The 55871-nt window shown below is 61.3% G+C and carries 57 protein-coding genes (2 of these 57 running past the window's edge); 6 read left to right on the plus strand and 51 right to left on the minus strand.

Features of this window, described 5'->3' with window-relative positions:
* The 4 genes from ACZZ0Q_RS15110 to tpx form a co-directional block, all read right to left on the minus strand.
* On the minus strand, nt 1–1582 hold the 5' portion of the coding sequence (locus ACZZ0Q_RS15110) for a multidrug efflux RND transporter permease subunit (RefSeq protein ID WP_463560720.1). It extends 1529 nt beyond the left edge of the window; the window shows 1582 of its 3111 coding nt (coding positions 1–1582); its start codon is at nt 1580–1582; the stop codon falls past the left edge of the window.
* A gap of 139 nt (nt 1583–1721) precedes the next feature.
* The gene (locus ACZZ0Q_RS15115; RefSeq protein WP_463541736.1) at nt 1722–4829 is read right to left on the minus strand and encodes an MdtB/MuxB family multidrug efflux RND transporter permease subunit; all 3108 of its coding nucleotides are present in this window, start codon (nt 4827–4829) and stop codon (nt 1722–1724) included.
* Nucleotides 4826–6103 carry an MdtA/MuxA family multidrug efflux RND transporter periplasmic adaptor subunit gene (locus tag ACZZ0Q_RS15120; RefSeq protein WP_463541735.1) on the minus strand — a complete coding sequence of 426 codons (1278 nt, stop codon included), beginning with the start codon at nt 6101–6103 and terminating at the stop codon, nt 4826–4828. Before ACZZ0Q_RS15120 ends, ACZZ0Q_RS15115 begins: the two co-directional genes overlap by 4 nt.
* Before the next feature lie 154 nt (nt 6104–6257).
* Nucleotides 6258–6758, minus strand: a complete 501-nt coding sequence (gene tpx / locus ACZZ0Q_RS15125; protein WP_122497025.1) for a thiol peroxidase — start codon at nt 6756–6758, stop codon at nt 6258–6260.
* Nucleotides 6759–7336: 578 nt separating this feature from the next.
* Between tpx and ACZZ0Q_RS15130 the strand changes: the two genes are divergently transcribed.
* Nucleotides 7337–7720: a DUF4124 domain-containing protein gene (locus ACZZ0Q_RS15130; protein WP_463541734.1), complete on the plus strand. Its 384-nt coding sequence runs from the start codon at nt 7337–7339 to the stop codon at nt 7718–7720.
* A 99-nt stretch (nt 7721–7819) separates the two neighbouring features.
* Nucleotides 7820–9436, plus strand: coding sequence for an NAD(P)/FAD-dependent oxidoreductase (locus tag ACZZ0Q_RS15135; RefSeq protein WP_463541733.1), 1617 nt, complete (start codon nt 7820–7822; stop codon nt 9434–9436).
* Nucleotides 9437–9851: 415 nt separating this feature from the next.
* Here the strand turns inward: ACZZ0Q_RS15135 and ACZZ0Q_RS15140 are convergent, their stop codons facing one another.
* Complete coding sequence (locus ACZZ0Q_RS15140; protein WP_463541732.1) at nt 9852–10793, minus strand: LysR family transcriptional regulator; 942 nt, start codon at nt 10791–10793, stop codon at nt 9852–9854.
* A gap of 124 nt (nt 10794–10917) precedes the next feature.
* Between ACZZ0Q_RS15140 and ACZZ0Q_RS15145 the strand changes: the two genes are divergently transcribed.
* Nucleotides 10918–11667 (plus strand): 3-oxoacyl-ACP reductase family protein, encoded by a 750-nt coding sequence (locus tag ACZZ0Q_RS15145; protein ID WP_463541731.1) that lies wholly within the window; start codon nt 10918–10920, stop codon nt 11665–11667.
* A gap of 91 nt (nt 11668–11758) precedes the next feature.
* Here ACZZ0Q_RS15145 and ACZZ0Q_RS15150 read toward each other — a convergent pair whose 3' ends face one another.
* From ACZZ0Q_RS15150 to ACZZ0Q_RS15160, 3 genes are read right to left on the minus strand one after another with little or no spacing between them, the layout of a single operon-like run.
* Complete coding sequence (locus ACZZ0Q_RS15150; RefSeq protein WP_122497016.1) at nt 11759–12277, minus strand: GNAT family N-acetyltransferase; 519 nt, start codon at nt 12275–12277, stop codon at nt 11759–11761.
* Nucleotides 12278–12280: 3 nt separating this feature from the next.
* Entirely contained in the window at nt 12281–13405 is a 1125-nt protein-coding gene (locus ACZZ0Q_RS15155; RefSeq protein WP_463382293.1) for a PLP-dependent cysteine synthase family protein, read from the minus strand.
* 9 nt (nt 13406–13414) lie between these two features.
* A complete protein-coding gene (locus ACZZ0Q_RS15160) occupies nt 13415–14278 on the minus strand; it encodes a DMT family transporter (protein ID WP_463542318.1) in 864 nt (287 codons plus the stop codon).
* A 176-nt stretch (nt 14279–14454) separates the two neighbouring features.
* Here ACZZ0Q_RS15160 and nhaA point away from each other — a divergent pair, with 176 nt between their 5' ends.
* Entirely contained in the window at nt 14455–15624 is a 1170-nt protein-coding gene (gene nhaA, locus ACZZ0Q_RS15165; protein WP_463560723.1) for a Na+/H+ antiporter NhaA, read from the plus strand.
* 143 nt (nt 15625–15767) lie between these two features.
* On the opposite strand, the gene ACZZ0Q_RS15170 is transcribed toward nhaA, so the two are convergent.
* Genes ACZZ0Q_RS15170 through ccmA form a run of 10 tightly spaced genes read right to left on the minus strand, consistent with a single transcriptional unit; the run spans nt 15768 to nt 23089 of the window.
* Nucleotides 15768–16184, minus strand: a complete 417-nt coding sequence (locus ACZZ0Q_RS15170; RefSeq protein ID WP_463541730.1) for a hypothetical protein — start codon at nt 16182–16184, stop codon at nt 15768–15770.
* Nucleotides 16181–17395 carry a c-type cytochrome biogenesis protein CcmI gene (gene ccmI, locus ACZZ0Q_RS15175; RefSeq protein WP_463541729.1) on the minus strand — a complete coding sequence of 405 codons (1215 nt, stop codon included), beginning with the start codon at nt 17393–17395 and terminating at the stop codon, nt 16181–16183. The genes ACZZ0Q_RS15170 and ccmI overlap by 4 nt, the downstream gene beginning before the upstream one ends.
* On the minus strand, nt 17392–17892 hold the full coding sequence (locus tag ACZZ0Q_RS15180) for a cytochrome c-type biogenesis protein (RefSeq protein WP_463541728.1): 501 nt from the start codon (nt 17890–17892) through the stop codon (nt 17392–17394). The genes ccmI and ACZZ0Q_RS15180 overlap by 4 nt, the downstream gene beginning before the upstream one ends.
* Nucleotides 17889–18425, minus strand: a complete 537-nt coding sequence (locus ACZZ0Q_RS15185) for a DsbE family thiol:disulfide interchange protein (RefSeq protein WP_463541727.1) — start codon at nt 18423–18425, stop codon at nt 17889–17891. The genes ACZZ0Q_RS15180 and ACZZ0Q_RS15185 overlap by 4 nt, the downstream gene beginning before the upstream one ends.
* Entirely contained in the window at nt 18422–20395 is a 1974-nt protein-coding gene (locus ACZZ0Q_RS15190; protein WP_463542316.1) for a heme lyase CcmF/NrfE family subunit, read from the minus strand. Before ACZZ0Q_RS15190 ends, ACZZ0Q_RS15185 begins: the two co-directional genes overlap by 4 nt.
* Nucleotides 20396–20406: 11 nt before the next feature.
* Nucleotides 20407–20889, minus strand: coding sequence for a cytochrome c maturation protein CcmE (ccmE, locus tag ACZZ0Q_RS15195; protein ID WP_122497000.1), 483 nt, complete (start codon nt 20887–20889; stop codon nt 20407–20409).
* Entirely contained in the window at nt 20886–21062 is a 177-nt protein-coding gene (gene ccmD, locus ACZZ0Q_RS15200; RefSeq protein WP_122451116.1) for a heme exporter protein CcmD, read from the minus strand. The genes ccmE and ccmD overlap by 4 nt, the downstream gene beginning before the upstream one ends.
* Nucleotides 21059–21823, minus strand: a complete 765-nt coding sequence (locus ACZZ0Q_RS15205; protein ID WP_162998634.1) for a heme ABC transporter permease — start codon at nt 21821–21823, stop codon at nt 21059–21061. The genes ccmD and ACZZ0Q_RS15205 overlap by 4 nt, the downstream gene beginning before the upstream one ends.
* 16 nt (nt 21824–21839) lie before the next feature.
* The gene (ccmB, locus tag ACZZ0Q_RS15210) at nt 21840–22511 is read right to left on the minus strand and encodes a heme exporter protein CcmB (protein ID WP_122496998.1); all 672 of its coding nucleotides are present in this window, start codon (nt 22509–22511) and stop codon (nt 21840–21842) included.
* On the minus strand, nt 22508–23089 hold the full coding sequence (gene ccmA / locus ACZZ0Q_RS15215) for a cytochrome c biogenesis heme-transporting ATPase CcmA (protein WP_463541726.1): 582 nt from the start codon (nt 23087–23089) through the stop codon (nt 22508–22510). Before ccmA ends, ccmB begins: the two co-directional genes overlap by 4 nt.
* Before the next feature lie 255 nt (nt 23090–23344).
* Between ccmA and fliK the strand changes: the two genes are divergently transcribed.
* Both fliK and ACZZ0Q_RS15225 read left to right on the plus strand, forming a co-directional pair.
* Entirely contained in the window at nt 23345–24916 is a 1572-nt protein-coding gene (gene fliK, locus ACZZ0Q_RS15220) for a flagellar hook-length control protein FliK (RefSeq protein ID WP_463541725.1), read from the plus strand.
* Complete coding sequence (locus tag ACZZ0Q_RS15225; RefSeq protein WP_463541724.1) at nt 24913–25245, plus strand: EscU/YscU/HrcU family type III secretion system export apparatus switch protein; 333 nt, start codon at nt 24913–24915, stop codon at nt 25243–25245. The genes fliK and ACZZ0Q_RS15225 overlap by 4 nt, the downstream gene beginning before the upstream one ends.
* A gap of 100 nt (nt 25246–25345) precedes the next feature.
* Here the strand turns inward: ACZZ0Q_RS15225 and ACZZ0Q_RS15230 are convergent, their stop codons facing one another.
* The 33 genes from ACZZ0Q_RS15230 to fliF all read right to left on the minus strand — a co-directional run.
* Nucleotides 25346–25750: a DUF2802 domain-containing protein gene (locus ACZZ0Q_RS15230; RefSeq protein WP_122451110.1), complete on the minus strand. Its 405-nt coding sequence runs from the start codon at nt 25748–25750 to the stop codon at nt 25346–25348.
* 3 nt (nt 25751–25753) lie between these two features.
* A complete protein-coding gene (locus ACZZ0Q_RS15235) occupies nt 25754–26233 on the minus strand; it encodes a chemotaxis protein CheW (protein WP_122451109.1) in 480 nt (159 codons plus the stop codon).
* Between the two features lie 90 nt (nt 26234–26323).
* Nucleotides 26324–27358 carry a CheW domain-containing protein gene (locus ACZZ0Q_RS15240; RefSeq protein WP_463541723.1) on the minus strand — a complete coding sequence of 345 codons (1035 nt, stop codon included), beginning with the start codon at nt 27356–27358 and terminating at the stop codon, nt 26324–26326.
* A gap of 87 nt (nt 27359–27445) precedes the next feature.
* The gene (locus ACZZ0Q_RS15245; protein ID WP_122496990.1) at nt 27446–28234 is read right to left on the minus strand and encodes a ParA family protein; all 789 of its coding nucleotides are present in this window, start codon (nt 28232–28234) and stop codon (nt 27446–27448) included.
* Between the two features lie 50 nt (nt 28235–28284).
* Nucleotides 28285–29157, minus strand: coding sequence for a flagellar motor protein MotD (gene motD, locus ACZZ0Q_RS15250; protein WP_463541722.1), 873 nt, complete (start codon nt 29155–29157; stop codon nt 28285–28287).
* Nucleotides 29158–29171: 14 nt separating this feature from the next.
* Nucleotides 29172–29912 carry a flagellar motor protein gene (locus tag ACZZ0Q_RS15255; RefSeq protein WP_463536409.1) on the minus strand — a complete coding sequence of 247 codons (741 nt, stop codon included), beginning with the start codon at nt 29910–29912 and terminating at the stop codon, nt 29172–29174.
* Nucleotides 29912–31045, minus strand: a complete 1134-nt coding sequence (locus tag ACZZ0Q_RS15260; RefSeq protein ID WP_463541721.1) for a protein-glutamate methylesterase/protein-glutamine glutaminase — start codon at nt 31043–31045, stop codon at nt 29912–29914. The genes ACZZ0Q_RS15255 and ACZZ0Q_RS15260 overlap by 1 nt, the downstream gene beginning before the upstream one ends.
* 132 nt (nt 31046–31177) lie before the next feature.
* Entirely contained in the window at nt 31178–33433 is a 2256-nt protein-coding gene (locus tag ACZZ0Q_RS15265; protein ID WP_463541720.1) for a chemotaxis protein CheA, read from the minus strand.
* Nucleotides 33434–33444: 11 nt separating this feature from the next.
* Complete coding sequence (locus tag ACZZ0Q_RS15270; protein ID WP_122496980.1) at nt 33445–34233, minus strand: protein phosphatase CheZ; 789 nt, start codon at nt 34231–34233, stop codon at nt 33445–33447.
* A gap of 19 nt (nt 34234–34252) precedes the next feature.
* Nucleotides 34253–34627 (minus strand): chemotaxis response regulator CheY, encoded by a 375-nt coding sequence (locus tag ACZZ0Q_RS15275; RefSeq protein ID WP_176947307.1) that lies wholly within the window; start codon nt 34625–34627, stop codon nt 34253–34255.
* Nucleotides 34628–34711: 84 nt separating this feature from the next.
* Nucleotides 34712–35458 (minus strand): RNA polymerase sigma factor FliA, encoded by a 747-nt coding sequence (gene fliA, locus ACZZ0Q_RS15280; RefSeq protein WP_162998629.1) that lies wholly within the window; start codon nt 35456–35458, stop codon nt 34712–34714.
* Complete coding sequence (gene fleN, locus ACZZ0Q_RS15285) at nt 35455–36285, minus strand: flagellar synthesis regulator FleN (protein WP_108097029.1); 831 nt, start codon at nt 36283–36285, stop codon at nt 35455–35457. The genes fliA and fleN overlap by 4 nt, the downstream gene beginning before the upstream one ends.
* Nucleotides 36286–36399: 114 nt before the next feature.
* Nucleotides 36400–37731 (minus strand): flagellar biosynthesis protein FlhF, encoded by a 1332-nt coding sequence (flhF, locus tag ACZZ0Q_RS15290; RefSeq protein WP_463541719.1) that lies wholly within the window; start codon nt 37729–37731, stop codon nt 36400–36402.
* Between the two features lie 15 nt (nt 37732–37746).
* A complete protein-coding gene (gene flhA / locus ACZZ0Q_RS15295; RefSeq protein WP_463542315.1) occupies nt 37747–39864 on the minus strand; it encodes a flagellar biosynthesis protein FlhA in 2118 nt (705 codons plus the stop codon).
* A 179-nt stretch (nt 39865–40043) separates the two neighbouring features.
* Entirely contained in the window at nt 40044–41180 is a 1137-nt protein-coding gene (flhB, locus tag ACZZ0Q_RS15300) for a flagellar biosynthesis protein FlhB (protein ID WP_463382282.1), read from the minus strand.
* A 3-nt stretch (nt 41181–41183) separates the two neighbouring features.
* Nucleotides 41184–41960, minus strand: coding sequence for a flagellar biosynthetic protein FliR (gene fliR / locus ACZZ0Q_RS15305; protein WP_463541718.1), 777 nt, complete (start codon nt 41958–41960; stop codon nt 41184–41186).
* A 3-nt stretch (nt 41961–41963) separates the two neighbouring features.
* The gene (fliQ, locus tag ACZZ0Q_RS15310; RefSeq protein ID WP_110618444.1) at nt 41964–42233 is read right to left on the minus strand and encodes a flagellar biosynthesis protein FliQ; all 270 of its coding nucleotides are present in this window, start codon (nt 42231–42233) and stop codon (nt 41964–41966) included.
* A 24-nt stretch (nt 42234–42257) separates the two neighbouring features.
* Nucleotides 42258–43010, minus strand: a complete 753-nt coding sequence (gene fliP, locus ACZZ0Q_RS15315; protein WP_122496971.1) for a flagellar type III secretion system pore protein FliP — start codon at nt 43008–43010, stop codon at nt 42258–42260.
* Nucleotides 43010–43459: a flagellar biosynthetic protein FliO gene (gene fliO, locus ACZZ0Q_RS15320; RefSeq protein WP_463541717.1), complete on the minus strand. Its 450-nt coding sequence runs from the start codon at nt 43457–43459 to the stop codon at nt 43010–43012. Before fliO ends, fliP begins: the two co-directional genes overlap by 1 nt.
* 3 nt (nt 43460–43462) lie before the next feature.
* Nucleotides 43463–43924, minus strand: a complete 462-nt coding sequence (fliN, locus tag ACZZ0Q_RS15325; protein ID WP_122496968.1) for a flagellar motor switch protein FliN — start codon at nt 43922–43924, stop codon at nt 43463–43465.
* Between the two features lie 58 nt (nt 43925–43982).
* A complete protein-coding gene (gene fliM, locus ACZZ0Q_RS15330) occupies nt 43983–44948 on the minus strand; it encodes a flagellar motor switch protein FliM (RefSeq protein ID WP_463541716.1) in 966 nt (321 codons plus the stop codon).
* A gap of 39 nt (nt 44949–44987) precedes the next feature.
* Nucleotides 44988–45545, minus strand: coding sequence for a flagellar basal body-associated protein FliL (gene fliL / locus ACZZ0Q_RS15335; protein ID WP_122496964.1), 558 nt, complete (start codon nt 45543–45545; stop codon nt 44988–44990).
* Between the two features lie 379 nt (nt 45546–45924).
* Nucleotides 45925–47226 (minus strand): flagellar hook-length control protein FliK, encoded by a 1302-nt coding sequence (locus ACZZ0Q_RS15340; protein ID WP_463541715.1) that lies wholly within the window; start codon nt 47224–47226, stop codon nt 45925–45927.
* Between the two features lie 112 nt (nt 47227–47338).
* Nucleotides 47339–47683 (minus strand): type II toxin-antitoxin system RelE/ParE family toxin, encoded by a 345-nt coding sequence (locus ACZZ0Q_RS15345; protein ID WP_463541714.1) that lies wholly within the window; start codon nt 47681–47683, stop codon nt 47339–47341.
* A 12-nt stretch (nt 47684–47695) separates the two neighbouring features.
* A complete protein-coding gene (locus tag ACZZ0Q_RS15350; protein ID WP_463541713.1) occupies nt 47696–47944 on the minus strand; it encodes a type II toxin-antitoxin system Phd/YefM family antitoxin in 249 nt (82 codons plus the stop codon).
* Nucleotides 47945–48087: 143 nt separating this feature from the next.
* Nucleotides 48088–48447, minus strand: coding sequence for an Hpt domain-containing protein (locus tag ACZZ0Q_RS15355; protein ID WP_463541712.1), 360 nt, complete (start codon nt 48445–48447; stop codon nt 48088–48090).
* 30 nt (nt 48448–48477) lie between these two features.
* The gene (locus ACZZ0Q_RS15360; RefSeq protein ID WP_463541711.1) at nt 48478–50181 is read right to left on the minus strand and encodes an ATP-binding SpoIIE family protein phosphatase; all 1704 of its coding nucleotides are present in this window, start codon (nt 50179–50181) and stop codon (nt 48478–48480) included.
* Between the two features lie 4 nt (nt 50182–50185).
* Nucleotides 50186–50491: an STAS domain-containing protein gene (locus ACZZ0Q_RS15365; RefSeq protein ID WP_463541710.1), complete on the minus strand. Its 306-nt coding sequence runs from the start codon at nt 50489–50491 to the stop codon at nt 50186–50188.
* A 100-nt stretch (nt 50492–50591) separates the two neighbouring features.
* A complete protein-coding gene (gene fliJ, locus ACZZ0Q_RS15370; RefSeq protein ID WP_463382277.1) occupies nt 50592–51044 on the minus strand; it encodes a flagellar export protein FliJ in 453 nt (150 codons plus the stop codon).
* A 25-nt stretch (nt 51045–51069) separates the two neighbouring features.
* On the minus strand, nt 51070–52428 hold the full coding sequence (gene fliI, locus ACZZ0Q_RS15375) for a flagellar protein export ATPase FliI (RefSeq protein ID WP_122496954.1): 1359 nt from the start codon (nt 52426–52428) through the stop codon (nt 51070–51072).
* Nucleotides 52418–53236 (minus strand): flagellar assembly protein FliH, encoded by an 819-nt coding sequence (gene fliH, locus ACZZ0Q_RS15380; RefSeq protein WP_463541709.1) that lies wholly within the window; start codon nt 53234–53236, stop codon nt 52418–52420. Before fliH ends, fliI begins: the two co-directional genes overlap by 11 nt.
* An 8-nt stretch (nt 53237–53244) precedes the next feature.
* Nucleotides 53245–54261 (minus strand): flagellar motor switch protein FliG, encoded by a 1017-nt coding sequence (gene fliG, locus ACZZ0Q_RS15385; RefSeq protein WP_122496950.1) that lies wholly within the window; start codon nt 54259–54261, stop codon nt 53245–53247.
* Nucleotides 54254–55871: the 3' portion of a flagellar basal-body MS-ring/collar protein FliF gene (fliF, locus tag ACZZ0Q_RS15390; protein WP_463382275.1), read on the minus strand. It continues 179 nt past the right edge of the window; 1618 of the gene's 1797 nt are visible here — the last part of the coding sequence; the start codon falls outside the window, past its right edge — the gene reads right to left on this strand; its stop codon occupies nt 54254–54256. Before fliF ends, fliG begins: the two co-directional genes overlap by 8 nt.

Here is a 55871-nt window from a genome sequence, read left to right on the forward strand (position 1 = left end):
GCGCCAGCGCCCATTCAAGGCTCGCTTTGTAGCGCGCCATCAGGTTCTGGAAGCGCTGGCTCTCGGGCTTTGGCTCGACTGCGGGCGCATTCTTGTCGCGGGGTTTAAGCAGGCGCGCGCAGAGCATCGGTGTAAGCGTCAGCGACACCAGCAACGACACCAGAATCGCCGCCGACAAGGTCACGGAAAATTCGCGGAACAGCCGACCAATAATCCCGCCCATCAGCAGAATGGGGATAAACACCGCCACCAGCGACAAGGTCATCGACAGCACGGTAAAGCCCACTTCGCGGGCGCCGTGAATGGACGCCTCCAGCGGCGACTCACCCTCTTCGATGCGCCGGGCAATGTTCTCGACCACCACAATGGCGTCGTCCACCACAAAGCCCGTGGCGACAATCAGCGCCATCAGCGACAGGTTATTCAGTGAGAAGCCGCACAGGTACATCACCGCAAAGGTGCCCACCAGCGACACCGGCACCGCCAAGGCGGGAATCAGCGTCGCGCGCGGGCTGCGCAGGAACATATAGACGACCAGGATCACCAGCAGCACCGAGATGATCAGGGTGATTTCCGCTTCATCCAGCGAGGCGCGAATACTCGGGCTGCGGTCGTCCATTACTGACAACTGCACCTTGGGGCCGATCAATTCCTGCAGCTCGGGCAGCAACGCGTGAATGGCGTCGGTGGCTTCGATAATGTTGGCGCCCGGCTGGCGGGTGACGATCAGCAGCACCGCCGGATTGGGCCCGGAAAAGCCAGCGTTGCGCACGTCTTCCACGGCATTGCTGACGTCGGCGATATCGCCCAGGCGCACCGCCGCGCCGGTTTCGGCGTTGTAGTGAACGATAACGGGCAAGTATTCGCTGGCCTTGCGCAGTTGGTCATTGGCGTCCACTTGCCATTGCTTGGTGGCGCCGTCGATGGAGCCTTTCGGGCCGTTGGAATTGGTGTTGGCAATGGCCGTGCGCACGCTGTCCAGAGAGATGCCGTATTTGTTCAGCGCATCCGGATTGACGTCGACCCGCACCGCGGGCAACGAGCTACCGCCGATGCTGACCTGGCCAATGCCCTTGACCTGCGCCAGGCGCGGCGACACCAGGGTTGAGGCCATGTCATACATTTCGCCACGGGTATAGCTCTCGGACGTGAGCGTGAGCACCATCACCGGCATGTCGGACGGGTTGGCCTTGCGGTACGACGGCAAGCTCGGCATGCCGCTGGGCAGCAGGCTGCTGGCCGCGTTGATAGCGGCCTGCACTTCTCGGGCGGCACCGTCGATGTCTTTCTCCAGGGAAAACTGCACGATCACCGTGGTCGAGCCCAGCGAGCTGCTGGAGGTCATTTCGGTAATGCCGGCAATGCGCCCGAGCGCCCGTTCCAGCGGCGTGGCGACCGAGGTGGCCATGGTTTCCGGACTGGCGCCAGGCAACGAGGCGCTGATCATGATGGTCGGGAAATCCACCGACGGCAGCGGCGCCACCGGCAGCAGATTGAACGACAACCAGCCGGCCAACAGCAGCGCCAGGGTGAGCAGCGTGGTGGCGACGGGGCGGCGGATGAAGGGGGTGGAGATGCTCATTGGGGGAGCACCGTTTGCCTTGCCCTCTCCCCAACCCTCTCCCGCGCGCGGGAGAGGGAGCAGACCGCATCGCGCTTGTCTCCCCTCGCCCGCTTGCGGGAGAGGGGCCGGGGGAGAGGGCCAGCCATCACACAATCGCTCATGACTGCACCGACATATCCAACCCACGCTTCTTGCGCCAGCCATTCCAGCGCGTCGCCAGGCGGTCGAAGGCGAGGTAAATCACGGGCGTGGTGAACAGTGTCAGCACCTGGCTCAGCAGCAAGCCGCCGACCATGGCGATACCCAGCGGCCGGCGCAGTTCTGCACCCGCACCAGCGGCAAGCATCAGCGGCAAGGCGCCGAGCAGCGCGGCCAGGGTGGTCATCAGAATCGGCCGGAAACGCAGCAGGCACGCTTGGTAAATGGCGTCCGGCGCGCTCATGCCCTGGTTGCGTTCAGCGTCCAGGGCGAAGTCGATCATCATGATCGCGTTCTTCTTGACGATGCCGATCAGCAGGATGATGCCGATGATCGCCACGATGCCAATCTCCTCCCCCGCCACCATCAAGGCCAGCAAGGCGCCGACGCCCGCCGAGGGCAGCGTGGACAGAATGGTCACCGGGTGAATAAAGCTTTCGTAGAGAATGCCCAGCACGATGTACATGGTCACCACCGCCGCCAGGATCAGCAGCAAGGTGCTCGACAGCGAGCTTTCAAACGCCAGCGCAGCACCGCGGAAACTGGTTTGCACGCCGACCGGCAATTGCATGTCTTGCTCAACCTGGCGAATCGACTCCACCGCCTCGCTCAACGACACGCCGGGCGCCAGGTTGAACGACAGCGTGGCCGCCGGAAATTGCGAGATGTGGTTGATGGCCAGCAAGGTGTTGCGCTCTTCAATCGTGGCCAACGACGACAACCGCACCTGCGTGCCATCGCTGCTGCTGACGTAGAGGTTCTCTAGCGACTGCGGGCCCAGCTGGAATTGCGGCGCCACTTCCAGCACCACGCGGTACTGCGTGGCCTGGGTGAAAATGGTGGAAATCAGGCGCTGGCCGAAGGCGTTGTACAACGCGCTATCGACGTCAGACAACGACACGCCCAACCGCGAGGCGGCGTCGCGGTCGATGTTAACGAAGGCTTGCAGGCCTTTGTCTTGCCAGTCGCTGGCCACGTCCGCCAGTTGCGGCAGTTGTTGCAGGCGCTCCACCAACAGCGGCACCCATTTGGCCAGCACGTCGGGGTCGGAGTCTTGCAGGGTGAATTGGTATTGCGTGCGCGCCACGCGGTCTTCGATGGTCAGGTCTTGCACCGGTTGCAGGTACAGCCGCACGCCGGGAATCTGGTCCAGCGTTGGCTGCAAACGGCGGATCACTTCGGTGGCGCTGGCGTCGCGTTCACCGTGGGGTTTGAGGTTGATCAACATGCGCCCGGTGTTAAGCGTGGCATTGCTGCCATCCACGCCGATAAACGCCGTCAGGCTTTCTACCGCCGGATCGCTAAGCAGCGCTTTGGCCAACGCCTGTTGGCGCTCGGCCATGGACTGAAACGAGATGGACTGCGGCGCTTCGGCGATCGCCTGAATCACGCCGGTGTCCTGCACCGGGAAGAAGCCTTTGGGCATAAAGGTGTAGAGCACCGCCGTTAGCGCCAGCGTGGCCAGCGCCACCAGCAAGGTCAGCGGCTGATGACGCAGCACCACGCGCAGGGCACGGCCGTAGGCGGCAATCATGCGGTCGATGACGTTACCGGCAGCGCGGGCGAAGCGGCCCTGTTTTTCCTCCGGCGTGTGCTTGAGCAATTTGGCGCAGAGCATCGGTGTGAGGGTCAGCGACACCACGCCGGAAATCAGAATGGCCACCGCCAGGGTGATGGCGAATTCGCGGAACAACCGCCCCGCTACGTCGCCCATAAACAGCAACGGAATCAGCACGGCGATCAGCGAGAACGTCAGGGAAATAATGGTGAAGCCGATTTGCTTCGAACCCTTGAGCGCGGCCTCCAGCGGCGTGTCGCCTTTCTCCAGGTAGCGGCTGATGTTTTCCACCATGACGATGGCATCGTCCACCACGAAGCCGGTGGCGATGGTCAGGGCCATCAAGCTCAGGTTGTTAACGGAAAACCCCGCCAGGTACATCACGCCAAAGGTGCCCACCAACGACAGCGGCACGGCCAGACTCGGAATGAGCGTGGCGGAAAAACTGCGCAGAAACAGGAACGTGACCATCACCACCAAGGCAATGGCGAGCACCAATTCGAACTGCACATCGGCCACCGAGGCGCGGATGGTGGTGGTGCGGTCGGTGAGCACTTTTACGTCGAGGCTGCCGGGCAAGCTGGCTTGCAGTTGCGGCAACATGGCTTTGATGCTGTCGACCACCTTGATTACGTTGGCGCCAGGCTGGCGCTGAATGTTCAGCACCACGGCGGGGGTTTCGTTGGCCCAGGCGGCCAGGCGCGTGTTCTCGGCGGCGTCTTCCACCGTGGCGACATCTTTCAGCCGTAGCGGCGCGCCGTTGGCGTAGGCCACCACCAACTCACGGTAGGCGGAGGCCGATTTCAGCTGGTCATTGGCATCCAGCGTCGAGGCGCGGGTCGGGCCGTCGAAGCTGCCTTTGGGGCCATTGAGGTTGTTGTTGGCAACGGTGGTGCGCAGGTTTTCCAGGTTCAGACCCGCCGCCGCCAGCGCTGAAGGGTTGGCACGAATGCGCACGGCCGGGCGTTGGCCACCGCTGATGCTGACCAGGCCGACGCCGGAAATCTGCGAAATTTTCTGCGCCAGGCGCGTGTCGACCAAATCCTGCACCTGCGGCAGCGGCAGGTTGCTGGAGGTGATGGCCAGGGTCAGGATCGGCGCGTCGGCCGGGTTTACTTTGCTGTACGAAGGCTGGTACGGCAGGTCGTTGGGCAACAGGCTGCTGGCGGTGTTGATCGCCGCCTGCACTTCCTGCTCGACCACATCGAGGTTGCTGTCGAGGGTGAATTGCAGGGTGATGACCGAGGCGCCGCCCGAGCTGCTGGACGACATTTCATTCAGGCCGGCGATCTGCCCGAGCTGGTTTTCCAGCGGCGCGGTCACCGACGAGGTCATGATTTCCGGACTGGCGCCGGGGTACGAAGTCACCACCTGAATGGTCGGATAATCCACTTCCGGCAGCGCCGAAATCGGCAGGAAGCGGTAGGCAATAATCCCCGAGAGCAAAATGGCGATCATCAACAGCGTGGTCGCCACCGGCCGCAGAATAAACGGGCGCGACGGGTTCATTGCGCGGCTCCGTCCTTGCCTTGCGGCGCGGCGTCACCTTGGCCAAAGGGCTTCTGCCCAGTTTCTTCGCTGACGTCTTTTTTCACCTGTTCCGGCGCAGCAATGCGCACGGCCATGCCGTCACGCAGGCGGTCGGTCCCCTCCACCACCACTTGCTCATCCACATTCAGGCCCTTCTCCACCACCACCTGTTCGGCTTCGCTGGTGCCGAGGATGACCGGGCGCTGAACCACTTTGTCACCCTCGCCCAACACGTACACATACGTGCCTTCGTTGCCGCGCTGTACAGCGTTGGCCGGAATCAACAGCACATCGTGCAGGGTTTCGGCGAGCAGGCGCACGTTGACGAACTGATTGGGAAACAGCGACCGGTCGGCGTTCTCGAACTTGGCCTTGAGCTTGACGGTGCCGGTGGTGGTGTCGATCTGGTTATCCAGCGTTACCAGCTCGCCGGAAGCCAGGGTCACGTCCTTATTGCGGTCCAGCGCCTCGACCGGCAGCGGCTTGGTCGTCGCGCTGGCGCCGTTGAGCTGGGCGGCCACGGTGCCAAGTTGCTGTTGCGGCAGGCTGAACACCACGGCAATCGGTTTGACCTGAGTAATAACCACCAACGGCGTGGTGTCGCTGGACGTCACCAGGTTGCCAACGTCCACCTGACGCAAGCCCAGACGACCGCTGATAGGCGCGCGCACTTCGGTGAACGCCAGGTTGAGCTTGGCGTCGTCCACTTGTCCCTGATTGGTTTTCAGCGTGCCTTGGTACTGATTAAGCAGCGCGGCCTGGGTGTCGAGGGTTTGCTTGGCAATGGAGTCTTCGGCGTACAGGCCCTTATAACGATCCAGATCGATCTGGGCATTTTTGAGCTGCGCTTGGTTTTGCTGCAGCGTGCCTTCGGCCTGAGCCAAGGCAGCTTTGTAAGGACGGGGATCGACCACGGCGAGCAGATCGCCAGCCTTCACTTCCTGACCTTCGGTGAACAACACCTTGACCAGCTCGCCATTGACGCGCGGTTTCACATTCACCGTGCTGAATGCCGTGACGGTGCCCAGGGCGTGGAAATGCACATCGAGGTTGGCGCGCTTGACCTTCGCCACGCTGACCGTCATGCCAGCTGCGGCGCCGGGCGGCCCCATACCGGGACGCCCGCGCACTTTGCCATCGGGGGCGCCAGTGCTTTTCGCGGCGGACAGCCACATAACCAACAACACCACGCCAGCGAAGGCAGCGGCAGTGATCAACCAGGGGCGAAGGGTACGCAGAGTCATGGGCATCATCGATAACGAAATTCGAGCCCGCACGATAAGCACTGCAACCGCTGACGGAAAGCCTCTTTACCGGCTTTTTACCTAAGACTGACCTTTACTAAGCGCTTGAGCCACCAACGAAAACGGCCCGCGAGGCGGGCCGTTCATGTGTTGCAGCGTATGTTTATTTCAACACAGCAACTGCTGCTTCGTAATTCGGCTCGCTGCCGATTTCCGACACCAGCTCGCTGTGCAGGACTTTGTCGTTTTCATCCAGCACCACAACAGCACGGGCAGCCACGCCGGCGAGTGGGCCGTTGGCGATGGCGACGCCGTAGTCAGCGAGGAAATCAGCGCCGCGCATGGTCGACAGGTTCACCACGTTTTGCAGGCCTTCGGCGCCGCAGAAACGCGCTTGGGCGAAGGGCAGGTCGGCGGAAATGCACAGCACCACGGTGTTGGCCAGTTTGCTGGTTTCGGCGTTGAACTTGCGAACCGAGGTGGCGCAGGTGGGGGTGTCGACGCTTGGGAAAATGTTCAGCACTTTGCGTTTGCCGGCCAGGCTGGCCAGGGTCACGTCGCTGAGGTCAGCGCCCACCAGGCTGAACGCCGGGGCTTGCTGGCCAACGTGCGGGAGCTCGCCGGTGACTTGAACAGGGTTGCCGCGCAAGGTTACTTGGGCCATGAACGTGTTCCTTTTTTATGGTGAGTGTTTTGGGTTGCTAAGGGGGGCTGAGTTAAGCATGAAAGGGATTACGCGACTATGACTCAGCGGTCAAAAAATTTGGGGCGCAGGCCCAAAAGCCCGCGGCGCAGTTGAACGATTGTCTACAGCCTGTGAAGACGCTGATGCGCCGATTTTGGTCGGGGTTTGATCTGGCTTGTGATCTACCGCTTGTGATCTGGCTTGTGATCCACCCCGCACCGTTCATCGCAGGCCGAGTGGAGTCGACGTGGAGGGGGTTGAGCGGCCGGGAGCCGCTCAACCCCCTACGCAACGACTCCACTCGGCCTGCGATAAACCTCGCGAGGGAGATCAAAAGCGGAAGATCACAAGCGGTAGCTCTCGAGCCGTATATCTCGGCTAGATCAAACCTTTGCTGCCAACAAAAAGATCTCGCGGCTAAAGCCGCTCCCACAGAGAAATTCCACCCTGTAGGAGAGGCTTCAGCCTCGATTCCTGCAAACCTCGACCGGCGCATTTTCCGCGCCGTCGTCTCCTGCTAGCCTTGCGCTTACCGCCCACAAAGTGAGGGAAGCACTTTGAAACTCGCTGCAATCGCGCTGATAGTTCTGCCAACCCTGGCCCACGCGCAAGTCTATAAATGCGTGGCCGCCGACGGCAGCACCACCTACGCCACCGTGCCCTGCCCCGAAGGCGCCGGGCAAACCACGCGCATTATCGAACCCGTACCGCCCAGTGGCGTGTTGAATGTGCCGGCGGTGGAATTGCCGGTCGAGCAACAACCCGCCGACCCCGCCAACAAAAGCGCCTCGCCCGTCAGCGGCCTGACTGTTATTCCCGACAGCGAAGACCCACGCCGCGAGGCCAAGCGCATCGAAATGCGCGAGGAAGCCGAACAGCACAAGCGCGACCTTTATGAAAACTTCGAGCGCCAGCAAAACGAAAAGCCGGTTCGCCCTTAGATTGGCCGACGCAGTGGCGCTCATGTAGGGGCTTTCGCGGCTATAATCCGCGCCTCTCCAAGCTGCCGGGTTACCTCCGGCCCTGATACGGACCGCCCCATGTTACGAATCACCGAATTCAAGCTGCCTATCGACCACGCCGATGAGGCCCTGCGCCCTGCCCTGGTCGCGCGCCTGGGTATTGCCGATAACGAGCTGCTGGATTTCACCCTGTTCAAACGCAGCTACGACGCGCGGAAAAAATCCGCCGAGCTGTGTTTTATCTACACCATCGATTTTTCCGTGAGCGACGAAGCGGCTTTGCTGAAGCGCTTCAGCGATGACCGCCACATCACGGTCGCCCCAGACACTTCGTACAAATTCGTCGGCCACGCGCCTGAGCAGTTGGGCGAGCGTCCATTGGTGGTCGGCTTTGGGCCGTGCGGTATTTTCGCGGCCTTGTTGCTGGCGCAGATGGGTTTCAAACCCATCGTGCTGGAGCGCGGTAAGGAGGTGCGTCAGCGCACCAAAGACACCTGGGGCCTGTGGCGCAAGAGCGTGCTCAACCCCGAGTCCAACGTGCAGTTTGGTGAAGGCGGCGCAGGCACGTTCTCGGACGGCAAGCTGTACAGCCAGATCAAAGACCCGAAGTTTATCGGCCGCAAAGTGCTGCATGAGTTCGTCAAGGCCGGCGCGCCGGAGGAGATTCTCTACGTTGCCAAACCGCACATCGGCACCTTCCGCCTCACGGGCGTGGTGGCGAATATGCGCGAGCAGATCATCGCGCTGGGCGGTGAGGTGCGTTTCGAGCAGCGCGTGACTGACGTGCAAATCGATAACGGCCAACTGACGGGCGTGACTCTCGCCAGCGGTGAGCAGATCAATAGCCGCCACGTGATTCTGGCGCTCGGCCACAGCGCCCGTGACACCTTCCGCATGTTGCATAGCCGCGACGTGTTTATGGAGGCCAAGCCGTTTTCGGTGGGCTTCCGTATCGAGCATCCGCAATCGCTCATTGACCAGGCGCGCCTGGGCCGTTTTGCGGGTCATCCGAAAATCGGCGCGGCGGATTACAAGTTGGTGCATCACGCCTCCAACGGCCGTTCGGTGTACAGCTTCTGCATGTGCCCGGGCGGTACGGTGGTGGCGGCCACGTCCGAGGCGGAGCGCGTGGTGACCAATGGCATGAGCCAATACTCGCGTAACGAGCGCAACGCCAACTCGGGCATCGTGGTCGGCATCACGCCGGAAGTGGATTACCCCGGCGGCCCGCTGGCGGGTGTGGAGTTGCAGGAGCGCTTGGAGTCGCACGCCTATGTAATGGGCGGGCGCAATTACAACGCGCCGGGGCAATTGGTCGGTGACTTTATTGCGGGCAAGGCAACGTCGGCGCTGGGCAGTGTCGAGCCGTCGTACAAACCGGGCGTGAACTTGATGGACCTGGCCGACGCCCTGCCCGCCTTTGCCATCGAGGCCATTCGCGAGGCGCTGCCGGCGTTCGACAAGCAGATCAAAGGTTTCGCCATGCACGACGCCGTGCTGACCGGCATCGAAACCCGTACCTCGTCGCCCCTGCGCATTACCCGTGGCGATGATTTGCAGAGCCTGAACGTGCGCGGGTTGTTTCCGGCCGGTGAAGGCGCTGGGTACGCTGGGGGCATTTTGTCGGCTGGGGTGGATGGCATTCGCATCGCGGAGGCGGTGGCGCGGGATCTGTTGGGGATTCGCGAGGGTTGAAAAGACATCGCGGCTGAACGGGAATGCCGCCCAGTCGCTCTTTCAGGTGGCGTGTTAGCTCCGAGCTTGGCGTTCCCATTCACGACTCTGGATCCCCGCCTGCGCGGGGATGACGGAGGTGAATTGGAGGATTCACGTCATTCCCGCGAAGGCGGCGGTCCGACGACTCGGAATCCACAATGGCAAACCCGGCGCGCCTCTACTGGCCCCACGTCGTTTTGTAGGAGCGGCTGGGCGGCATTCCGATTAGCCGCGATGCTTTTTTGGCTGAGGCTGAAGATATCGATTTCAGAACAGGCCAAATCGCGGCTAAAGCCGCTCCTACATTGTTGTATAAGCGCCGTACTTGGCGTTCCCTTTCGCGATTCTGGATCCCCGCCTGCACGGGGATGACGGAGGTGGGTTGGAGGTTTCACTACCCTGCCGCCGGCCCTTCCAGCGCCGACAGTCGCTTCTCCAGCCCCAGCGCTTTAAAGCGCTCCACGACAAAATCCACAAACACCCGCGTCTTCTGTGGCAATAACTTCTGCCCGGCGAAGTACAACGTGGTGCCGCCGGTATCCACATACCAATCGGGCAACACCCGCTGCACGCTTCCGCGTTCCAGATAGGGCAGCGCATGGGCAACGCTCACCAACGCCAGGCCCAATCCGATCTGGGCGGCGGCACAGGCGGCTTCGGGATCGCTCAGAGTCATGCGCGGGGGAATGTCGATGGGTGCCAACGCGCCTTGGCGGTTGCGCAAGGTCCAGGAGCGGATGCGGCCGGTTTGCGGTGAGCGAATGAAAATACCGGCGTGCGCGGGCAGATCGCTGGGGGTGCGCAGCGGCGGCGCATTTTCCAGGTAGCTCGGCGAAGCCAGCAAGATGCGGTGCGCCGGCGCCAGCTCACGAGCGACGACGCCCTGGGGCAGATCGAAACCGCCACCGATGGCCGCATCGAAACCCTCGGCTATGAGGTCGACGGCGCGGTTGTCGAAGTGCCAGTCCGGCACCACGCGTGGGTAACGCAGAAGGAATTCCCCCAGCAGCGGCACCATGTATTCGCGCCCGAACGACAAGCCCATGCTCACTTTCAAGGTGCCCGCCGGCTGGCTTTTCAAGGTGGTGAGGTTGCCCATTGCCAGTTGCAGCGTGGTCAGGCCGCCCGCCGCCTCGGCGAGAAAATACTCGCCCGCTTCGGTCAGGCTCAGTTTGCGCGTACTACGCTGGAACAGCCGCACATCCAGGGTCTGTTCCAGGCGGGCGACATTCTTGCCCACCGCCGCAGGCGTCAAGCCCAGGCGCCGCGCGGCCTGGGCGAAACTTCCGGCTTCGGCGCTGCGCACAAAACATTCAATGCAGTTGAGGGTGTCCATGGCCTATTCCATACCGTTTGTATCGAAAGCATATCCGTATTACCGACTATTCGCCGACTAATCCGCCGCTGATACTGGCGCCACACCAAACGACACACCCTTTACTAACTTTCGGAGAATCACCATGACGACTCAAACAGCACTCACCGGCAAAGTGGCATTTGTACAAGGCGGCTCGCGCGGCATCGGCGCAGCCATCGTTAAACGCTTGGCCCGCGAAGGCGCCGCCGTTGCCTTCACCTACAGCCAAAGCGCGCAGCAGTCGGACGCCTTGGTGGCAGACATTGTCGCGGCCGGCGGCAAGGCGTTGGCCATTAAGGCCGACAGCGCCAGCGAGCAAGCCATTCGCGGCGCCATCAGCCAAACCGTGGAAGCCTTCGGCGGCCTCGACATTCTGGTGAACAACGCCGGCGTGTTGGCCGTGGCGCCCATTGAGCAACTGAGCATGGAAGACATCGACCGCACGCTGTCGATCAACGTGCGCAGCGTGGTCATCGCCAGTCAGGAAGCCGCCCGCCACCTGCGCGACAACGGCCGCATCATCACCATCGGCAGCACCAACGCCGAGCGCATTCCGTTTGCTGGCGGTTCGATTTACGCCATGAGCAAGTCGGCTATCGTCGGCTTCACCAAAGGCCTGGCCCGCGACCTGGGCGGCCGTGGCATCACCGTCAACAACGTGCAGCCCGGCCCAGTCGACACAGACATGAACCCGGACAGCGGTGACTTCGCCGACACCCTGAAACAAGGCATGGCGCTGGCCCGTTACGGCAAGGTGGAAGAAATCGCCAGCTTCGTCAGCTACCTGGCAGGCCCGGAAGCCGGCTATATCACCGGGGCCAACCTGACGATCGATGGTGGGTTTGCGGCGTAAGCGAAAACGCGGCCCCCCTTAAAAAGCTCGAGGCTAAAGCCTCTCCTGCAGGAATTCGTTTCTGTAGGAGAGGCTTTAGCCTCGATTGCTATTAGGCACTGAACCGCTGGTAGCACACCGTCGTTCGCCGCGAGCCGTTGGGCCGGCGTTCGGGATCCGAATAGGTGTGCAGTTCGCTAAATCCGGCTTTGCGCATCATGCCGGCCGAGGCGACGTTTTCTTCGTGGCGGTCGATGTAGATGTCGACCAAGCCCTTCTCGCCCAACCGGGCCACTGCTTTTTCCAGCAGCACCGAACCCAGGCCCTGCCCCGCCAAGTCTTTGTGCACCACCGCTTCGCAGATATAACCCTGCGCTTCGTCGCGCCGCGCGGCGGGTTGTTGGTCGGCGAATTGGTAGGTTTGGATAAAGCTGACAAAGCCGACGATGCGCCCGCCCTGCTCGGCCACCACTGCTTCAACCGAACCGTGGGCGATGCCTTGCAAGTGCTCGCGCACGCCGTCTTCGGGCAAGTAATTCCAGGGGTTGGGGCCGTGTTCGAGGAGCAGTTCGGTCAGCGCCGGTACATCGTCAGGTTCTGCGAATCGAATAGTCGGTGCAGCGTCGCTCATGGCTCAGATTCCTGCGGTGGGCAGATCGGGCAACGCTTCGCCCCGTTCGGCGCAAGCGGCGATCTGGTCGATCAAGGGTTGTAAGTGGTAGCCCTGAGCGGCGAGCCAGTCAGGGTTGTAATAAGAGGTGGCGTAGCGTTCGCCGCCGTCGCAGAGCACCGCCACAATCGAGCCCTGCTCGCCGGCCGCGACCATGCGCTGGCCGACCAGCAACGCGCCGACAAGGTTGGTGCCGCTGGAGCCTCCCACGTGACGGTCCAGGCGCTGCGCCAGGTAGTGCATGGCGGCGAGCGACAGGGCGTCGGGCACTTTGCACATGGCGTCGATTACGGCAGGCACGAACGAGGCTTCCACGCGCGGCCGGCCGATGCCTTCAATGCCCGAGCCGTGGTCCAGGCGCAAGCTGGCGTCGCCGGTGCGGTAGTAGTCGAAAAACACCGAGCGCTCGGCATCGGCGCACAGCACGCGGGTGGCGTGACGACGGTAGCGCACGTAGCGGCCGAGGGTGGCGAGTGTGCCGCCGGTGCCGGGGCTGGAGACCAGCCAGCTGGGTTCGGGGCAATGTTCAAAGCGCATCTGCTGAAAAATCGATTCAGCGATGTTGTTGTTCGCGCGCCAGTCGGTGGCGCGTTCGGCGTAGGTGAATTGGTCCATAAAATGGCCGCCGCTTTCCTGCGCCAGGCGTTCGGATTCGGCGTAGATCTGCGTCGGGTCTTTAACCAGATGACTCTGGCCGCCGTAAAAGGCGATTTGCGCGATCTTCTCTTTCGAGGTGGTGGCCGGCATCACGGCAATAAACGGCAAGCCCAGCAGCCGAGCGAAATAGGCTTCGGAAATTGCCGTGGAACCGCTGGAGGCTTCAATCACCGGCGCCCCGGGTTTCAGCCAGCCGTTGCACAGCGCGTACAAAAACAGCGAGCGCGCCAGGCGGTGTTTGAGGCTGCCGGTGGGATGGCTGGATTCGTCTTTGAAATACAGCTCGATGCCCGGCAGGCCCGGCACCGTCAGAGGAATAAGGTGGGTGTCGGCGCTGCGCTGGAAGTCGGCCTCGATGATGCGAATGGCTTCTCGCGCCCAGGCGCGGGCGGCGATTTGTTTGTTGTGGTCGTCGTTACGTGAACCGCTCATGGCTTACCTTCAGTCGAGAATTCCAGCAGGGGCCGGCACCTTGGGGTCACGCCGCCATTGGCTGAGTGCTACGCCAATAAAGACCAGCCCGACCGCTAACAGTTGCCATGCATTCAAGCGCTCGCCCAGAAACAGCGCGGCCATCAGCAAGGTGAACACCGGTATCAAATTGGTGAAGCCAGAGGCCTGACTGGCAGGCAGGCGGCCGACGCCAAAGTTGTAGAGCCCGTACGCGCCAACCGTGACGACAATGCCCAGGTACACCACCGCGCCCCAGCCTTTGACCGTGACGTCGGCCGGCACGTCGGCGCCGAACAACGCCAAGGGCAGAAAAAATACCGAGCCGACAAACGCCTGCAGCGCGGTCAGCGCAAACGCCGAGTAGCGGCTGGATAAATGCTTGAGCAGCAAGGTGTAGCCGGTGGCGCAGAGCATGGCCACGAATTCGAAGAAGTTACCCAGCAGCGGCGCCGGCGCATGGGCGTCGGCCTCGCCCGCCAGGCTGAGCCAGGTGGCGCCGACGACCGCGAGTAGAAACCCGGCGAGCGTGGTGCGGCTGATGCGTTCGCGCAGTGTCAGGTACGCGCCGACCGCCACCAGCAGCGGCAACAGCGCGGTAATCATGCCGGCCTGTGAGGCGCTGGTACGTTGCAGCGCCAGGGCTTCGAAGATGAAGTACAGGCAGGGTTCGCAGGCGGCCAGACCGAGCAGGTATTTCCAGTCGCCGGCGCGGTATTCGATGCGGCCACGCCAGCGCCAGGCCAGCAGAAACACCACGCTGCCCAAGGCCATCCGGCCGAAGATCACCCACATCGGTGGCATTTCGCTGAACGCGAACTTCAAGGCAATAAACGAACTGCCCCACAAGGCCATGGCGACTACTAGACAACCCCAGGCAAGCGCCTGGCCTTCACGCTGTTGCACACACACCTCCGCATTTTCTGACGGCCAGTATAGGAACCGTGCACCCGCCCGCCCAGCTACAGTGGAGCAGCTATCCTCAGCGCAACTGTTTTACCGGTTGCAACCGCCTTATCAGGAGCACGCCATTGTCTGTTCGCCACGCACTGACCCGTTTTTTTCGCTTGGAAGCGGCCAGCGGCCTGCTGTTGATAGCCGCTGCGGTGTTGGCGCTGATCATCAACAATTCGCCGCTGGATTTTCTCTATAACGGCTTGCTGGAAACGCCGGTGGTGGTGCAAGTCGGCGCGCTGAAAATCGCCAAGCCGTTGCTGCTGTGGATTAACGATGGGCTGATGGCGCTGTTCTTCCTGACCATTGGCTTGGAGGTAAAACGCGAGGTGTTGGAGGGGCACCTGTCCCATCCCTCGCAGATCGTGCTGCCGGGCATGGCGGCGATTGGCGGCATGGTGGTGCCGGCCTTGGTCTATTGGGCCATCAACCGTCAGCACCCCGAGGCCATGGACGGCTGGGCGATTCCCATGGCGACCGACATTGCCTTCGCCCTGGGCGTGCTCGCCCTGCTGGGAAAGCGCGTGCCGCTGACGCTCAAGTTGTTTTTGATGACGCTGGCGATCATCGATGACCTCGGCGCGATCATCGTCATTGCGCTGTTCTATTCCGGCGAGCTGTCGACCCTTTCGCTGCTGCTGGCGGGCGCGTGCCTCGCGGTGCTGATCGGCATGAACCGCGCGGGCGTGCAAACCCTGAGTCCGTATGTGCTGGTGGGCCTGATTTTGTGGGTGTGCGTGCTCAAGAGCGGCGTGCATGCGACGTTGGCCGGTGTGGCGCTGGCCTTCACCATTCCCCTGCGCACCCGCGATGGCGTGCCCTCCCCAGCTCGGGCGCTGGAGCACGGGTTGCATCCGTGGGTGGTGTTTGGCGTGTTGCCGCTGTTTGCCTTCGCCAATGCCGGCGTGCCGCTGGCGGGTGTGGGGCTTGATAGTTTTCTGCACTCGGTGCCGTTGGGCATTGCCAGCGGCTTGTTGCTAGGCAAAACCGTGGGCGTATTTGGCATGGCCTGGCTGGCGATTGCCGTGGGCATCGCCAAGCTGCCCGAGGGCGCGAATTGGGGTCAGGTGCTGGGCGTGGCGGTGCTGTGCGGCATCGGTTTCACCATGAGCCTGTTTGTCGGCTCGTTGGCGTTCGAGCCGGGGGAAAGTGCGCTGGCGGGGATGGACCGTATCGGCATTTTGACCGGGTCGTTTTTTGCGGCGGTGATTGGCTATGGGGTGATGGTGAAGGCGAGTAAGCGCTGAAATGGCGTCGCGGCTATCGAGGCTAAAGCCTCTCCCACAACAGCATCTGACCTCTGTAGGAGCGGCTTCAACCGCGAGCTTTTGCCTCTCCTATAACAGCACCTGACCTCTGTAGGAGCGGCTTCAGCCGCGAGCTTTTGCCCTTACGGATGCAGCCGATTCAAGCCCGGCGGCAGGCCGGTGGCGTCGACCGGCGACCACGGGCCGTTGGCGTAGGTGGCCCAGGTCCAGCCGCTGTTCCAGCGGTAGTAGGTGCGCTCGCGGTAGTAAAGGCCCGGCACTTTATCCAGCACGTAGACGCCCAGTTGCGTATCCCAGTAGCTGCTCACGCCGGGTGGCGGGGCGAAGTGCGGATGGGCTTTAAGGCGGGTGCTGGTCGGTGCCTGGGTCGGCAACGGTGCGCTTTTGGGTTGCTGCGTGGTTTTGCCCGGCGGGGTTTGCGGCAAGTTACCGGGCGGCACGGGAATCGGTTCGCTGCTGGGTTGTTGCATGGCCGGCGTGGTGCAACCGGCCAAAGCCAAAATCATCAGCGCTGCTGCGCCCCGTGCCCATGTGCTCATTGTGCTTGTCCGTCCGCGGAGTCGATGGTCAGCTGCTGCTGATCCTTGCTGCTACTGGCCAAGGGCTGGCTGCGGCCGATCCACTCGCCTGCCTTGGCATTGCCTGCCCGCGAAATGCGAGCTTGCAGTATGACCTGAGGGAAGTTGGAGAGTTTCAGTTGCGGCATCATCGCGTCGCTGTCGGCCAGGCTGACCTCGGCAGGCAGGTCGGCCACCGTTAGGCGTTTGACCGCCAACGGCATCGGCGGGCCCGAGGCGGCGCGGGCAAACACGAACACGCTGTCGCCCGGCTGCACCTTATCTTTGAGTGCTGGGGCCAGTTCAACCCGCACCTTCAACACCGTGCCACTTTCGGTGGCGGCTGGCGGCTGTTGCGCTTGCTGCTGGTCGGCGGGCAATTGTTCGCGGGCGCGGGTGATGCCGCCTTCGATGGCGGCGCGCGACGGGTCTTCGGGCGGGAGCAAGGCGACCAGCCGGCCCCAGAAGGTGACGGCGTCCTGGAAGCGTTTGTCTTCGAACGCGGCAATGCCCAACAAGCCAAGGCTGGTGACTTCCTGCGGATTGGTTTTCAACGCTTCGTCGGTCAGGCCTTGCAACTCGGGAGACCATCGCTTGTTGTTGGCGAAGTACTTCGCTTGGGCCAATTGCCCGAGCAACTCAGGCTGGCGACCGGCCAGGCTGATGGCCTTCTCGAACGCGCCCACGGCATCACCCGGACGCTCCTGGCTCATGTAGGCACGGCCGAGGTAGTACCAGGCTTCGGCAGAGTCAGGCTGCACTTTCACCGCTTGTTCAAGGCGCGCCGTCATCTCTTCGATGGTGCGTGGCGCCTGGGTGGCGTCTTGTGCGAGCTGCACTTTGTCCAGCGAACCCCAATGCCAATACATGCCCACTGCCAATACCGGCACCAGCACGGCGGCCAGCAACGGCACCCATTTGCCGAGCTTCGAGGCCCGCGCCTGATCGGCGCCTTCGGTGTCGGCCAGTAGTTCGCGCGCGGCCTCGGCTTTGGCGGCTTGTAGTTGCTCGTCGCCGAGCGTGCCCGCTTGTTGCTGGGCTTGCAGTTCAGCGACGCGTTCCTGATACAGCGCCACGTTAAGGGCGGTGCGGTCTTCTTCGCGCTGGGCGCGGCGACCACGCAAAACGGGGATTAACAAAAACGCCAAGGCCACCAGCAACAGCAGGCCGGCAGAGAGCCAGAATTCAATCATTGGGAAGTTTTGTCCGCAGCCACAGAAGAAGAGTTGTCGGCTTTGAGCAGCGCATCAAGGCGTGCTTGTTCATCGCCCGACAGGGTCACATCGCTCGCCGCGACCGGCTTGCGACGGCGCACGCCCATCACCACCATCACCAGCAAACCACTGCCCAACAGGGCTGCCGGGCCGAACCACAGCAGCCAGGTGCGCGCAGTGACGGCCGGCTTGTAGCGCACGAATTCGCCGTAGCGATCAACCATAAAATCGACGATTTGCTCGTTGCTTTTGCCCTCGCCGAGCATGCGGAAAATCTCTTTGCGCAGGTCGGCGGCAATCGGTGCGTTGGAGTCGGCGATGTCCTGGTTTTGGCACTTGGGGCAGCGCAGTTCCAGGGTCAGTTCGCGAAAGCGCTCGCGCTCGGCCTCGTTGGCGAATTCGTAGGTGTCGATGGCGGCCTGGGCTACGCCGACCAGACAAAAGCCCAACGCCAAGGCAGCAAGCCAACGCTTCATTGCGCGGCCTCGTCGACCAGTTCCTGGTATTTGCTGGCGAGTTGTTCACGCCAGACCACGTCATCGATCACGCCGACAAACTTGTGGCGGATGATGCCTTTGCTGTCGATCAGAAAGGTTTCCGGCGCGCCGTACACGCCCAGGTTCAGGCCCAGGCTGCCTTCGGCGTCGTTGATGTTGAGTTGGTACGGGTTGTGGAATTCCTTGAGCCATTTCAGCGCGGCGGCGTTTTCGTCTTTGTAGTTGACGCCATACACACGCACGCCCTGCTGGGCCAGTTTGTTCAGCACCGGGTGTTCCACGCGGCAGGAAATGCACCACGTTGCCCACACGTTCAGCAGCGCGGGTTTGCCCAGCAGGTCGGCGCGGGTCAGGGTTTTCTGCCCGTCCACGGCCGGCAGGGAAAACTCCGGCACCGGCTTGCCGATCAGGGCCGACGGCAGTTCCGATGGATCGAGAAACAGGCCGCGGTACAGAAACACCGCGCCCACCAGGAACACCGCCAAGGGCAGCAGCAACAATGCGCGCTTCATGCCTGCGCTCCTTCCAGGCCCAAGGCTTCACGCACTCGGGTTTTGACTTTGACGCGGTAGCGCCGGTCCATCGCCGCCAGCAGGCCACCGAAGCCGGTGAGCAAGCCGCCGAACCAGATCCAGCGCACAAAGGGTTTGACGTGAATGCGCACGGCCCAGGCGCCGTTGTCCAACGGCTCGCCGAGGGCGATATAGATGTCGCGGGTAAAGCCGGCGTCGATGCCGGCTTCGGTCATCACCGATTGCTGCACGGTGTATAGGCGTTTCTCCGGGTGCAGCACGGCCACTTCCTTGCCGTCTTCGATAACGCGCACGGTGCCACGGTCGGAGGTGAAGTTGGGGCCCTCGAAGTGCTCCGCGCCGTCGAACACGAAGTGGTAGCCGCCCAAGTCGGTGGACTCGCCGCGCTCCATGCGCATGTCGCGCTGCGCGCTGTTCTGGCTCGACAGCACAACACCAAGCGCGCACACGGCGATGCCCAAGTGAGCGAGCTGCATGCCCCAGTAGCTGCGGGTCATTTTGCCCAGGCCTTTGAGCAGGCCGGTGTGGCGGGTTTTATCCAGCAAGTCGCGCGCGCCGGCCAGCAGCACCCAGGCGGCCAGCAGGCACACGGCGAGTACCGCCCAGTTGAAGTCGCCGAGCACCATGGAGGCCACGCCGCCAAGCACAACGCTAACGATCAGCACCGGACTGAGCATGCCGAGCAACCATTTCACCGGGGTGTCTTTCCAGCGCACGATCACGCCCACGGCCATCACGATCATCAGCAGGCTCATCAACGGCACGAACAGCGCGTTGAAGTACGGCGGGCCGACAGACAGCTTGGCGCCAGTCAGCGCGTCGAGCACCAGCGGGTACAAGGTGCCGAGCAGAATCATCGAGGCGGCCACCACCAGCACCAGGTTATTGCCGAGCAGCAACATTTCCCGCGACCACGGCGCAAAGCCGACCTGGCTTTTCACCACCGGAGCGCGCAGGGCAAACAGGGTGAGCGAGCCGCCGACCACGACCAACAAGAACGCCAGGATAAACACGCCGCGCTCGGGGTCCGAGGCGAAGGCGTGAACCGAGGTCAACACGCCGGAACGAACCAGGAACGTGCCAAGCAAGCTAAGGGAAAACGCGGCAATGGCCAGCAGCACGGTCCAGCTTTTGAATACGCCGCGTTTTTCCGTGACCGCCAGGGAGTGGATGAGCGCCGTGCCCACCAGCCAGGGCATAAACGAGGCGTTTTCGACGGGGTCCCAGAACCACCAGCCGCCCCAACCCAATTCGTAATACGCCCACCACGAACCGAGGGTGATGCCGATGCCCAGAAAGGCCCACGCAACGATGGTCCACGGCCGCGACCAGCGCGCCCAGGCGGCGTCCAGGCGCCCGCCGAGCAAGGCGGCGATGGCAAAGGAGAAGGCAACGGAGAAACCGACATAGCCCATGTACAGCATCGGCGGGTGCACGATCAGGCCGATGTCTTGCAGCAGCGGATTGAGGTCACGGCCGTCTACCGGACTTTGTGGCAGCAGGCGCTCGAACGGGTTGGAGGTGATGATGAGGAACAGCAGGAACCCGATGCTGATCATGCCCATCACGCCCAGCACGCGGGCCAGCATCACTTGCGGCAGCTGGCGGGAAAACACCGACACGGCGAAGGTCCAGCCGCCGAGAATCAGCGCCCAGAGCAGCAGCGAGCCTTCATGCGCGCCCCACACGGCGCTGAATTTGTAGTACCACGGCAGCGCGCTGTTGGAGTTGTTGGCGACGTAGGCGACGGAGAAGTCGTCGGTCATAAACGCCCAGGTCAGGCAGGCGAAGGCCAGCACCAGGAAACTGAACTGACCCCAGGCGGCTGGCTGGGCCAGGCCCATCCACTGCCGATCACCGCGCCAGGCGCCGATCATGGGCAAGGTGGCCTGCACCAGCGCCATGCACAGGGCGAGGATCATCGCCAGGTGACCAATTTCGGGAACGATCAGGGCGGCCATCATGGTTGTTTATCTCCGCTTGCCGGGGCATAGGCGGCGCCGTCTTGGGGTGCCGATTGGCCGCTGTCTTTCAGCGCTTTGGTGACTTCGGGCGGCATGTATTTTTCGTCGTGCTTGGCCAGCACTTCGTCGGCGATCAGCACGCCGTCGGCGTTGAGTTTGCCAAGGGCGACGATGCCCTGCCCTTCGCGGAACAGGTCGGGAAGAATGCCGCGATAACGGATGGTCACGCTTTTGGCGAAGTCGGTGACCACGAACTGCACGTCCAGCGAATCGCCGCTGCGCACCAGCGAGCCCTTTTCCACCATGCCGCCGGCGCGAATACGGGTGTCGTGCGGCACTTCGCCGTTGGCAATTTGCGTGGGTGTGTAGAACAGGTTGATGTTCTGCTGCAGGGCGCTCAGCGCCAGGCCAACGGCAATGCCGACGCCCGCGACGATGGCGAGGATGATCAACAGGCGCTTTTTACGCAGCGGATTCACTTCTGACTCTCCCGGCGCAAACGGCGCGCCTCTTCTTGCAGATAACGACGGCGCGCCAGAACCGGCAGCGCGACGTTGAGCGCCAACACCGCCAGGCTGATGCCATAGGCGGTCCAGACATAAACACCATGGTGGCCCATGGCAAGAAACTCGCTGAACGAGGCAAAGCTCATCGCACGCCTCCCTTTTCGATCTGTTGCGCCACTTCGGCTTTCACCCAGCTGCTGCGGGCTTCGCGCTTGAGCACTTCGAGGCGCATGCGCATCAGCATCACGGCGCCGAAGAAGCAGTAGAAACCGAGCACCATCAACAGCAGCGGAATCCACATTTCCGACGGCATGGCCGGACGTTCGGTGATTTTGAACGTGGCGCCCTGGTGCAGGGTGTTCCACCACTCCACCGAGTATTTGATGATCGGAATGTTCACCACGCCCACCAGTGCCAGCACGGCGCAGGCCTTGGCGGCGCTGTCGCGGTTACTGATGGCGTTGCCCAGGGCGATGATGCCGAAATAAAGGAACAGCAGAATCAACATGGAGGTCAGGCGCGCGTCCCACACCCACCACGAGCCCCACGTCGGCTTGCCCCAGATGGCGCCGGTGAGCAGCGCGATGGCAGTCATCCAGGCACCAATCGGCGCGGCGGATTGCAGGGCGACGTCGGCGATTTTCATTTTCCACACCAGCCCGACCAGACCGGCAATCGCCAGCAGCACGTAGCACGACTGGGCCAACATGGCGGCCGGCACGTGGATATAGATGATGCGAAAGCTATTGCCCTGCTGGTAATCCGGCGGCGCGAACGCAAGGCCCCAGACCAGACCGGTGGCAATAAGCAGAACGGCCGCCACGCTCAACCAGGGCAGCCAGCGGCCGCTGATCTGGTAGAACCATTTGGGCGAGCCCCATTTGTGAAACCAAGTCCAATTCATCAGGGTAACCACGTCATTTTTATTCGCCGACGCTAATGGCCAGGCCTGCGGCGGTCGCAAAAGGTGTCAGGGTAACGGCCAAGGCAGCAAGGCTGGCCATCCACAGCAAGTAACCGATCACTGGTAAGCCCTGCAACGCGGCTTGCAGCGCCCCGCTGCCGAGAATCAGCACGGGGATATAAAGCGGAAGAATCAGCAGCGCCAGTAACAGCCCGCCGCGTTTGAGGCCGACGGTAAGCGCCGCACCCACCGCGCCCAACAGGCTGAGCACCGGCGTTCCCAATAACAAAGTGGCTAACAACACAGGAATGCAGTGGCCCGGCAAGCCCAGCATCAAGGCCAGTAACGGCGCCAGAAGCACCAGCGCCAGGCCGGAAAACAGCCAGTGTGCCAGCACCTTGGCCAATACCAGAAGAGCCAACGGGTGCGGCGAAAGGACCCACTGTTCAAGCGAACCGTCTTCAAAATCACTGCGAAAAAGCCCGTCCAGCGAGAGCAAAACCGCGAGCAGCGCCGCCACCCAGATCAAGCCGGGCGACAGGGTTTGCAGCAGTTGGCTTTCCGGGCCAACGGCCAGCGGGAACAAGGCGATAACGATGGCGAAGAACACTAATGGGTTGGCTAGCTCAGCCGGACGGCGGAAGAGTAAGCGAGCCTCGCGGGCGACCAACAAGGTGAAGACGTTGCTCATGGGCGGCGCTGCCCCAGGTCCAATTCGCGGTAACCGCTCGGCCGCTGCGCCAAGGCGTGGTGCGTGGTCAGCAGCACCATGCCGCCGTGTTCGCAGTGCTCGGCCAAGTGCGCTTCGAGTTGGGTGACGCCGGTTTTATCCAGCGCGGTGAACGGTTCGTCGAGAATCCACAGCGGCGGCGGGTTGAGATACAGGCGCGCCAGGGCGACGCGGCGCTGCTGGCCGGCAGACAGGGTGTGGCAGGGAACGTCTTCAAAACCGCGCAAACCCACCTGTTCCAGCGCCTGCCAAATGGCATCGCGCGTGGCCGGCTGATGCAGGGCGCAGAGCCAGGTGAGGTTTTCTTCAGCGGTGAGCAAACCCTTGATGCCTGCCGCGTGGCCAAGCCATAACAGGTTGCGGGCCAGCACGTTGCGTTGCGTGGTCAGCGGCTGGCCATTGAGCAACACTTCGCCAGCGGTCGGTTGCATCAGCCCGGCGAGCAAGCGCAGCAGGCTGGTTTTGCCGCTGCCATTGGGACCGCTGACTTGCAGCATGTCGCCAGCCGCCAACCGCAACTCCAACTGTTCGAAAAGCATGCGCCAGTCCCGCTCACAGGCGAGTGCTACAGCTTCGAGGAAGGGGCTCTTCAAGGTTAGGCTGACCTGCGGGCTAAGGGGCCGGAGGAAAATTCCGGACGGGCTGGTTCTGGCGCTGCTTTTGCTATCAAGTCCAGGCAAGCTTGGCCGCTATACTCAGGCAAGCCACTTGCACGGCCGACCCGGACGGGGCGGCATTATACATGTCACGCCCGCCCCTCGAAGCTGGCTTTTTCGACAGGTTGTAAACCGCCGATGAGCGAAATCAGTAGCACTCGCCCACTCTCCCCCGTTGCGCCGACCCCACGCCCGAACACCTCGGTGACCGATGCGGCGGTGAAACTCTTGCAGCCGCTGGGCAACCTGCTGGCCGTGGGCGATAGCACCACCGCCGAAGTGGTCAGCGTGAAAGACCTGGCGCAGAACTTCCAACAAGTGCTGCTCAGGCTGACCGTGAATGGCGGCCAGCAAGCCACCGTGCAGGCGACCACCAGCCAACCGCTGGTACAAGGCAGCACCGTGGCGGTGACGGCGCTTTCCGATACGCGCTTGTCCGTGCTGATGCAGGTGGCCGCTGGCGGCAATCCGCTGACCAGCCTTGATGGCGAGGCCATGCCGCCGGGCACGGTGATTCAAGGCAAGGTCGAGTCCAGCCAACCGTTTGTGCAACCGCAAACGTTGCAGGTGCTGAATAAAGTGCTGGTCGCCCTGCTCAACACGCCGCTGGCCGGCAGCAAACTGTCGATTGAAACGCCGCTTAACTTGCCCGTTGGCAGCCTGTTGACCGCGCAGGTGCAGAGCAATCAATCGCTGACCTTTCTGCCACTCAGCGGCCGTCTCGACCAACTTGAGCTGGGCCAACAGCTGGGCAGTCAGCAAGCGCGCCAGGGCTCGCTGGAGAATTTGCTGAAATCGCTACAAGGCTTGAGCGGCAAAGAAGGCCTGCCCGAAGGAATGCGCGGCGCCATCGACAAGTTGCTTGGCTCGCTGCCCGACGGCGCGCAGTTGAGCGATTCCAAAGGCCTGTCGCAGGCGCTGGAAAAGAGCGGCATGTTTCTCGAAGCCAAACTGCTTAGCGGCAACACCGCCGGGCTGTCGCAAGACATGAAAGCCAACCTGCTTCGCCTGATCGCGCAAATTCTGCCGGCACTGCCCAGCGGCGCGGCCGTCAACCCGAACAACATCGGCGCCAATCTCGGCCAGGCGCTACCGGTGTTCCTGCGCAACGCCCTCGGCGCGCTGGGGCAGACCGGCGTTAAGCAGCAAGGCCTGACATTTCCGCTGCCAAGCAAGCTGCAACAGGAAATGGAAAACGAGGGCGACCTGGAAGGCCTGCTCAAACTCGCCGCCGCCGCCGTGGCCCGCTTGCAGACGCATCAACTGTCGAGCCTGGCGCAAAGCCAGCTGACGCCGGAAGGCAATCTGCTGACTACTTGGCAGATGGAAATTCCCATGCGCAACGGGCAAGACCTGGTGCCGCTGCAACTGAAAATGCAGCGTGAAGATGCGCAAGAGGAAGAGAAATCGGGCAAGGGCGGCAAGAAAGGTCAGCAGCAAGAGCCGGTGTGGCGCATCGAACTGGCCTTCGACATTCCGCCGCTGGGCCCGCTGCAAGTTCAGGCGCAACTGGCGCGAGGCAGCCTGACCAGCCAGCTATGGGCAGAACGGGCCAGCACCGTGAACCTGATCGATAACGAACTGGGCACGCTGCGTGATCGCCTGACCGCTGCTGGTTTGAATGTCGGCGAATTGGCCTGCCAGCAAGGCGTGCCGCCGCAAGGCCCGCGCACCACCCTCGAACAACGCTGGATTGACGAAAAAGCATGAAACGCCAAGCCCCTCGCCAAGCCATTGCGCTCAACTACGACGGCAAGAGCGCGCCGAACCTCACCGCCAAGGGCGACGACGAATTGGCCGAAGCCATTCTGGCTGTGGCTCGGGAATATGAAGTACCGATTTACGAAAACGCCGAACTGGTGCGCCTGCTTGCGCGCATGGAATTAGGCGATTCGATTCCCGAAGAGCTCTACCGCAGCGTGGCCGAGATCATCGCGTTTGCGTGGTACTTGAAAGGCAAGTGCCCGGAAGGGTTTACCCCGGATGATGGCGGCGAGAAAGATGTCACGCCGCATACGCCGCAGCGGTTGCTGGATTAAGCGCCCTTTGTAGGAGCCAGCTTGCTGGCGAATCCTGGAGACGGAAATTGCCGAGGTTTGCAGGGTTCGCCAGCGAGCTGGCTCCTACAGCAGAGGCGGTTTAGCGCTTGGCTTGATGCAACTTGCTAACCAGCTCCGCCTCGGCGCGGCTGAGGCCGCAGGATTGGGTGAGGTCGTCGACACTGGCGCCCAGGCCGACTAAGCGAGCGGCCTGAGTGAAGGAGAGATTGCTGGGGTCGCGTTGTTCAATCTGGCTGAGTTTGTCTGGAATCGGCGCCAGCGTGCGGCGCAATTCGTAGAGCTCTTCACCCATGCGGATGCTACCGGTGAGGTAGGTGTCCAACCGCTTTTTAAGTTCTTTGATGGCTTGGTCGCGCAGTGCGTCGCGCTGAGCCTGGTGTTCGAACTGACGAGCGAATTCTCGCTGTCGTCCCGCCAGCCAGATGCAGGTGCCGCCCAGCGAGACGCAAGCCAGGGCAAGCACCAACAGCGCGATGTCGAGCATGGGTTAGATGCTCTCCAGTTCGGACCACTCTTCTTCGGACATCATTTTGTCCAGCTCAACCAGAATCAGCAGTTCGCCGTTTTTGTTGCACACGCCCTGGATGAACTTGGCCGATTCGTCGTTGCCGACGTTAGGCGCGGTTTCCACTTCCGATTGGCGCAGGTAAACCACTTCGGCCACGCTGTCGACCATGATGCCAACCACTTGCTTGTCGGCTTCGATGATGACGATACGGGTGTTGTCGGTAACCGAACCGGAGTCCAGGCCGAAGCGCTGGCGGGTGTCGATCACGGTGACCACGTTGCCGCGCAGGTTGATGATGCCCAGCACGTAGCTAGGGGCACCCGGCACCGGGGCAATTTCGGTGTAGCGCAGCACTTCCTGCACCTGCATCACGTTGATGCCGTAGGTTTCGTTATCCAGACGGAACGTCACCCATTGCAGAATGGGATCTTCGGAACCTTGCGCGGACGTTTTCTTCATATCCCTAGCCTCATCAATGCCACTGTCATGGCGTACGGGTGTAACCCGCCGTTTACTTTAGCGCCCCGATTTGCGGGGCCGTTCAATCGGTTACTGCACGCGACCATCGCTGCCTAAGCGCTTGGCGGCGCCGCTGGCGATCAACTCGGCCAGAACGGCCACATCCACCAACGCACACATATGCTCGATAACGGTACCTGCCAGCCACGGACGCTGGCTGCGCTGACTGCGCCACTTGACCTCTTTGGGGTCCAGGCGAATCGAGCGACTGACCTGATGCACCGCCAGACCCCATTCGTAGCCTTGCACGGAAATCACATACTGCAAGCCCTGGCGGAAATCATCGCGGTAGCGGTCGGGCATTACCCAGCGCGCGGTGTCGAGTACACGAAGGTTGCCAGCCTGGCACGGGAGGATACCGAGGAACCAGTCCGGCTGGCCAAATAGTGGCGTCAGCTCCTGGCCGACTAGCGGGTAAATCGAGCCCAAACACACCAACGGCACCGCCAGCGTCAGGCCGGCGACGTCGAATAGCAGGCACTCGAACGGCTCTTCGCCCCAGCTCGGTTGGCCTTCGAGCTGCAACGGCGGCGGCGTGGGCGTCATGTCTGTCTGAATTTGCTGCTCGACGACCGACTCAACCACCGGCGGTGCGAGCACCACGGGTTTTTCGACGACGGGTTTTGCTTCAATCGGTTTTTCCGCCACCGGCTGCGCTTGCTCGACCAGCAAGGTTGGCATCAGCAACGGCTTGGGCATTTCCAGGGTAGGCAGGACCAGCGTCGGCCGCTCCAGCACTACCGCAGCAGGTCGGGCAGCCACGGGCGGCGCTTGCAGACGCGCGTCGCGCACCTGTTCTTCCAGCACAGCGGCTTCGAATTCATCTAGGGAAACGGCGTCGGACTCAACCGCCACCGGCTTCGGCTTGCTAACAGGCGCTGGCGCAGGCTGCATCGCACGCACGGGAGCCGCCACCGGCGCCGGTGCTGGCGCAACGACAGCAAGGCTCACCGGCTCAGCGGGAAACGCGTCGGCCAGTTCGGCAGCCGCTTCCTGCAGCAAGCCGTCCAGATAGGACTGCAAGGCCAGCTGCGGGCGATTAGCGGTAGCGGTAGGACGACTCATAGAACAAACCCGGTGAAATGGACTGACTCATATATCGGCAGCATCCGCCGCAGACTTGAGTCAGCCCTGATAGCAAAAATCGCCATGCTATGCGACCTGCGCAGACAGTTCGTGGCTGAGCAAGTGCTTGAGCAGCGCGCGATACGCCAGTACACCCCGGCTCTTGTCATCGAATTGTGAAGGCGTCTGCCCTGCCCGACTGGCATCGCGCAAGCGGGTGTCGACCGGAATGTAGGCGGGCCACAGGTGGTCCGGGTAGGCATTGCGCAGCGTGCGCAAGGTGCTTAACGAGGCCTGGGTGCGGCGGTCGAACAGGGTCGGCACGATGGTGTACGGCAAGGCTTGTTTGCGCGAGCGGTTGATCATCGCCAGCGTGCTGACCATGCGTTCCAAACCTTTCACGGCGAGAAACTCGGTTTGCACAGGAATGGCCAACTGCTGGCTGGCTGCCAAGGCGTTCACCATCAACACGCCCAACAAGGGCGGGCTGTCGATGATGGCGTGGTCGAAGTCATCCCACAGCTGCGCCAGGCTTTTGGCGATCACCAGGCCCAGGCCGCTCTGCCCCGGCGACTGCCGCTCAAGGGTGGCGAGCGCCGTGCTGGAAGGCATCAGCGAAATCAGCGGATGGCTGGTGGGTAACAGCAATTGCCCCGGCAACCCTTGCGGCACGCTGCCTTGGTGCTGGAACAAATCGAATGCGCTGTGCTCCAGCGAATCGGGGTCATGCCCGAAATAGCTCGTCATGGAGCCATGTGGATCGAGATCGACCACAACCACGCGCTTGCCCGCATCGGCCAACAGCCCTGCGAGTGCGATGCTCGTGGTGGTCTTGCCGACCCCACCTTTTTGATTGGCTACTGCCCAGACTCTCATGTTCGTTATCCTCCCGGCGCACCAAGGGCTTACCGAGAACAAGCGCCAACCTAAGGGGCCGGCGACGGGGAATTGACAGCACCGCCCGAAGGCGGCTGCACCGCAGGCGGTTGTGCAGGTTGTGTGCCAGCCCGCTCTAACGCGGCGTCGGGCTGGGCATGAGCACTGCCTACACCGCTCACGCTGCGTCGCACATCCAAGTTGCGTGACACCACCAGCACCACCCGGCGATTGCGCGCTCTTCCCTCTGCCGTCGCGTTATCCGCGATTGGCTGAAACTCTCCATAACCGACCGCTGCCAGGCGCCCGGCGTTCACGCCATCCATGGCCATCATTCTTACAATGCTAGCTGCCCGCGCCGTAGACAACTCCCAGTTCGTAGGAAATTGCGCGGTCTTGATCGGAAGATTATCTGTGAACCCTTCCACATGAATCGGATTCTCGTAAGGCGCCAGAATTTTGGCAACTTTTTCGATAATGGTGAAGGCCGTGTCGTTGGGAATGGCATCACCGCTGGGAAACAGCAGGCTCGAGTTCAACTCGATTTCAATCCACAACTCGTTGCCACGCACCTTCAATTCATCGCTTTTGATCAGGTCGCCGAACGCCGCTTTTACCGCATCGCTGATTTCCTGCAGGGCCTTGCTCGGGTCTTCGCCGTGGGCTTCGTCCTGGTCCTGCATCTTTTCAGGTTCAGTGGTCAGCGGCCTTTCTTCGCCGACCGGAATCGGTTTGACGGCGCGGTCGGGCTGGTTGAAAACGCCCACCAGCGTGTCGGAAAGAATTTTGTACTTGCCTTCGTTGATCGAGGAAATTGAATACATCACCACAAAAAAGGCGAACAGCAGCGTAATGAAGTCGGCGTAGGAGACCAGCCAACGTTCATGATTTTCATGTTCTTCCTGATGCCGCCGACGCGCCATAGTGAGCCCGACCTTTAGTCCATGAAGCCTTGCAGCTTGAGCTCGATGGAGCGCGGATTCTCACCCTCGGCAATCGAGAGAATGCCTTCCAGGAGCATTTCCCGGTAACGCGACTGGCGCAGGGCGATGGCTTTGAGCTTGTTGCCCACGGGTAAAAAAAACAGGTTGGCCAAGGCCACGCCGTAGATGGTGGCGACAAACGCCACGGCGATACCGCTGCCCAGCATGCTCGGGTCGGCCAGGTTGCCCATCACATGAATCAGGCCCATGACCGCACCAATGATGCCGATGGTGGGCGAGTAACCGCCCATGCTGTCGAACACCTTGGCGGCTTGAATATCGCGGCCTTCCTGGGTGTAGAGGTCCACTTCCAGAATGCTGCGAATGGCTTCGGGCTCGGCGCCGTCCACCAGCAATTGCAAGCCTTTGCGGGCGTAAGGGTCAGCCTCGACGTCAGCGACCGCTTCCAGACCGAGCAAGCCTTCTTTACGCGCCGTCATGCTCCAACCCACCACGCGGTTGATGCCGCCGGCCAGGTCGATGCGTGGCGGGAAAATAATCCAGCGCACCACGGCCAACGAACGTTTGAACACCGACATCGGCGTTTGCAGAAACGCCGCGCCCAAGGTACCGCCCACCACAATCAGAAAAGCCGGGCCATTGACCAGTGCGCCGACGTGGCCGCCTTCCAGGTAGTTGCCCCCCAGAATGGCAACGAACGCCAAAATCACCCCGATAAGGCTAAGTACATCCATCAGACACAGGCCTCCACCAGGTGTCGACCGATGTCATCAAGGCTGTAAACCGCGTCTGCGAGGTTGGCTTTTACGATGGCCATGGGCATGCCGTAAATCACGCAACTGGCTTCGTCTTGCGCCCACACCTGGCTGCCGCCCTGCTTGAGCAGGCGCGCGCCTTCGCGGCCGTCGGCGCCCATGCCGGTAAGCACCACGGCCAGAACTTTGTCGCCATACGCTTTGGAGGCGGAGCCGAAGGTGATGTCCACGCACGGGCGATAGTTCAGGCGCTCATCGCCAGGCAGAATTTTTACCGTGCCACGGCCGTCGACCATCATTTGTTTGCCACCGGGCGCCAGCAAGGCCAGGCCGGGGCGCAGTTGGTCGCCGTCTTCGGCTTCTTTCACGCTGATTTTGCACAGCTTGTCCAAGCGCTCGGCAAACGCCTTGGTGAAGGCGGCCGGCATGTGCTGAATCAGCACGATGGGCGCGGGGAAATTCGCTGGCAGTTGGGTTAGAACGCGTTGCAGCGCCACCGGGCCGCCGGTCGAGGTGCCGATGGCCAACAGTTTGTAAGGCTTGCGCTTGGGCGCTGCGCTGGAGCCGGCAGCAGGCGCTGCAGGAGCCGGCCGTGGCGCAACTGGCGCGGGGCGCGCAGGGGTGCTGCTGGTGGCGGTGCTGGAAGAGCTGGCGGCGGGCGCATGACTGGGCGCAGGTGCCGGCGCGGCAGCAGGCATACCGCTGTAGCGGCGATTACTGCGGGCGATGGTGTGTACCTTCTCGCACAGCAGTTGTTTGACTTTCTCGGGGTTGCGGGAGATGTCTTCGAAATTCTTCGGCAGGAAGTCCACCGCACCGGCATCCAGCGCATCGAGCGTAACGCGCGCGCCTTCGTGGGTGAGCGAGGAGAACATCAGTACCGGAGTGGGACAGCGCTGCATGATGTGACGCACGGCCGTAATGCCATCCATCATCGGCATTTCGTAGTCCATGGTGATCACGTCAGGCTTGAGGGCCAGGGCCTGATCGATCGCTTCGCGACCATTGGTGGCAGTGCCAACGACCTGGATATTCGAGTCGGCGGAGAGAATCTCCGAGACACGCCGGCGGAAAAAGCCGGAATCGTCCACCACCAGAACCTTAACTGCCATAACCGCTCCTTTGTACCCGCCCGAGACCCCGTTGGGCCGTCGCGCTTGGTGCTGCGCAAGCAGGCGGAGCGCTTATTTACGTCCCGTAAATGCCACGCTCCATGCCTTATCTACGCTGAGTGACACACCGCATCAGATGCGGCGTGCGTAACGCTTGAGCATGCTCGGCACATCCAGAATCAGGGCAATGCGCCCATCACCCGTAATGGTGGCCCCGGACATTCCCGGAGTGCCTTGGAGCATCTTGCCCAGCGGCTTGATCACGACTTCTTCCTGGCCCACCAACTGATCGACCACAAAGCCGATCCGCTGCGTGCCCACCGACAGAATCACCACATGGCCTTCGTGCTGCTCTTCGTGCTGGGCGCTGCTGATGAGCCAGCGCTTGAGGTAGAACAGCGGCAAGGCTTTGTCCCTCACGATCACCACTTCCTGACCGTCGACGACGTTGGTGCGCGACAGGTCGAGGTGGAAGATTTCGTTGACGTTAACCAGCGGGAACGCAAACGCCTGGTTGCCGAGCATGACCATCAAGGTCGGCATGATCGCCAAGGTCAGCGGCACCTTGATGACGATCTTGGTGCCTTGGCCTTTGGCCGAGTAAATGTTGATGATGCCGTTGAGCTGGGAAATCTTGGTTTTCACCACGTCCATGCCCACGCCACGGCCAGACACGTCGGAAATCTCGGTTTTGGTCGAGAAGCCCGGGGCGAAAATCAGGTTGTAGCATTCGGCTTCGCTGAGGCGGTCTGCGGCGTCTTTGTCGAGCACGCCCTTCTCCACCGCTTTGGCGCGCAGTACGTCGGGGTCCATGCCGTTGCCGTCGTCCGAAATCGACAGCAGGATGTGGTCGCCCTCTTGCTGCGCCGACAGCACGATTTTGCCGCCGCGGCTTTTGCCGGCGGCTTCGCGTTTTTCCGGCGACTCGATACCGTGGTCCACCGAGTTGCGCACCAAGTGAACCAACGGGTCGGCGAGTGCCTCAACCAGGTTTTTGTCGAGGTCGGTTTCTTCACCGACCAGCTCCAGGTTGATCTCTTTTTTCAGGCTGCGGGCCAGGTCGCGAACCAAACGCGGGAAGCGACCGAAGACTTTCTTGATCGGCTGCATGCGGGTTTTCATCACCGCGGTTTGCAGATCTGCCGTCACCACGTCGAGGTTGGACACCGCCTTGGACATGTTCTCGTCGCCGCTGTTGAGTCCCAGACGCACCAGACGGTTACGCACCAGCACCAACTCGCCGACCATATTCATGATTTCGTCCAGCCGCGCGGTGTCGACGCGCACGGTGGTTTCCGCTTCGGCGGCTGGGCCGGCTTTATCAGCAGCGGCAGCAGCAGGTGCCGGGGCTGGCGCAGCGGCAGGTTTAGCCGGGGCGACAGGTTTGGCCGGCTCGGCTTTCGCGGCGGGCTTGGGCGCAGGTGCAGCTGCTTTCGCCGGCGCGGCGGCGGCCGGCACTGGCGCCTGGGCAGCGGGTTCTACGAATTTCCCTTGGCCGTGCAGTTGATCCAGCAAGGCCTCGAATTCGTCGTCGGTAATGTTGTCGCCAGCGCCACTCGCCGCAGGCGTTGCCGCTGCTACTGGCGCGGCGGGCGCTTGCGGCTCAGCGGCGGGCTCAACGAATTTGCCTTTGCCATGCAACTGGTCCAGCAGCGCTTCAAATTCGTCATCGGTAATTTCATCGCCACCACCGGCAGCGGCCGGGGCCGCACTGGCAGGCGGCGCGCTGACCGGCGCAGCGGGCGCGGCAGGAGCAGCAGCGAACTGGCCTTTGCCGTGCAACTGGTCGAGTAGCGATTCGAATTCGTCGTCGGTAATTTCATCACCGCTGGCGGCTGCTACGGGCGCTTTGGGCTCGTCGTGCAGGGCATCGAGCAACTGCTCGAATTCGCTGTCGGTGATATCGCCAGAGGCTTCTGCCGCAGCGGGCGCCTCGGCAACGTCGGGTTCGGGTTCAGCCTCTGGTTCGGCAGTCGCACCGGCCAATTCTGCGGCACTCTGCGGCTCGGCCAAACGGGCCAGCGCCGCCAACAGCTCTGGCGTAGCCGGTGTCGGCGTGGTGCGTTCGCGCACTTCAGAAAACATGCCATTGACGGCATCAAGAGCTTCGAGAACGACGTCCATCAACTCCGAGTCAACGCGCCGCTCACCCTTGCGCAGGATGTCGAACACGTTTTCGGCAATGTGGCAGCACTCCACCAGCTCATTGAGCTGGAGGAAGCCGGCGCCACCTTTGACGGTGTGGAATCCGCGGAAAATCGCATTGAGCAGATTGGAATCATCCGGGCGGCTTTCCAGCTCGACCAATTGTTCCGATAACTGCTCAAGAATTTCGCCGGCCTCTACCAGGAAGTCCTGGAGGATTTCTTCATCGGCGCCGAAGCTCATCTGTGTGCTCCCTAGAATCCCAAGCTTGATAGCAGATCGTCCACGTCGTCCTGATTGGAAGCGACGTCTTCACGCTTATCGGCATGAATCTGCGGACCTTCACCATGAGAAGGCTCTTTTTGTTGTTCTTGCTCGGCGCGCAGCACGGCATGGTCGTGCTCGATACCCGCGAAACGGTCCACTTGGCTGGCCATAAGCACCAGTTTCAGCAGGTTGCTTTCCACTTCGGTAACCAGTTGCGTAACGCGCTTGATCACCTGACCGGTGAGGTCCTGGTAATCCTGGGCGAGCAGAATGTCGTTGAGATGCCCCGACAATTTGCTGCTGTCACGTTCGCTTCGGGCGAGGAACAGTTCGATGCGTTTGGCCAATTCGCGGAAAGCTTCGGCACCCAACTCGCGGCGCATAAAGCGACCCCAGTCGGCGCCCAGCGCAGTGGCTTCATCGTTGAGGTCGTTAACCAGCGGCGCGCTCTGCTCCACCAGATCCATGGTGCGATTGGCCGCTTTCTCGGTCATCGTCACGACATAGTTCAGGCGTTCAGTGGCGTCGGTGATTTGCGACACTTCCTTGGCATGTGGCACGCGTGGGTCAAGCTGGAAATTGACGATGGCGTTGTGCAGCTCACGCGTCAGTTTTCCCACTTCGTGGTAAAGACCACGATCACGCACTTTGTTGAGCTCATGAATGAGCTGCACCGCTTCGCCAAAATTACCTTTTTCAAGGCTATCAACGAGCTCGCGGGCATTGGATTTTAGGGACGACTCAAGGTCGCCCATGGGTAGATCGTCGTGCGCCATATTGCCCCCACGGCCGGGATCAGCCGTTAACACGCTCGAAGATTTTTTCGATCTTCTCTTTCAGCACTTGAGCTGTGAACGGCTTCACTACGTAGCCATTCACCCCGGCCTGCGCCGCTTCGATAATCTGATCGCGCTTGGCCTCGGCGGTCACCATCAGCACCGGCAGGTGCTTGAGACGGTCATCGGCGCGAACCGCACGCAGCAGGTCGATACCGGTCATTCCCGGCATGTTCCAGTCAGTGACGAGAAAGTCGAAGCTGCCGCTTTGCAGCATGGGTAAAGCGGTGGTTCCGTCATCAGCCTCAGCGGTGTTGGTGAATCCCAAGTCACGCAAGAGGTTCTTGATGATCCGTCGCATCGTTGAGAAGTCGTCAACGATGAGGATTTTCATGTTTTTGTCCAAGTCGACCTCCGTACAGTCCTAAACGCACCCAGCACCTGGATGCGCGTTGAATCGAGAAACTGGCAGTGCCGCTCAGCTAGCGCGCCACTCGCTCAAGCGTGCACGCAAACGAGCGGCACACTGGCTATGCAACTGGCTGACCCGCGATTCGCTGACCCCCAGCACTTCGCCAATTTCCTTGAGATTCAGTTCTTCGTCGTAATACAGCGACAACACCAACTGTTCACGTTCAGGCAGTCCAGAGATGGCCGCCGCCAATGCCGATTGGAAGCGTTCATCTTCCAGATCGCGCGAAGGCTCGAAGTGGGTAATGCCAGCGTCTTCACGCAGACCTGTGTGCTCGCCGTCCTGAAGAAGGTCGTCGAAACTGAACAAGCGGCTGCCCAAAGTGTCGCCAAGAATGCCGTAGTAATCCTCGAGACTCAATTGGAGTTCGGCCGCAACTTCTTGATCTTTAGCGTCTCTGCCCGTTCGGGCTTCAATTTTTCTAATTGCGTCACTGACCATGCGACTGTTGCGGTGCACCGAACGCGGCGCCCAATCGCCCTTGCGTACCTCATCCAGCATAGATCCACGTATACGAATGCCGGCGAAAGTTTCAAAACTGGCGCCTTTGCTGGAGTCGTATTTCTTAGAGGCTTCAAGCAGACCGATCATGCCGGCCTGGATCAGATCTTCCACCTGCACGCTTGCCGGCAAACGTGCCAGCAAGTGGTAGGCGATGCGTTTGACCAGAGGCGCGTAACGCTCGATCAACTGGTGCTGGGAGTCCTGCGCCTGTGCCTTGCTATACATACGGAGCCCATTGCCTGATGTCATACGGCCGTATCAGCAAGCGGTTGCTGGACCAGACGCTCCACGAAGAACTCCAAGTGCCCACGCGGATTGGCTGGTAACGGCCAGGTGTCGACCTTCTGCGCGATGGCCTTGAATGCCAGCGCGCACTTGGAGCGAGGGAAGGCCTCATAAACTGCGCGTTGCTTCTGTACCGCCTTGCGTACCGACTCGTCGTAAGGCACAGCGCCGACGTATTGCAAGGCGACGTCGAGGAAACGATCAGTCACTTTGGTCAGCTTAGCAAAGAGGTTGCGACCTTCCTGTGGGCTGTGCGCCATATTGGCCAGCACACGGAAACGGCTCATGCCGTGGTCGCGGTTCAGCAGTTTGATCAGGGCGTAGGCGTCGGTGATGGAGGTGGGCTCATCGCACACCACCACAATCACTTCCTGGGCCGCGCGCACAAAGCTCACCACCGCATCGCCAATACCGGCAGCGGTGTCGATCACTAATACGTCGAGGTTGTCACTGATGTCGCTGAACGCCTGAATCAGGCCAGCGTGTTGCATGGGCGTGAGCTGCACCATGCTTTGTGTGCCGGAGGCTGCCGGCACGATGCGGATGCCACCCGGCCCTTGCAGCAGCACGTCGCGCAGTTCGCATTCGCCACTGATGACGTCAGCCAGGGTGCGCTTGGCCGACAGGCCCAACAGCACGTCCACGTTGGCCAGGCCCAGGTCGGCGTCCATCAGCATCACACGCCGACCAAGGTCAGCCAGGGCCAGGGAAAGATTGACCGAAACATTGGTCTTGCCGACGCCACCCTTGCCGCCGGTCACCGCGATCACCTGTACGGGATGCATACCCATGTTATCTACACACCTTGTCTAGCTCGACTGAGGCCACTTGGCTGATTACGTTCAGGCTCGGCACCGGGCCAATCTGAACGACTAAATTTCGTTACTGCCTTGCTCTACAGCGAATCAGCCTGCGCGACGCGCCGGGTTCTGGTACAGCCCGGCGAACATGTCGGCCATGGCGTCTTCACTGGGCTCCTGAGGCGCCTGCAAACTCACGGCCCGACTCACCAACTGATGACTGCGCGGAACGTGCAAGTCATCTGGAATGCGCGGACCGTCTGCCAGATAGGCTACCGGTAGATGCTGGCTTATAGCCAGACTTAAAACCTCGCCCAAACTGGTTGCTTCATCGGCCTTGGTAAGAATACAGCCACTCAGACCGCAACGCTTATAGCTATGGTAGGCCGCCTTGAGCACTTGGCTCTGGCTGGTAGCGGCCAGAACCAGATAATTTTTCGATTTGACCCCACGACCGGCCAAGGTTTCCAACTGCATGTGCAGCGCCGGATCATTACCCGGCAAGCCGGCGGTATCGATCAGCACCACGCGTTTGCGCGCCAATGGCTCGAGCGCTTGGGTCAGCGAGGTGCCGGGGTCCACTTGGGTCACCGACACATTAAGAATGCGACCCAAGGTTTTCAGTTGTTCCTGGGCACCGATGCGGTAGCTGTCCATGCTCACCAGCGCCACGTGTTGCGCGCCGTATTTCAAAACATAACGCGCCGCCATTTTTGCCAGTGTAGTGGTTTTGCCCATACCAGCCGGACCAACCAGGGCGATCACACCACCCTCTTCCAGCGGCTCGACTTTTGGCGTTTTGATCGCGTGGGCCAGGTGGGCAAGAATCATGCGCCAGGCCTGACGCTGCTCGGACACGGCAGACACCCGCTCCAGCAGCACGCGCGACAATTCTGCCGGCAAGCCCATGCGTTGCAGACGACGCCACAGCGCAGCCTGTTGCGGACGGCGACTTTGCATCTGACCCCAGGCCATCGAGCCCAGTTGCACTTCAATCAGCTCGCGCAGGCCGTTCAATTCGAAACGCATGGCGTCGAGGCTGCGTTGGTCGGTTGCCACCGCCTTCGCAGGTTGCGGCGCCGGTGCGGCAGCCGGTTTTGGTCGCTCAGGGCGAACAAACGAGGCCGGCAACTCGGGCGCCACGATGGACTCATTGGCGAACAACTGGCCGTCTTTCATTTTTTCGCCGGCCACACGGGTGGCCAGATCGGCTTGCGCCGACACCAGCATCGACTGCGTGCGACGCAACTCGTTCTCAAGCTCAGGGTTCGGCTGGCGTGCAGGAATCACCGGCGCCTGGTAGTCCAGGGCAGCGGTCAATTCCACGCCTCCGGCGACACGGCGCGTGCCGATGATGGACGCATCGGCGCCCAGCTCATCGCGAACCAACTTCATGACTTGACGCATATCGGCGGCGAAAAAGCGTTTAACTTGCATGACCTAAGCCTCAGTTCAGTTCTGACCCACCGTGGCAACGATGGTGACCTGCTTGTTGTCTGGGATTTCCTGGTACGCCAACACGTGCATGGTCGGTACTGCCAACCGTGCGAACCGCGAGAGCATCGCCCGAACCGGACCGGCTACCAGCAGAATCGCAGGCTTGCCGAGCATTTCCTGGCGTTGCGCGGCGTCCACCAGGGAACGCTGCAGCTTCTCGGCCATGCTTGGCTCCAGGAGAATGCCATCCTCGGAGCCTTGACCGGCCTTCTGTAGACTATTGAGCAATATCTGTTCCAACCTCGGCTCCAAGGTGATCACAGGCAGCTCCGGCTCTAGTCCCACAATGCCTTGCACGATTGAGCGCGACAGCGCGACACGCACCGCTGCCACCATGGCGGCGGGATCTTGACTCTTCACGTTGCTAATCGCTTCGGCGATAGAACGGATATCGCGAACCGGCACCTGCTCTTGCAGCAACGACTGCAACACCTTGAGCAAGGTCGACAGCGAGACCACGCCCGGCACCAATTCTTCGGCCAGTTTCGGCGAGCCCTTGGCCAGCAATTGCAGCAGCTGCTGCACTTCCTCATGGCCGAGCAATTCATGGGCGTGCTTGTGCAGCACCTGGTTCAGGTGCGTGGCGACCACGGTGCTGGCGTCGACCACGGTGTAGCCCAACGACTGCGCCTGATCGCGCTGGAACTGGTCGATCCAGACCGCATCCAGGCCGAACGCCGGATCTTTGGCGGCCACGCCGTTGAGCGTGCCGAACACCTGGCCGGGGTTGATCGCCAGCTCGCGGTCCGGGTAAATCTCGGCTTCGGCCAGGCTCACGCCCATGAGCGTCAAACGGTAGGCGTTGGGCTGCAAATCGAGGTTGTCGCGGATGTGCACCGAGGGCATCAAAAAGCCCATCTCTTGCGAGAGCTTTTTACGCACGCCCTTGATCCGCGCCAGCAGCTGGCCGCCTTGGTTGCGGTCTACCAACGGAATCAGGCGATAGCCCACTTCCAGGCCCACCATGTCCACCGGCGTTACGTCATCCCAACCGAGTTCTTTCACTTCCTGAGCGCGCTGGGCCGGCAGCAGCTCTTGCTGGCGCTGCACTTCGGCCACTTCGGCCACCTTGAGTTTGCGTTGCTTGTTGGCGATCCAATACGCGCCACCTGCGGCCAGAAAGCCCAGGCTGAGAAAGGAGAAATGCGGCATGCCAGGCACCAGGCCCATGGCGATAATCAGCGCAGCGGCGACGCCCAAGGCTTTGGGCGAGGCAAACATCTGGCGAGTGACTTGCTGACCCATGTCTTCGGAGCTGGAAACACGGGTCACCATGATCGCGGCGGCGGTGGACAGCAGCAGCGATGGAATCTGCGCCACCAAACCGTCACCGATGGTCAGCAAGGTGTAGATGCGGCCAGCGTCGCCGAAGCTCAGGTCGTGCTGAACGATACCGATGGCCATGCCACCGATCAGGTTGATAAACAGAATCAGCAAACCGGCGACGGCGTCACCGCGCACGAACTTGCTGGCACCGTCCATGGAACCGTAGAAGTCCGCTTCCTGGGCCACTTCACTGCGGCGCAGCTTGGCTTGAACCTGATCGATCAGGCCGGCGTTGAGGTCGGCGTCAATCGCCATTTGTTTGCCGGGCATGGCGTCGAGGGTGAAACGCGCGCTCACCTCGGAGATACGGCCGGCACCCTTGGTGACCACCACGAAGTTGATGATCATCAAAATCGCGAACACCACGATACCGACCACGTAGTTACCGCCGATCACCACCTCACCGAAGGCCTGAATCACCTTACCGGCGGCGTCGTGGCCTTCCTGACCGTGCAGCAACACCACGCGGGTGGAAGCCACGTTGAGGCCCAGGCGTAGCAGCGTGGCGGCCAGCAGAATGGTCGGGAATACGGCGAAATCCAGCGGGCGCAACGCATAAATCGCCACCAGCAGCACGACAATCGAAAGCGCCAGGCTGAAGGTAAATAGTACGTCGAGAATGAACGGCGGCACCGGCAACATCACCATGCCGAGCATCACCAGCAGCAACAGCGGAATACCGATATTGCCGTGCCGCAAGCCCGCCAGGTTGCCCCGAACATCGCCGATCAGTTGTGCGCGATCTATTGCCACAAGCCCATTCCTCGCCATTCAAACTTTTGACGCAAACGCGTCGCTAGCGGGGCTTTTGCAAGAAGTCGTCCAACTTTGGGATTGGGGCTTGAATGCTTTTTTGTAGGAGCGACCTTGGTCGCGAACGGGGTTTGCAGGGTTCGCGACCAAGGTCGCTCCTACACGCCCTTCAGTTACTCATCGCGACGCAGGTCTGGCGGAATGGGCAGATCTTTCAGGGGATCAGGCCGCTTGCCTTTGCCCGAACGGAACTGGCGCAACTGGTAGACGTACGCCAACACCTGCGCCACGGCAAGGTAAAGCCCCGCCGGAATCTCGCGATCCAGATCAGTGGAGTGGAAAATCGCCCGCGCCAGGCCAGGCGATTCCAGCACCATCACTTTGTGTTCATTGGCAATTTCGCGAATCTTCAGCGCCACAAAGTCGCCACCTTTGGCCAGCAGCACCGGCGCACCACCCTGCTGCGGGTCGTACTTGAGCGCGACGGCAAAGTGCGTCGGGTTGGTAATAACCACGTCGGCCTGAGGCACGGCGGCCATCATGCGGCGCTCAGCCATCTCCCGCTGCATCTGGCGAATCCGCTGTTTGACCTCGGGCTTGCCCTCGCTGTCTTTGTATTCGTCGCGGACTTCCTGCTTGGTCATCAGCATTTTTTGCCGGTTGTCCCAGAGCTGGAATGGCACGTCGACGGCGGCGATGAAAATCAGCCCCCAGGCCATCCACATGGCGCTGCGCCCCACCACCGTGATGCTGTGCATGATCGCCGCTTCCAGCGGCTCATGGGCCAGGGCCAGCAGGTCGCGCTTGTCGGCGTTGAGCACCGCCAGCGCCACCATCAGCACCAGGGCGAACTTGGCGAGGGCTTTGAGCAGCTCCAGACCGGCCTTGGCCGAGAACATGCGCTTGATGCCAGGCAGCGGGTTGAGCCGCCCGAAGTTCGGCGCCATCGACTGCGGCGAAAACAACCAGCCACCCAAGCCAATCGGCCCGAGAATCGAGGCCACCAGCAGCACGACGAAGAACGGGAACAGCGCCATCAGGGCGATGTAAATGGCGTTCTCGAACTGCAGCGCCATGCTGCCGTTATCCATCAGCAGCTCGCGGCTAAGGGAGAAGTTCTCTTTCATGATGGTGGCCATGGCATCGCCCATGGCGCCGCCGTAGCTCATCAGCGCGCCAACGCCCGCCACCAGCACGACAAAGGTATTGAGCTCGCGCGACCGTGCGATCTGGCCCTTCTCTCGCGACTCGCGGCGTCGCTTGTCCGTGGGCTCTTCGCTCTTCTCCGCGCCATTCTCGTTCTCGGCCATGGCCTATTTCGCCTGTACCAATTCGCGTAGCAACTGCAGGGCATCGCTGACCATCAGTTGATAGTGAGAGAGAAAGTCAGACAGGCTGATCCAAATGATCACAAAGCCCATCACCAGGGTAAGCGGAAAACCAATCGAGAAAATGTTCAGCTGCGGCGCCGCCCGCGTCATCACGCCAAAGGCGATGTTAACGATCAACAGCGCGGTAATGGCCGGCAGTACCAGCAACAAGCCGGCGCCCAACACCCAGCCTAGACTGGTAGCGATATTCCAGTAGTGGTTCGTCGTCAGGCCGGTGCCAATGGGCAGCGTGACAAAGCTTTCGGCCATGATTTCAAACGCCACCAAGTGGCCGTTCATGGCCAGGAACAGCAGCGTCACCAGCATGGTGAAAAATTGCCCGATCACCGCCACCGACACGCCGTTGGTAGGGTCGACCATCGAGGCAAAACCAAAGCCCATTTGCGTGGCGAGAATTTGCCCGCCCACCACAAAGGCATGGAAGAACAGCTGCAAGACAAAACCAAGCATCACCCCGACCAGCACTTCCTTGACGATCAAAAACACCGTCGCCAGGTTCAACGCATCGACGGCGGGCGCAGGCGGCAGGCTGGGGTAAATCACGAGGGTGAAGGCCAGCGCCAGGTAGACGCGCACGCGCATCGGCACCAGTTGCGTGCCAATGATCGGCATGGTCATCAACAGCCCGGCGATGCGGAAAAACGGCAGCAGAAAACCGCCCACCCAGCCGCCAATCTGCTCACCGCTCAGCTCGAACATGGCTTAGCCGATCAGGAACGGAATGTTGGTGTAAAGGTTGGTGATGTATTCCATGAACGAGCGAATCAGCCAGGGGCCCGCCCAGATCAAGGTCACCAGCATCACCAGCAGGCGTGGCAGAAAGCTCAGGGTTTGTTCGTTGATCTGCGTGGCCGCCTGGAACATGGCGACGATCAAGCCGACCACCAGGCTCGGCACCACCAGAATGGCCACCATCACGGCGGTCAGCCACAGCGCTTCGCGAAACAGGTCTACCGCTACTTCTGGGGTCATGTGCGTTCTCCCGGCCCGGCTCGGCTAAGTGCCGCCGAAGCTGCTGGCCAAGGTGCCAATGATGAGGGCCCAACCGTCGATCAACACGAACAGCATGATTTTGAACGGCAGCGAAATGATCAGCGGCGACAGCATCATCATGCCCATCGCCATGAGGATGCTGGCGACCACCAAGTCGATGATCAGGAACGGAATAAAGATCATAAAGCCGATCTGGAACGCCGTTTTCAGCTCCGAGGTCACGAACGCCGGCACCAGAATGGTCAGCGGCGCCTGGTCGGCGGAGGGTATGTCGGTGCGTTTGGACAACCGAATAAACAGCTCCAGATCCGAGGAGCGGGTTTGCGCCAGCATAAAGTTCTTAACCGGCACTTCGGCCTTGGCGATGGCATCCCGCGCGGTCATCTGCTCGTTTAAATACGGCTGCAAGGCGTCGCGGTTCACCTGATCGAACACCGGCGCCATGATGAACATGGTCAGAAACAAGGCCATGCCGGTGAGAATCTGGTTCGACGGCGTCTGCTGCAAACCCAGGGCCTGACGCAGAATCGAGAACACAATGATGATGCGGGTGAAGCTGGTCATCAGCATGACGAACGCGGGAATGAACGTCAGCGCGGTCATCAGAAGCAGAATCTGCAGGCTGACCGAATACTCCTGCTGTCCTGCCGGGTTGGTGGTCATGGTGATGGCGGGCATGGTCAGCGGATCGGCCGCCAGAACCAGAGGTGCCGCCAGGCTCAACCCAATCGCCAGCAGCAGGCGCAACAGACTCATCACGGTTTGTCCTTCTGATCCTTGCCCAACAGCTCCATCAGGCGCTGGGCGAACTCCGGCGTGGCGGCTTGGGTATCAGCCACGTGCACCGGCTCTTTCAATGTATGCAGCGGGGTGATGCGTCCGGCCGTGAGGCCCAGCAGAATCTGCTCATTGCCCACTTGCACCAGCACCAGCCGCTCGCGCGGGCCCAGCGGTTGGCTAGCCACCAGTTTGATCACCTGGCCGCCGCGCGGGCCGATCTGCTGCACGCGGCGCAGCATCCAGGCCAGCACGAAAATCATGCCAATCACCAACAGCAAGCCCAGCAGCACCTGCACCAATTGACCGCCCATGCTGCCCTCGGCCATGGGCGTGGCCAGGGTTTTGCCCGGCTCGGCAGCACTGGCCAGCAGCGGCAATGCCGTGACCAGCAACGCCGCCAACCGACGTGGAAACGATGGACTCATGGTTTAGCGCAGCTTCTTGATGCGTTCGCTTGGGCTGATCACGTCAGTCAGGCGGATGCCGAATTTCTCGTTGACCACCACTACCTCGCCATGGGCGATCAGGGTGCCGTTGACCAACACGTCCAGCGGTTCACCGGCCAGGCGATCAAGCTCGATTACCGAGCCCTGGTTGAGCTGCAACAGGTTGCGGATAGTGATTTCGGTGTTGCCCACTTCCATGGAAATGGACACCGGAATGTCGAGAATTACATCCAGGTTCGGACCTTCCAAACTCACCGGCAGGTTGTTTTTTGGCGAGCTGGCGAACTCTTCCATCGAGGCGCGCGGCGCGCTGCTTTCGCCGGCGCTCTGGTTGAGCATCGCGTCGATGTCGTCCTGATTCGCGTCGCCCGCCTCAGAGAGCGCAGCCGCCCATTCGTCTGCCAGTGCCTGCTCTTCCGGGGAGGTTTCTTCTTCGTCTGCCATGTGTTCCTCGCCTTGCATTATTCGGTGGTGCTAATGGGTTTAAAGCTGGCGCAATCGCTCAGCGTTCAATCGGTTCCAGCACCTGGAAGGCCAGGTTGCCTTTGTGGGCGCCGAGTTTGACCTTGAAGGCCGGCACGCCGCTGGCACGCATGATCATTTCTTCGGGCATGTCCACGGGAATCACATCGCCGGGCTGCATATGCAGAATGTCGCGCAGCTTCAATTGACGGCGCGCGATGGTGGCGGCCAATGGCACGCTGACGTCGAGGATGTCTTCGCGCAGGGCCTTGACCCAACGCTCGTCCTGGTCGTCGACATCGGACTGAAAGCCGGCGTCGAGCATGTCGCGAATCGGCTCGATCATCGAATACGGCATGGTCACGTGCAGGTCGCCGCCACCGCCGTCCAGCTCGATATGGAAGGTCGACACCACCACCACTTCGCTGGGGCTGACGATGTTGGCCAGCGCCGGGTTCACTTCCGAGTTCATGTACTCGAAGTTCACATCCAGCACCGCGTGCCAGGCTTCCTTGAGGTCGATAAACGCCTGGTCGATCACCATGCGCACCACGCGCAATTCGGTGGGCGTGAATTCCCGGCCTTCGATCTTGGCGTGACGGCCGTCGCCGCCGAAGAAGTTGTCCACCAGCTTGAACACCAACTTGGCGTCGAGAATGAACAGGCCGGTGCCGCGTAGCGGTTTCATCTTCACCAGGTTGAGGCTGGTGGGCACGTACAGCGAATGCACGTACTCGCCGAACTTCATCACCTGCACGCCGCCCACGGCGACGTCGGCCGAGCGGCGCAAGAGGTTGAACATGCTGATACGGGTGTAGCGCGCGAACCGCTCGTTGATCATTTCCAGCGTGGGCATGCGCCCGCGCACGATGCGGTCCTGGCTGGAGAGGTCGTAACTTTTGACGCTGCCGGGGATGGCGGCGTCTTCGGTTTCCACCGCGCCGTCGTCGACACCATGCAACAGGGCATCGATTTCATCCTGGGATAACAGGTCTTGGACGGCCATCTGCGTTACCTACTGAGAGACGGTGACTGAATAACGGGTTTATTGCAGAACGATATTGGTGAACAACACTTGCTCGACCGTGGTATCGCCCACTTCTTTCTTCGCCAACTCCTGCACGCTGGCGGTGGCCAACTGACGGAGCATTTCCTTGCCGACCGGGGTCGTCAGGTTGTCAAAATTCTGCCCCGAGAACAGCAACACCAAGTTGTTGCGCAGCACCGGCATATGGGCCTTGAGCGCGTCGACTTTATCTTTATCGCGCGCCATCAAGGCGACGCTTACCTGCATATAACGCTGGCGCCCGTTGACGTTGAAGTTCACCACAAAGGCTGGCGCCAATACTTCGTAAATCGCTTCTTTCTTCAGCGGTTTGCCGTCCGGGCCTTTACCCTCTTCGGCGCCGCCGTGCTCGCCTTCCTTTGCCGCTTCGGCAGCCGGCGCGCTCTTATGCATCAAAAACCAGGTGGCGCCGACCGAGCCACCAATGGCGATCAGCAGGCCAACCACAATCAGGATGATCAGCTTCAGCTTGCCCTTGCCGGGAGGCGGTGCGGAGCCATCGGCCGCCGGTGCTGCTGCTTTTTCTTTCTTAGCCATGCCAATAATCCGTCACTGATCGGAAATCTATCCGTGTTCAAAGGGTTAGGAGCAAGTGTTATGCCAGCTTGCCAGGCACGAGTGCTAACAAGCTGTTTGCACGACAATTGCTGCCAGCAGTAGAGCAAACATAGCGGAGGACGCTGTGGGAAACTACCTACAACACAGACCGTTTAATGCAATTGCCCACCTAGTACAGGTCTGAAGCCCAACTTCAGCGTTGGTTCTAACGCAACGGGGCAGCGATATATCAGCCGCGTCTGGCGCTGTCACTGAAAAAACGCGGCAGAAATAACAACGCCCGCTTACCGAATTGGTAAGCGGGCGTTGTCAGTCTAGATCACATGCGCCTGGCGACCCGGCCGCCGCCAGTGTCAGCTTAGGCGTAGTAGTCCACCAGACCACGGCCACCGGTCACGGCGCCGTTGCTGCGAATTTCGCTGGTGCCGACGCTGATCTCTTCATCGCCCCCACCGAAACCGCTGTGGCTGGAACCACCACGGCTCTGTTGGCCGTCGCCGCCGTTCTGCCCGGCCCAGCCGCGATTGAGCGACTGATCGGACACATTGACGTCCATGGTCATGCCCTGCTGCGTAAACATCTCGCGCAGGCGGTGCATGGATTCTGTCACCGCATCGCGTACCGCCATGTGCGGGCTGGCGAAGGTCACCTGGGTGGCGGCGTCCTGAGCCATGTTAATGCGCACTTCCAGGCGACCGAGGTCTGGCGGATCGAGCTGGATGTCTGCCGATTTCAGATTCTGGCTGGACATCCACATCACCTTGTCGACCACGTCTTCGGTCCACACGCCCTGCTGCATCGACACCGGCGCGCCCGGCACCAGCGGCGTGCGCTGCGCCTGGGTGACCTGCTGATTGACCGCCTGATTCAACGCGCTGAGCTTGTTGGCAAACGAATCGCTGGGCAGGTCGACGCTGCTGTCTTTCAACGCCTCGATGCTGTCTTTGCCTTTATCCAGCAAACCCAGCTCGTCGGTAATCTGGCTTTCGCCGCCTTCGGTTTTGCCCGTCAGTTGCGCCATGGCAGCGGCAAAATCCTGGCCGCCGGTTTGCCCGGCCTGGGCGGCGGATGGATTAGTGCCGCCCTTCTGGTTCGCTGCTTGCGCCTTGGCCGCCAGGTCGAGCACCAGGTCAACGCCGGGCAACTCGCTCATGGCATCCACTTGCGGATCGTGGCCGGTGTCTTCGGTTTGCGTGATTTGTGGCGTCACCATGCCGGTGAGCGACAACGGGATATCGAGGGCTTCTTCGCCCTCCCCCGTGGTCGGCAGCGCGGTGTCTTCGGTGGTCGGCTGCTGCATCTGCTGCCCGGCCATGGCCAGCAGAATCATCGGATCGATTACCGGCTCGGCGACTGCCGGCTCGGTCGGCAAGGGATTGCCGCTATCGGCAACGGCCGGTTCGTCCGAGGTTGCCGCTGTGGCGGTTTGCTCGGCCGGTTTGCTATCGTCAGCCTTGTCGTTGGACTTGGCATTTTTGGACTTGGCGGCCGCTTCGTTACGGTCGACAGCCTTGTCCTGACGCTCCTTGGCATACACCTTGGCGAAGCTGGAAGCATCGTCCTTGCTGGGCTCGGCCTGTTTAGGCTGAGACTTTGCAGGCGCGGCTTGCGGCTTGGCCACAGGGGCGGAATTCAGAAGTGGATCTGAGGCAACGGACATTTAGCACTCTCTCCGTGCGGGTGGGTCGTGATGGAGAGATAGCAAGGGATGGGCCAACTTTGAAAACGCCAGCGTTTCGGTCAAAAAACGCTTACGGCGCGTAGCTCAACAGCTACCACGGATTGATCAGGCAGTAGCGAATAAGAGCCTGTTCAACACTTTGTATTTGCCTCAACACCAACCCGACCACAATGGCTTTCTCGGATTCGTAAATCTCGTAAAAGAATCTGAATCCGTCGGTGTTCAACTCCCGGTATTGGATGACACCCAGCGAGCTGGCTTGGTCGCTGATGGGATAACCGAGAGGGGCGTTCTTTAGCTTTGTTTCAACGATACCCACTAGGGTGTCAAGGCTTGCGTAGGCAGCTTCGATGCCCGTGTAATCGGCTAAATGAACAATTTGATCTTCAATGCTTTGCGCTGCGGAGTCTGTGAAGCGGACGTTGAATGTGGTCATCAGTTCTGCCTGTTAGCGCTGCACAAACCTTTTGGCCAAACGGGCTTTCAGATCGTCAGCAGAGCAATGCTTACCTTGGGCGTACTCGCGCGAACCGATTGCGAGCAACTTCACCAGAGCGACAGCCTCATCACGACGCTTACGGTCAGCGTAAGACTCCACCACATAAGCAGGAACTCCGTTTTGCGTAACCACCATGGGCTCATCCAGGTCCAGATCGGCAGCGTGTTTTTTCAAAAAGCTTATGGTTTCAACCCTCATGGGTTTCTCCTTCAAGAGCGGCATTGATGCCAAGGCACCAGACGGCAGGACCTCGCCCAACGCCAGGGAAAACGGCGAAGGCAAGCTGACGGGGAGGACTATAGCCTGAATTCAGACCAAATAAAAACCATGCAAACAGCGTATTACAACGACGAAAAACGCTGGCGCTCGGACTTCAGCAAAATCCGCACAATGGCGAATTCCCGTTCGATCTGCTCCAGCACCGTAGGCGCATCCGCCAGCACGGTGGCACTGCGCGAATCGTCTTCCAATTGCTTGCACAGGTTTGCCAGCAACGGCGCGCCCATGTTGCTGCAGCTGCCTTTAAAGCTGTGGGCCGCCAGGCGCAGTTCGTGGGCATCGTGGTTGGCGAGGGCTTGGTGCAGCAGGCGCAGGCGTTCTTCGGAGTCGGCGATAAAGGTATCCAGCAGCAAGGGATACTCAGCCTCCATGATGTCCTGTAGGCCGGCCAATACCGCACTGTCGAGATGAATGTCAGCCACCGGAACGCTCCCTGAGCAAAACGCTCAAGATTATGCCTGATCGATCCACGAGAACTCCACGCTCACCCCGCGTCCGTCGTCTGCCCAGGTGGAGCGGTCGGTAAGTCGGCGGATCAGGCTCAGGCCGCGCCCTGACAAGCTTTGCGCGGTGCGCTGGCGTTCCAGAATGTTTGACACATCGAAGCCGGGGCCGCTGTCTTCGACCTTGACCACCAGGCGCCCACCGTTGGCTTCGGGCAGCAGTTGCAAGTGAAAGCGCACGTAGCCGTGGTCCAGCTCGGCCAGGCGCAACCTGCGTTGGCGGTAGTACTCGGCAAAGCCAGCGGCATCGCATTTGAGCCGTGAATCCAAACCCAAAACGCCGTGCTCAAGCGCATTGGAGTACAGCTCGGCGAGCACGCTATATAACGCGCCACCCTGAAAGCGCAGGCCGTGCACTTCCAGCAGCAGTTGCAACAGGAACGGCAAAGGATTGAAGCGCTTGAGGGTTTGCGCGCGGAATTCGAAGCTGGCGGCCCAGTCCAGCGGACTGCTGTGGCCGTTCTCGGTAAACGCCAGCGCCGGGCGCGGCAAGGAGTCGGGTTCGACCATGCACACTTCAACCATGCTGACGTCGTCATGCGCCTCACCGCGAAAAGCCGTGAGCGCTTGCTGAATTTCCTCGAATAGCAGGTCGGGTTGGCGATTGGCAGAGAACACGTTCAGCAGCCGCGACTCGCCAAACATCTGCTCGCCCGGATTGGCAGTTTCCAGCACGCCATCGGAGAGCAGGAACACGCGGTCGCCCATTTCCATCGGGTGGATTTCGCAGGCGTCTTTGAAGTCTGCCGGGTCCAGCACGCCCAGCGGCAAATGCCGCGACACCAACGGCAAACGCTCGCCGGTAGCGATGCGATGCAGGTAACCGTCCGGCAAACCGCCGTTCCACACTTCGCACACGCGGCGCTGAAAGCTGATGTTAAGCAGCGTGGCGCAGCAGAACACGCCCACCGGCAGAATGCGTTTGAGCTTGGCGTTTACCTCGCGAAGAATTTCCTTCAGCGAATAGCCCTTGGCGGTCATGCCGTAGAACACTTCGGCCAGCGGCATGGCGCCGATGGCGGCGGGCAAGCCGTGGCCGGTGAAGTCGCCGAGCAGCACATGCATACCGCCCGAGGGCTTGAACGCGGCCAACAGCAGGTCACCGTTGAACACCGCAAACGGTGATTGCAGGTAACGGATATTTGGCGCGTTGAGGCAGCCCGAGTGGGCCACTTTGTCGAAGACCGCTTTGGCCACGCGCTGCTCGGTGAGCAGGTGCTCGTTGTGCCGGGCAATCAGGTCGCGCTGCTCCAGCACGGTGGCCTGCAACCGGCGCAGGCGGTCCATGGCTTTGATCTTGGCTTCGAGAATGACGCGGTTGTAAGGCTTGGCCAGAAAGTCGTCGCCGCCGGCGTCGAGGCAGCGCACCAGTGCTTCGCCCTCGGTCAGCGAGGTGAGGAAAATAATCGGCACCAGCGCTTCGCCGGCCTTGAGCTTGATACGCCGCGCCGCCTCGAAGCCGTCCATCACTGGCATCAAGGCGTCCATTAGCACCAGGTCAGGACGCTCCTGCTCGAACATCGCCACCGCTTCCAAACCATTGGCGGCGGTGATGGCGCGATGGCCCTGACGGCTGATGATGCTCGACAACAACATGCGGTCGGCGGCGTTGTCTTCGGCAATCAGTACGGACAGGCGCGGATCCAGCGACATGGCGTCAGATAATCTTGAACAGCTGTTCGAAGTTGGAAATAGCCAGAATTTTGCGCACGTCGGCGTTGCAATTCACCAGGCTGATCTGCGCGTTGTCGCCACCGGCGTGGTCGCGCAACAGCAGCAACATGCCGAGCGCCGAGCTGTCCAGGTAGGTGGTGTGGTCCAGATCCACCACATAGCGTTTGGGCGTGATGTTCACGCGCTCGTAAGAGTCGCGAAACGCCTGATGGGTGCCAAAATCGAAACGTCCTTGAATGCGGATGGTCAGCTCTTGCCCGTCGTCAGACGGTAATGAAGTGATGGCCATGAGAAGCTCCCCTACCCCAAATGAATCTGGTTATTTTTAAACACGAAAAAAGCCAGGCAACACAAACGGTTGTGGCTTTTCCTCACTCTAGCAGCTGAATTCAATCACGCTCACGTTGCAGCAAACGCTGCGATAACTCGTCGAGCAACTTCTGTTCGCGCTTGTCGGCGGCCACCCGCGCTTCGTCCATGTACTTCTGCACCAGCTTGCGCAGCCCTTCGAGGCGGGCGTATTTCTGCTGCCACAGCTCGCGGGCCTTATCGAGGTTGGTGCGGTGCCAGTCGACGCTCTGGTTCTGCTGTTTGATGGCGGTTTCCAGCTGCGCCAAAAAGCGCTGGTAGTTCATCATCCACTGCCCCGACACGCCGTTGCGGCCTTCGGTTATCCATTGCTGCTGGTAATCGCCCAGGTAGCGGTGCAGGTCGCTGAGTTTGCCTTCGGCCTGGTTCATCAGGGTTTGGCATTGGCCCAGGGCCCGCGCGGCTTCACGCTCTTCGCGTTCGGCCATGTCGACCACCGGGGCCAAACGTGACGCTCTGCTTGGCAATGCCATTTAGTACAACGTCCTTAGCAACCCATCAGCGCGGCGGCGCGGGTGCGAATACCGCAGCGAGTGCGTCTTTGCTTTGCTGCAGGCTTTCATTGTCGTTGAGCCCCTGGCGCAGGTAATTGACCATCGCGGCGTGCCGGGAAATGGCCAGGTCGGTTTCCGGATCGCCGCCGGGCACGTAGGCGCCAACGCTGATCAGGTCCCGACTTTGTTGGTAGCGCGACCACAACTGCTTGAAGCGTTGGGCGTTGCGCATATGGTCGGCGTCAACCACCGCCGGCATCACCCGGCTAATGGACGCTTCAATATCAATGGCCGGGTAATGCCCTTCTTCGGCCAAGCGCCGCGACAGCACGAAGTGGCCGTCGAGCACACCACGCGCCGAGTCGGCGATAGGGTCTTGTTGGTCATCACCCTCTGACAACACAGTGTAGAAGGCGGTGATCGAGCCACCACCGGCTTCGGCATTCCCGGCGCGTTCCACCAGCTTGGGCAGCTTGGCGAACACCGACGGCGGATAACCCTTGGTGGCGGGTGGCTCGCCGATGGCCAGGGCGATTTCCCGCTGTGCCTGGGCGAAACGGGTGAGCGAGTCCATCAGCAGCAATACGTTCTTGCCTTTGTCGCGGAAGTACTCGGCGATGCGTGTGCAATACATGGCAGCGCGCAGGCGCATCAAGGGCGCGTCATCCGCTGGCGAGGCGACGACCACGGAGCGCTTGATGCCCTCCTCGCCCAGAATGTGTTCGATAAATTCCTTCACCTCACGACCACGTTCACCGATCAGCCCCACCACGATGATGTCGGCGTTGGTGAAGCGGGTCATCATGCCCAGCAGCACGCTTTTACCCACGCCGGTACCGGCGAACAGGCCCAGGCGCTGGCCGCGACCGACGGTGAGCAAGCCGTTGATACTGCGAATGCCGACGTCCAGCGGCGTGTCGATGGGGTGGCGATTGAGCGGGTTGATGGTCGGGCCGTCGAGCGGCACCCAATCTTCGGCTTTCATGCCGCCTTTGCCATCAAGCGCGCGGCCGGTGCCGTCGAGCACCCGGCCGAGCATGGTCATGCCCATCGGCAACCGGCCGGAATCGGGCAGCGGCACCACACGTGCGCCCGGCGCAATGCCGGCAAGGCTTCCGACCGGCATCAAGTAGATTTTACCGTCGCCAAAGCCCATCACTTCGGCTTCAACCTGCACGGGGTGATAGCTGCCGTTATTGATCACCAGGCAGCGGCTGCCCAGCGCGGCGCGCAAGCCTTCGGCTTCAAGGGTGAGGCCGACCATGCGCAACAGGCGCCCTTCAACAATCGGCTGGGCCGGCAACTGAATCGCCTCGCTGTAGCCCGCCATGCGTTTGGCGAAGCTCAGGCGCTCAAGTCGCATGAATAACCTCTGGCGCGTCGCCGTCCAGATCAATCTGGATATCCGGTTCGGCTGGCGAGGTCGCCTGTTCGCGCTGCTGCTCGAACAGTTGCTTGAGCATCTGCGCCAAGCGGGTTTCGATGGTGGCGTCGATTTGCGATTGCTCGGACTCCACACGGCAGCCGCCGGGCTGCAAGGTTTCGTCTTCGAGGATGCGCCAGGTTTCTTCGTGGCGATCACGCAGGGCTTTGATCAACTCGAAGTCCTGCGGGTGAATATGAATGCGCACGTTGGCCGCGCCCATGGGCAACAGCTTCAGCGCCTCGCGCAGCACTTGGCGGATTTGCGTGGAGTCGATGGTCAGCTCGCGTTGCACGACTTGGCGGGTCATTTGACTGACCAACTGCACCAGCGCGACTTCGAGCTTCTGATCTTGCTCGGCTATGGGATCGAACAACTGCGCCATTACCTGTTCCAGGCTGGCGACCTTTGCAGCCAGGGCGGCGTCGGCCTCTTGCTTGGCTTTGACCTGCCCCGAACGGAAGCCGTCTTTCTCGCCGGTTGAGAAGCCCTCGTTGTAAGCCTCCTGGCGGATGACCTCCAACTCATCGAGCGTCAAGGGTTTGACATCCTCGATCTGCACCTCTTCGCCCTGGGCGTTCACCTCCGGCTCAGGTGCCGCGGAGGCGGCGCTGTGTTCGCTAGGCGGCGGCGCCAACGGCTCGGCAGGCTGCTCGCCTTCGGGATCGAAACTGGGCAGCGCCCAGCGGGCCAAACCGCTGACGTCTTTGGCGCGAATCAGCTCGCTGGGGCCTTCCTTGTTGCTCATGCTGTGCCTTAAACCATTTCTTCGCCGCCTTTACCACCGAGGACGATTTCCCCGGCTTCGGCCATGCGGCGGGCGATGGTGAGAATTTCTTTTTGCGCCGCTTCGACGTCGCTGACCCGCACCGGACCGCGTGCTTCGAGGTCGTCGCGCAGCAGCTCGGCGGCACGTTTGGACATGTTCTTGAAGACTTTTTCCTTGATCGCTTCGTCGGCGCCTTTGAGCGCCAGCACCAGCACGTCGGACGACACTTCGCGCAGCAGCGCCTGGATGCCACGGTCGTCGACGTCGGCGAGGTTGTCGAACACGAACATCAGGTCTTCGATCTGCGAGGACAAGTCTTCGTCGACTTCGCGGATCGAGTCCATCAACTGGCCTTCAACCGAGCTGTCGAGGAAGTTCATGATGTCGGCCGCGCGCTTCACGCCGCCCATGGTGGCGCGCGAGGTGTTGGCGCTGCCGGAGAATTGCTTCTCGAGAATCTGGTTGAGTTCTTTGAGCGCCGCCGGTTGCACGGTGTTGAGCGACGACACGCGCAGCACGATGTCCAGACGCACTTTATGGTCGAAGTGGCCGAGCACTTCGCCGGCCTGGTCGGGGTCGAGGTAGGCGACCACGATGGCTTGAATTTGCGGGTGTTCGTAGCGGATAACGTCAGCCACTGCGCGCGGCTCCATCCACTTCAGGCTGTCGAGGCCACTGGTGCTGCCGCCGAGCAGAATGCGGTCGATGAGGCTGCCGGCTTTGTCTTCGCCCAGCGCCTGGGTAAGCATTTTGCGGATGTAGCTATCGGCACCGACGCCCACGCTGGTCTGGTCGCCAACGGTTTCGACGAACTCGCCCATCACCTGCTCAACCTGCTCTTTCTGCACGTTGCGCATGTGCGCCATGGCCACGCCGACCTTTTGCACTTCCTTGGGCCCGAGGTGACGCAGCACCTGCGCGGCGTCGGTTTCGCCGAGGGAGAGCAATAGAATCGCCGCTTTGTCGACCTTGGTCAGCTTGGCGGGGGCGCGGTTGTCATTCATCGGCGTTGATCCACTCTTTAACCACTTGTGCCACGCGACCCGGGTCTTCGGCTACCAGACCTTTAATCGCATTCAGTTGCGCATCATAACCTTCGGACGGACTCGGCAGCATGATGCTCGCGGGTCCACCAAGGCTTACACGATCAGCGGACAATTCGCCGTCCAACCCGCCCATGGCGCCCAGGTCGACATCGCCGCCGTGGCCGTCATTGCCCAGCGCATTGTTCTTGCCGCCACCGGTGATGTTGTTCAACACCGGACGCAGCACACCGAAGACCAGTACCAGAATAAACAGCACGCCCAGTACTTGCTTCACCACATCCCAGAACCAGGGCTGGGTGTAGAACGGAATCGACTCGATTTCTTCGCCCTGACTGGCCGCAAATGCCGAGTTGATCACGCTGACGCTGTCACCACGGGCCGCATCGAAACCGACCGAGTCCTGCACCAGGCGGGTAAAGCGCGCCAAGTCGGCGGCGCTCCACGGCGTGCGCGTGGTCTCGCCGGTCTGTGCGTTCACGTTCACCTGATCGTCCACCACCACCGCGACAGAAAGCCGACGCAAGCGGCCTTGCTGTTGCTTGGTGTGGCTGATGGAGCGGTCCAGCTCATAGTTACGAGTGGCTTGTTCGCGTTTGTCGGCCGGATAAGGCGCGAGTTTAGGCTGGCCAGTGGCCGGGTCGACGATCTGCGTGCCGTTGGCATCGAGCAGCGGTTGCCCAGCGGCAATCGGACCGGCTGGCGCAGGCGCAGCGGCGGCGGCTTGTTGCGGCGCAGAGGCCGGGCCTGGCGGCTGGTTGCTGACGGCACCGGGAATGCCTTGCGAGCCGGCGGCGCTGGAGCGCTCTTCATTAACCTTCTGTTCGCTGCGCAGCGCTGGCTGGTCGGGGTTGAACATTTCCGACGTCGACTCAACGGCGCTGAAATCAACATCGGCCGACACTTCAGCCTTGTAGCGGCCGGCGCCCAACACCGGTTGCAGAATGCTGTCCACGCGCTGGCTGAACATGCCTTCCATGCGGCGGCTGTAATCGAACTGCTTGCCGGCCATGCTCAACTCGGACAGTTCTTGCTGGTCGGAGAGCAGGTTGCCTTTCTGGTCGACCACAGTAATTTGCGACTTGCTCAGTTCCGGCACGCTGGTGGCGATCAGGTTAACGATCGCCATTACTTGACTCGGCTCCAGCGCACGGCCCGGATACAGCTCCACCAGCACCGAGGCGCTTGGCTTGCGCTCATCACGCACGAACACCGAGCTTTTCGGAATGGCCAAATGCACGCGGGCCGCTTTGACGTTGTTCAAGCTCGACACGGTGCGCGCCAACTCGCCTTCCAAACCCCGGCGATAACGGGTGGCTTCCATGAACTGGCTGGTGCCCAAACCTTGCTCGCCGTCGAGAATTTCAAAACCGATGTTGGCATCACGCGGCGACACACCGGCTTGCGCCAGTTGCAGGCGGGCACGGGACACGTCGCTGGCTTTAACCAGCAGCGCGCCAGAATTCGGTTCCATGGTGTACGGAATATTGGCGGCAGTGAGGGTTTCCGTCACTTGTTTGGCGTCCATCCCTTCCAGGCTGCCATACAGCGGGCGGTAATCCGGCTGCTGC

This window comes from Pseudomonas sp. AC070, from assembly GCF_979258635.1.

Coding starts and splice junctions, on each gene's coding strand:
- ACZZ0Q_RS15115 (WP_463541736.1), bottom strand. CDS start 4,829: ATGAACCCGTCGCGCCCGTTTATTCTGCGGCCGGTGGCGACCACGCTG.
- ACZZ0Q_RS15185 (WP_463541727.1), bottom strand. CDS start 18,425: ATGAAGCGCGCATTGTTGCTGCTGCCCTTGGCGGTGTTCCTGGTGGGC.
- fliI (WP_122496954.1), bottom strand. CDS start 52,428: ATGCGACTTGAGCGCCTGAGCTTCGCCAAACGCATGGCGGGCTACAGC.
- fliL (WP_122496964.1), bottom strand. CDS start 45,545: ATGGCTAAGAAAGAAAAAGCAGCAGCACCGGCGGCCGATGGCTCCGCA.
- fliN (WP_122496968.1), bottom strand. CDS start 43,924: ATGGCAGACGAAGAAGAAACCTCCCCGGAAGAGCAGGCACTGGCAGAC.
- tpx (WP_122497025.1), bottom strand. CDS start 6,758: ATGGCCCAAGTAACCTTGCGCGGCAACCCTGTTCAAGTCACCGGCGAG.
- flhB (WP_463382282.1), bottom strand. CDS start 41,180: ATGGCCGAGAACGAGAATGGCGCGGAGAAGAGCGAAGAGCCCACGGAC.
- fliG (WP_122496950.1), bottom strand. CDS start 54,261: ATGAATGACAACCGCGCCCCCGCCAAGCTGACCAAGGTCGACAAAGCG.
- fleN (WP_108097029.1), bottom strand. CDS start 36,285: ATGGGTATGCATCCCGTACAGGTGATCGCGGTGACCGGCGGCAAGGGT.
- ACZZ0Q_RS15150 (WP_122497016.1), bottom strand. CDS start 12,277: ATGAGCGACGCTGCACCGACTATTCGATTCGCAGAACCTGACGATGTA.
- ACZZ0Q_RS15120 (WP_463541735.1), bottom strand. CDS start 6,103: ATGATGCCCATGACTCTGCGTACCCTTCGCCCCTGGTTGATCACTGCC.
- ACZZ0Q_RS15135 (WP_463541733.1), top strand. CDS start 7,820: ATGTTACGAATCACCGAATTCAAGCTGCCTATCGACCACGCCGATGAG.
- fliQ (WP_110618444.1), bottom strand. CDS start 42,233: ATGACCCCAGAAGTAGCGGTAGACCTGTTTCGCGAAGCGCTGTGGCTG.
- fliM (WP_463541716.1), bottom strand. CDS start 44,948: ATGGCCGTCCAAGACCTGTTATCCCAGGATGAAATCGATGCCCTGTTG.
- ccmD (WP_122451116.1), bottom strand. CDS start 21,062: ATGAGCTTTGCCTCGTTCAGCGAGTTTCTTGCCATGGGCCACCATGGT.
- ACZZ0Q_RS15140 (WP_463541732.1), bottom strand. CDS start 10,793: ATGGACACCCTCAACTGCATTGAATGTTTTGTGCGCAGCGCCGAAGCC.
- ACZZ0Q_RS15275 (WP_176947307.1), bottom strand. CDS start 34,627: ATGAAAATCCTCATCGTTGACGACTTCTCAACGATGCGACGGATCATC.
- ACZZ0Q_RS15245 (WP_122496990.1), bottom strand. CDS start 28,234: ATGAGAGTCTGGGCAGTAGCCAATCAAAAAGGTGGGGTCGGCAAGACC.
- ACZZ0Q_RS15160 (WP_463542318.1), bottom strand. CDS start 14,278: ATGGCCTTGTGGGGCAGTTCGTTTATTGCCTTGAAGTTCGCGTTCAGC.
- fliR (WP_463541718.1), bottom strand. CDS start 41,960: ATGTTCGAGCTGAGCGGTGAGCAGATTGGCGGCTGGGTGGGCGGTTTT.
- ccmI (WP_463541729.1), bottom strand. CDS start 17,395: ATGATTGAATTCTGGCTCTCTGCCGGCCTGCTGTTGCTGGTGGCCTTG.
- ACZZ0Q_RS15155 (WP_463382293.1), bottom strand. CDS start 13,405: ATGAGCGGTTCACGTAACGACGACCACAACAAACAAATCGCCGCCCGC.
- ACZZ0Q_RS15265 (WP_463541720.1), bottom strand. CDS start 33,433: ATGAGCTTCGGCGCCGATGAAGAAATCCTCCAGGACTTCCTGGTAGAG.
- motD (WP_463541722.1), bottom strand. CDS start 29,157: ATGGCGCGTCGGCGGCATCAGGAAGAACATGAAAATCATGAACGTTGG.
- fliK (WP_463541725.1), top strand. CDS start 23,345: ATGAGCGAAATCAGTAGCACTCGCCCACTCTCCCCCGTTGCGCCGACC.
- ACZZ0Q_RS15180 (WP_463541728.1), bottom strand. CDS start 17,892: ATGAAGCGTTGGCTTGCTGCCTTGGCGTTGGGCTTTTGTCTGGTCGGC.
- ACZZ0Q_RS15240 (WP_463541723.1), bottom strand. CDS start 27,358: ATGAGTCGTCCTACCGCTACCGCTAATCGCCCGCAGCTGGCCTTGCAG.
- fliA (WP_162998629.1), bottom strand. CDS start 35,458: ATGACATCAGGCAATGGGCTCCGTATGTATAGCAAGGCACAGGCGCAG.
- ccmB (WP_122496998.1), bottom strand. CDS start 22,511: ATGAGCAACGTCTTCACCTTGTTGGTCGCCCGCGAGGCTCGCTTACTC.
- ACZZ0Q_RS15340 (WP_463541715.1), bottom strand. CDS start 47,226: ATGTCCGTTGCCTCAGATCCACTTCTGAATTCCGCCCCTGTGGCCAAG.
- ccmA (WP_463541726.1), bottom strand. CDS start 23,089: ATGCTTTTCGAACAGTTGGAGTTGCGGTTGGCGGCTGGCGACATGCTG.
- flhF (WP_463541719.1), bottom strand. CDS start 37,731: ATGCAAGTTAAACGCTTTTTCGCCGCCGATATGCGTCAAGTCATGAAG.
- fliO (WP_463541717.1), bottom strand. CDS start 43,459: ATGAGTCCATCGTTTCCACGTCGGTTGGCGGCGTTGCTGGTCACGGCA.
- ACZZ0Q_RS15255 (WP_463536409.1), bottom strand. CDS start 29,912: ATGGATGTACTTAGCCTTATCGGGGTGATTTTGGCGTTCGTTGCCATT.
- ACZZ0Q_RS15230 (WP_122451110.1), bottom strand. CDS start 25,750: ATGCTCGACATCGCGCTGTTGGTGCTTGCCCTGGCTTGCGTCTCGCTG.
- fliJ (WP_463382277.1), bottom strand. CDS start 51,044: ATGGCATTGCCAAGCAGAGCGTCACGTTTGGCCCCGGTGGTCGACATG.
- ACZZ0Q_RS15270 (WP_122496980.1), bottom strand. CDS start 34,233: ATGGCGCACGACGATCTACCCATGGGCGACCTTGAGTCGTCCCTAAAA.
- fliH (WP_463541709.1), bottom strand. CDS start 53,236: ATGAGCAACAAGGAAGGCCCCAGCGAGCTGATTCGCGCCAAAGACGTC.
- ACZZ0Q_RS15225 (WP_463541724.1), top strand. CDS start 24,913: ATGAAACGCCAAGCCCCTCGCCAAGCCATTGCGCTCAACTACGACGGC.
- fliP (WP_122496971.1), bottom strand. CDS start 43,010: ATGAGTCTGTTGCGCCTGCTGCTGGCGATTGGGTTGAGCCTGGCGGCA.
- ACZZ0Q_RS15345 (WP_463541714.1), bottom strand. CDS start 47,683: ATGACCACATTCAACGTCCGCTTCACAGACTCCGCAGCGCAAAGCATT.
- ACZZ0Q_RS15260 (WP_463541721.1), bottom strand. CDS start 31,045: ATGGCAGTTAAGGTTCTGGTGGTGGACGATTCCGGCTTTTTCCGCCGG.
- ACZZ0Q_RS15235 (WP_122451109.1), bottom strand. CDS start 26,233: ATGAAGAAAACGTCCGCGCAAGGTTCCGAAGATCCCATTCTGCAATGG.
- ACZZ0Q_RS15365 (WP_463541710.1), bottom strand. CDS start 50,491: ATGGCCATCACTTCATTACCGTCTGACGACGGGCAAGAGCTGACCATC.
- ACZZ0Q_RS15145 (WP_463541731.1), top strand. CDS start 10,918: ATGACGACTCAAACAGCACTCACCGGCAAAGTGGCATTTGTACAAGGC.
- ACZZ0Q_RS15350 (WP_463541713.1), bottom strand. CDS start 47,944: ATGAGGGTTGAAACCATAAGCTTTTTGAAAAAACACGCTGCCGATCTG.
- ACZZ0Q_RS15170 (WP_463541730.1), bottom strand. CDS start 16,184: ATGAGCACATGGGCACGGGGCGCAGCAGCGCTGATGATTTTGGCTTTG.
- ACZZ0Q_RS15360 (WP_463541711.1), bottom strand. CDS start 50,181: ATGTCGCTGGATCCGCGCCTGTCCGTACTGATTGCCGAAGACAACGCC.